General features: G+C 46.8%; 76 protein-coding genes and 1 riboswitch (1 of these 77 running past the window's edge). Of the genes, 32 read left to right on the top strand and 44 right to left on the bottom strand.

Annotation, left to right across the window (positions count from 1 at the left end; translation table 11 throughout):
• Positions 1-201: 201 nt before the first annotated feature.
• Positions 202-462: a helix-turn-helix domain-containing protein gene (locus D6M16_RS11040; RefSeq protein ID WP_120511971.1), complete on the bottom strand. Its 261-nt coding sequence runs from the start codon at positions 460-462 to the stop codon at positions 202-204.
• Between the two features lie 226 nt (positions 463-688).
• Here D6M16_RS11040 and D6M16_RS11045 point away from each other — a divergent pair, with 226 nt between their 5' ends.
• The 19 genes from D6M16_RS11045 (at position 689) to D6M16_RS11130 (ending at position 11,704) form a co-directional block, all read left to right on the top strand.
• On the top strand, positions 689-1,063 hold the full coding sequence (locus tag D6M16_RS11045; protein ID WP_120511972.1) for a hypothetical protein: 375 nt from the start codon (positions 689-691) through the stop codon (positions 1,061-1,063).
• Complete coding sequence (locus tag D6M16_RS11050; RefSeq protein ID WP_120511973.1) at positions 1,064-1,681, top strand: hypothetical protein; 618 nt, start codon at positions 1,064-1,066, stop codon at positions 1,679-1,681.
• A 583-nt stretch (positions 1,682-2,264) separates the two neighbouring features.
• Positions 2,265-2,477, top strand: a complete 213-nt coding sequence (locus tag D6M16_RS11055) for a hypothetical protein (RefSeq protein ID WP_120511974.1) — start codon at positions 2,265-2,267, stop codon at positions 2,475-2,477.
• Between the two features lie 102 nt (positions 2,478-2,579).
• The gene (locus tag D6M16_RS11060) at positions 2,580-2,807 is read left to right on the top strand and encodes a hypothetical protein (RefSeq protein ID WP_120511975.1); all 228 of its coding nucleotides are present in this window, start codon (positions 2,580-2,582) and stop codon (positions 2,805-2,807) included.
• Complete coding sequence (locus tag D6M16_RS11065) at positions 2,804-3,226, top strand: hypothetical protein (RefSeq protein ID WP_120511976.1); 423 nt, start codon at positions 2,804-2,806, stop codon at positions 3,224-3,226. The genes D6M16_RS11060 and D6M16_RS11065 overlap by 4 nt, the downstream gene beginning before the upstream one ends.
• Positions 3,223-3,696 (top strand): hypothetical protein, encoded by a 474-nt coding sequence (locus D6M16_RS11070; protein WP_120511977.1) that lies wholly within the window; start codon positions 3,223-3,225, stop codon positions 3,694-3,696. Before D6M16_RS11065 ends, D6M16_RS11070 begins: the two co-directional genes overlap by 4 nt.
• A gap of 80 nt (positions 3,697-3,776) precedes the next feature.
• Positions 3,777-4,436 carry an ATP-binding protein gene (locus D6M16_RS11075; protein ID WP_120511978.1) on the top strand — a complete coding sequence of 220 codons (660 nt, stop codon included), beginning with the start codon at positions 3,777-3,779 and terminating at the stop codon, positions 4,434-4,436.
• A 292-nt stretch (positions 4,437-4,728) separates the two neighbouring features.
• Entirely contained in the window at positions 4,729-5,586 is an 858-nt protein-coding gene (locus D6M16_RS11080) for a major capsid protein P2 (RefSeq protein ID WP_120511979.1), read from the top strand.
• A 13-nt stretch (positions 5,587-5,599) separates the two neighbouring features.
• The gene (locus D6M16_RS11085; protein ID WP_120511980.1) at positions 5,600-5,887 is read left to right on the top strand and encodes a hypothetical protein; all 288 of its coding nucleotides are present in this window, start codon (positions 5,600-5,602) and stop codon (positions 5,885-5,887) included.
• Between the two features lies 1 nt (position 5,888).
• Positions 5,889-6,044: a hypothetical protein gene (locus D6M16_RS22215; protein WP_162940989.1), complete on the top strand. Its 156-nt coding sequence runs from the start codon at positions 5,889-5,891 to the stop codon at positions 6,042-6,044.
• Between the two features lie 202 nt (positions 6,045-6,246).
• Entirely contained in the window at positions 6,247-6,660 is a 414-nt protein-coding gene (locus tag D6M16_RS11095; protein ID WP_120511982.1) for a DNAase, read from the top strand.
• Between the two features lie 2 nt (positions 6,661-6,662).
• A complete protein-coding gene (locus D6M16_RS11100) occupies positions 6,663-7,187 on the top strand; it encodes a chemotaxis protein (RefSeq protein WP_120511983.1) in 525 nt (174 codons plus the stop codon).
• Positions 7,188-7,189: 2 nt separating this feature from the next.
• Positions 7,190-7,990, top strand: a complete 801-nt coding sequence (locus D6M16_RS11105; RefSeq protein WP_120511984.1) for a hypothetical protein — start codon at positions 7,190-7,192, stop codon at positions 7,988-7,990.
• Positions 7,987-8,637, top strand: coding sequence for a hypothetical protein (locus tag D6M16_RS11110; protein WP_120511985.1), 651 nt, complete (start codon positions 7,987-7,989; stop codon positions 8,635-8,637). Before D6M16_RS11105 ends, D6M16_RS11110 begins: the two co-directional genes overlap by 4 nt.
• Positions 8,625-9,350 (top strand): hypothetical protein, encoded by a 726-nt coding sequence (locus D6M16_RS11115; protein WP_162940990.1) that lies wholly within the window; start codon positions 8,625-8,627, stop codon positions 9,348-9,350. The genes D6M16_RS11110 and D6M16_RS11115 overlap by 13 nt, the downstream gene beginning before the upstream one ends.
• Positions 9,351-9,433: 83 nt before the next feature.
• Positions 9,434-9,829: a virion protein gene (locus D6M16_RS11120; protein WP_120513127.1), complete on the top strand. Its 396-nt coding sequence runs from the start codon at positions 9,434-9,436 to the stop codon at positions 9,827-9,829.
• Between the two features lie 94 nt (positions 9,830-9,923).
• A complete protein-coding gene (locus D6M16_RS11125; protein ID WP_120511987.1) occupies positions 9,924-10,136 on the top strand; it encodes a hypothetical protein in 213 nt (70 codons plus the stop codon).
• Positions 10,137-10,268: 132 nt separating this feature from the next.
• A complete protein-coding gene (locus D6M16_RS22220) occupies positions 10,269-10,418 on the top strand; it encodes a hypothetical protein (RefSeq protein WP_162940991.1) in 150 nt (49 codons plus the stop codon).
• A 341-nt stretch (positions 10,419-10,759) separates the two neighbouring features.
• Positions 10,760-11,704, top strand: coding sequence for a hypothetical protein (locus D6M16_RS11130; RefSeq protein WP_120511988.1), 945 nt, complete (start codon positions 10,760-10,762; stop codon positions 11,702-11,704).
• 31 nt (positions 11,705-11,735) lie between these two features.
• Here the strand turns inward: D6M16_RS11130 and D6M16_RS11135 are convergent, their stop codons facing one another.
• Entirely contained in the window at positions 11,736-12,122 is a 387-nt protein-coding gene (locus D6M16_RS11135) for a DUF3653 domain-containing protein (protein WP_120511989.1), read from the bottom strand.
• Between the two features lie 482 nt (positions 12,123-12,604).
• Here D6M16_RS11135 and D6M16_RS11140 point away from each other — a divergent pair, with 482 nt between their 5' ends.
• Positions 12,605-13,057 carry a phage protein gene (locus D6M16_RS11140; protein ID WP_120511990.1) on the top strand — a complete coding sequence of 151 codons (453 nt, stop codon included), beginning with the start codon at positions 12,605-12,607 and terminating at the stop codon, positions 13,055-13,057.
• Between the two features lie 42 nt (positions 13,058-13,099).
• On the opposite strand, the gene D6M16_RS11145 is transcribed toward D6M16_RS11140, so the two are convergent.
• From D6M16_RS11145 to D6M16_RS11230, 20 genes are all read right to left on the bottom strand, one after another.
• Positions 13,100-13,354 (bottom strand): hypothetical protein, encoded by a 255-nt coding sequence (locus D6M16_RS11145; RefSeq protein ID WP_120511991.1) that lies wholly within the window; start codon positions 13,352-13,354, stop codon positions 13,100-13,102.
• Positions 13,355-13,364: 10 nt separating this feature from the next.
• Positions 13,365-13,547: a hypothetical protein gene (locus D6M16_RS11150; RefSeq protein WP_205576876.1), complete on the bottom strand. Its 183-nt coding sequence runs from the start codon at positions 13,545-13,547 to the stop codon at positions 13,365-13,367.
• A gap of 222 nt (positions 13,548-13,769) precedes the next feature.
• Complete coding sequence (locus tag D6M16_RS22225; protein WP_162940992.1) at positions 13,770-13,913, bottom strand: hypothetical protein; 144 nt, start codon at positions 13,911-13,913, stop codon at positions 13,770-13,772.
• Positions 13,914-14,044: 131 nt separating this feature from the next.
• Positions 14,045-14,242, bottom strand: coding sequence for a hypothetical protein (locus D6M16_RS11155; protein WP_338048219.1), 198 nt, complete (start codon positions 14,240-14,242; stop codon positions 14,045-14,047).
• Positions 14,239-14,604: a hypothetical protein gene (locus D6M16_RS11160; protein WP_120511992.1), complete on the bottom strand. Its 366-nt coding sequence runs from the start codon at positions 14,602-14,604 to the stop codon at positions 14,239-14,241. Before D6M16_RS11160 ends, D6M16_RS11155 begins: the two co-directional genes overlap by 4 nt.
• A complete protein-coding gene (locus D6M16_RS11165) occupies positions 14,582-14,980 on the bottom strand; it encodes a structural protein (RefSeq protein WP_205576877.1) in 399 nt (132 codons plus the stop codon). The genes D6M16_RS11160 and D6M16_RS11165 overlap by 23 nt, the downstream gene beginning before the upstream one ends.
• Positions 14,973-15,275, bottom strand: a complete 303-nt coding sequence (locus tag D6M16_RS11170; protein ID WP_120511994.1) for a hypothetical protein — start codon at positions 15,273-15,275, stop codon at positions 14,973-14,975. The genes D6M16_RS11165 and D6M16_RS11170 overlap by 8 nt, the downstream gene beginning before the upstream one ends.
• Before the next feature lie 2 nt (positions 15,276-15,277).
• On the bottom strand, positions 15,278-15,718 hold the full coding sequence (locus D6M16_RS11175; protein ID WP_120511995.1) for a hypothetical protein: 441 nt from the start codon (positions 15,716-15,718) through the stop codon (positions 15,278-15,280).
• On the bottom strand, positions 15,718-16,245 hold the full coding sequence (locus tag D6M16_RS11180) for a hypothetical protein (protein ID WP_120511996.1): 528 nt from the start codon (positions 16,243-16,245) through the stop codon (positions 15,718-15,720). The genes D6M16_RS11175 and D6M16_RS11180 overlap by 1 nt, the downstream gene beginning before the upstream one ends.
• Positions 16,246-16,731 (bottom strand): hypothetical protein, encoded by a 486-nt coding sequence (locus D6M16_RS11185; protein ID WP_120511997.1) that lies wholly within the window; start codon positions 16,729-16,731, stop codon positions 16,246-16,248.
• 9 nt (positions 16,732-16,740) lie between these two features.
• A complete protein-coding gene (locus tag D6M16_RS11190) occupies positions 16,741-16,992 on the bottom strand; it encodes a hypothetical protein (RefSeq protein ID WP_162940994.1) in 252 nt (83 codons plus the stop codon).
• A gap of 8 nt (positions 16,993-17,000) precedes the next feature.
• Positions 17,001-17,288 (bottom strand): hypothetical protein, encoded by a 288-nt coding sequence (locus D6M16_RS11195; RefSeq protein ID WP_120511999.1) that lies wholly within the window; start codon positions 17,286-17,288, stop codon positions 17,001-17,003.
• Between the two features lie 9 nt (positions 17,289-17,297).
• Positions 17,298-18,092: a major capsid protein P2 gene (locus D6M16_RS11200; protein WP_120512000.1), complete on the bottom strand. Its 795-nt coding sequence runs from the start codon at positions 18,090-18,092 to the stop codon at positions 17,298-17,300.
• A 235-nt stretch (positions 18,093-18,327) separates the two neighbouring features.
• Complete coding sequence (locus D6M16_RS11205; RefSeq protein ID WP_120512001.1) at positions 18,328-18,969, bottom strand: P-loop NTPase family protein; 642 nt, start codon at positions 18,967-18,969, stop codon at positions 18,328-18,330.
• Positions 18,970-18,972: 3 nt separating this feature from the next.
• The gene (locus tag D6M16_RS11210) at positions 18,973-19,440 is read right to left on the bottom strand and encodes a hypothetical protein (RefSeq protein ID WP_120512002.1); all 468 of its coding nucleotides are present in this window, start codon (positions 19,438-19,440) and stop codon (positions 18,973-18,975) included.
• 33 nt (positions 19,441-19,473) lie between these two features.
• Positions 19,474-19,710 (bottom strand): hypothetical protein, encoded by a 237-nt coding sequence (locus D6M16_RS11215; protein WP_120512003.1) that lies wholly within the window; start codon positions 19,708-19,710, stop codon positions 19,474-19,476.
• A complete protein-coding gene (locus tag D6M16_RS11220; protein WP_120512004.1) occupies positions 19,703-19,888 on the bottom strand; it encodes a hypothetical protein in 186 nt (61 codons plus the stop codon). Before D6M16_RS11220 ends, D6M16_RS11215 begins: the two co-directional genes overlap by 8 nt.
• Positions 19,878-21,692 (bottom strand): rolling circle replication-associated protein, encoded by a 1,815-nt coding sequence (locus tag D6M16_RS11225; RefSeq protein ID WP_240435596.1) that lies wholly within the window; start codon positions 21,690-21,692, stop codon positions 19,878-19,880. Before D6M16_RS11225 ends, D6M16_RS11220 begins: the two co-directional genes overlap by 11 nt.
• Positions 21,693-21,714: 22 nt before the next feature.
• A complete protein-coding gene (locus D6M16_RS22230; protein WP_162940995.1) occupies positions 21,715-21,870 on the bottom strand; it encodes a hypothetical protein in 156 nt (51 codons plus the stop codon).
• Positions 21,867-22,115: a hypothetical protein gene (locus tag D6M16_RS11230; protein WP_120512005.1), complete on the bottom strand. Its 249-nt coding sequence runs from the start codon at positions 22,113-22,115 to the stop codon at positions 21,867-21,869. Before D6M16_RS11230 ends, D6M16_RS22230 begins: the two co-directional genes overlap by 4 nt.
• A 144-nt stretch (positions 22,116-22,259) precedes the next feature.
• Here D6M16_RS11230 and D6M16_RS11235 point away from each other — a divergent pair, with 144 nt between their 5' ends.
• Positions 22,260-22,523, top strand: coding sequence for a helix-turn-helix domain-containing protein (locus D6M16_RS11235; protein WP_120512006.1), 264 nt, complete (start codon positions 22,260-22,262; stop codon positions 22,521-22,523).
• Between the two features lie 84 nt (positions 22,524-22,607).
• Here D6M16_RS11235 and D6M16_RS11240 read toward each other — a convergent pair whose 3' ends face one another.
• From D6M16_RS11240 to D6M16_RS11250, 3 genes are all read right to left on the bottom strand, one after another.
• Positions 22,608-22,862, bottom strand: a complete 255-nt coding sequence (locus D6M16_RS11240) for a CG2 omega domain protein (protein ID WP_120512007.1) — start codon at positions 22,860-22,862, stop codon at positions 22,608-22,610.
• Positions 22,863-22,933: 71 nt separating this feature from the next.
• Complete coding sequence (locus D6M16_RS11245; RefSeq protein WP_120512008.1) at positions 22,934-24,238, bottom strand: Y-family DNA polymerase; 1,305 nt, start codon at positions 24,236-24,238, stop codon at positions 22,934-22,936.
• Entirely contained in the window at positions 24,238-24,624 is a 387-nt protein-coding gene (locus D6M16_RS11250) for a LexA family protein (RefSeq protein ID WP_120512009.1), read from the bottom strand. Before D6M16_RS11250 ends, D6M16_RS11245 begins: the two co-directional genes overlap by 1 nt.
• Before the next feature lie 373 nt (positions 24,625-24,997).
• Here D6M16_RS11250 and D6M16_RS11255 point away from each other — a divergent pair, with 373 nt between their 5' ends.
• On the top strand, positions 24,998-25,405 hold the full coding sequence (locus tag D6M16_RS11255; protein ID WP_027251320.1) for an SPOR domain-containing protein: 408 nt from the start codon (positions 24,998-25,000) through the stop codon (positions 25,403-25,405).
• Positions 25,406-25,452: 47 nt separating this feature from the next.
• On the opposite strand, the gene D6M16_RS11260 is transcribed toward D6M16_RS11255, so the two are convergent.
• Positions 25,453-26,382 (bottom strand): electron transfer flavoprotein subunit alpha/FixB family protein, encoded by a 930-nt coding sequence (locus tag D6M16_RS11260; protein ID WP_120512010.1) that lies wholly within the window; start codon positions 26,380-26,382, stop codon positions 25,453-25,455.
• On the bottom strand, positions 26,379-27,131 hold the full coding sequence (locus D6M16_RS11265) for an electron transfer flavoprotein subunit beta/FixA family protein (RefSeq protein ID WP_120512011.1): 753 nt from the start codon (positions 27,129-27,131) through the stop codon (positions 26,379-26,381). Before D6M16_RS11265 ends, D6M16_RS11260 begins: the two co-directional genes overlap by 4 nt.
• Positions 27,132-27,300: 169 nt before the next feature.
• On the opposite strand from D6M16_RS11265, the gene D6M16_RS11270 reads away from it, so the two are divergent.
• Complete coding sequence (locus tag D6M16_RS11270; protein WP_120512012.1) at positions 27,301-28,944, top strand: electron transfer flavoprotein-ubiquinone oxidoreductase; 1,644 nt, start codon at positions 27,301-27,303, stop codon at positions 28,942-28,944.
• Between the two features lie 9 nt (positions 28,945-28,953).
• On the opposite strand, the gene cutA is transcribed toward D6M16_RS11270, so the two are convergent.
• Positions 28,954-29,277, bottom strand: coding sequence for a divalent-cation tolerance protein CutA (gene cutA / locus D6M16_RS11275; protein WP_120512013.1), 324 nt, complete (start codon positions 29,275-29,277; stop codon positions 28,954-28,956).
• A 26-nt stretch (positions 29,278-29,303) separates the two neighbouring features.
• On the bottom strand, positions 29,304-29,930 hold the full coding sequence (locus D6M16_RS11280) for a LysE family translocator (RefSeq protein ID WP_120512014.1): 627 nt from the start codon (positions 29,928-29,930) through the stop codon (positions 29,304-29,306).
• A gap of 395 nt (positions 29,931-30,325) precedes the next feature.
• Here D6M16_RS11280 and rpoS point away from each other — a divergent pair, with 395 nt between their 5' ends.
• Together rpoS and D6M16_RS11290 are read left to right on the top strand one after the other, a co-directional pair.
• On the top strand, positions 30,326-31,201 hold the full coding sequence (gene rpoS, locus D6M16_RS11285) for an RNA polymerase sigma factor RpoS (protein ID WP_051287881.1): 876 nt from the start codon (positions 30,326-30,328) through the stop codon (positions 31,199-31,201).
• A gap of 185 nt (positions 31,202-31,386) precedes the next feature.
• A complete protein-coding gene (locus D6M16_RS11290; protein ID WP_120512015.1) occupies positions 31,387-31,932 on the top strand; it encodes a YceB family lipoprotein in 546 nt (181 codons plus the stop codon).
• 131 nt (positions 31,933-32,063) lie between these two features.
• Here the strand turns inward: D6M16_RS11290 and chrA are convergent, their stop codons facing one another.
• On the bottom strand, positions 32,064-33,260 hold the full coding sequence (gene chrA, locus D6M16_RS11295; protein ID WP_120512016.1) for a chromate efflux transporter: 1,197 nt from the start codon (positions 33,258-33,260) through the stop codon (positions 32,064-32,066).
• A gap of 103 nt (positions 33,261-33,363) precedes the next feature.
• On the opposite strand from chrA, the gene D6M16_RS11300 reads away from it, so the two are divergent.
• The gene (locus tag D6M16_RS11300; RefSeq protein ID WP_120512017.1) at positions 33,364-34,287 is read left to right on the top strand and encodes a LysR family transcriptional regulator; all 924 of its coding nucleotides are present in this window, start codon (positions 33,364-33,366) and stop codon (positions 34,285-34,287) included.
• 78 nt (positions 34,288-34,365) lie between these two features.
• Positions 34,366-34,917 carry an OmpA family protein gene (locus tag D6M16_RS11305; RefSeq protein WP_120512018.1) on the top strand — a complete coding sequence of 184 codons (552 nt, stop codon included), beginning with the start codon at positions 34,366-34,368 and terminating at the stop codon, positions 34,915-34,917.
• 32 nt (positions 34,918-34,949) lie between these two features.
• On the opposite strand, the gene D6M16_RS11310 is transcribed toward D6M16_RS11305, so the two are convergent.
• Positions 34,950-36,059 carry a 1-acyl-sn-glycerol-3-phosphate acyltransferase gene (locus tag D6M16_RS11310; protein WP_120512019.1) on the bottom strand — a complete coding sequence of 370 codons (1,110 nt, stop codon included), beginning with the start codon at positions 36,057-36,059 and terminating at the stop codon, positions 34,950-34,952.
• Positions 36,060-36,253: 194 nt separating this feature from the next.
• On the opposite strand from D6M16_RS11310, the gene D6M16_RS11315 reads away from it, so the two are divergent.
• Entirely contained in the window at positions 36,254-36,931 is a 678-nt protein-coding gene (locus D6M16_RS11315) for an AraC family ligand binding domain-containing protein (protein WP_120512020.1), read from the top strand.
• 85 nt (positions 36,932-37,016) lie between these two features.
• Here D6M16_RS11315 and D6M16_RS11320 read toward each other — a convergent pair whose 3' ends face one another.
• Together D6M16_RS11320 and D6M16_RS11325 are read right to left on the bottom strand one after the other, a co-directional pair.
• Positions 37,017-37,565 carry a hypothetical protein gene (locus D6M16_RS11320; RefSeq protein WP_162940996.1) on the bottom strand — a complete coding sequence of 183 codons (549 nt, stop codon included), beginning with the start codon at positions 37,563-37,565 and terminating at the stop codon, positions 37,017-37,019.
• Positions 37,566-37,629: 64 nt separating this feature from the next.
• Positions 37,630-38,166, bottom strand: a complete 537-nt coding sequence (locus D6M16_RS11325; protein ID WP_120513131.1) for a nicotinate-nicotinamide nucleotide adenylyltransferase — start codon at positions 38,164-38,166, stop codon at positions 37,630-37,632.
• Positions 38,167-38,346: 180 nt separating this feature from the next.
• Between D6M16_RS11325 and nadE the strand changes: the two genes are divergently transcribed.
• Positions 38,347-39,183: an ammonia-dependent NAD(+) synthetase gene (gene nadE / locus D6M16_RS11330; RefSeq protein ID WP_120512022.1), complete on the top strand. Its 837-nt coding sequence runs from the start codon at positions 38,347-38,349 to the stop codon at positions 39,181-39,183.
• A gap of 72 nt (positions 39,184-39,255) precedes the next feature.
• Here the strand turns inward: nadE and D6M16_RS11335 are convergent, their stop codons facing one another.
• The 9 genes from D6M16_RS11335 to D6M16_RS11375 all read right to left on the bottom strand — a co-directional run bounded on the left by D6M16_RS11335 (position 39,256) and on the right by D6M16_RS11375 (position 48,017).
• Positions 39,256-39,414, bottom strand: a complete 159-nt coding sequence (locus tag D6M16_RS11335) for a YoaH family protein (protein ID WP_081669192.1) — start codon at positions 39,412-39,414, stop codon at positions 39,256-39,258.
• A 73-nt stretch (positions 39,415-39,487) separates the two neighbouring features.
• Positions 39,488-40,768, bottom strand: a complete 1,281-nt coding sequence (locus D6M16_RS11340) for an NnrS family protein (RefSeq protein ID WP_338048220.1) — start codon at positions 40,766-40,768, stop codon at positions 39,488-39,490.
• A 77-nt stretch (positions 40,769-40,845) separates the two neighbouring features.
• A complete protein-coding gene (locus D6M16_RS11345) occupies positions 40,846-41,709 on the bottom strand; it encodes a DUF2861 family protein (RefSeq protein WP_240435597.1) in 864 nt (287 codons plus the stop codon).
• Positions 41,706-42,374, bottom strand: coding sequence for a response regulator transcription factor (locus tag D6M16_RS11350; RefSeq protein WP_120512024.1), 669 nt, complete (start codon positions 42,372-42,374; stop codon positions 41,706-41,708). The genes D6M16_RS11345 and D6M16_RS11350 overlap by 4 nt, the downstream gene beginning before the upstream one ends.
• Entirely contained in the window at positions 42,349-43,788 is a 1,440-nt protein-coding gene (gene vxrA, locus D6M16_RS11355; protein ID WP_120513133.1) for a sensor histidine kinase VxrA, read from the bottom strand. The genes D6M16_RS11350 and vxrA overlap by 26 nt, the downstream gene beginning before the upstream one ends.
• 224 nt (positions 43,789-44,012) lie before the next feature.
• A complete protein-coding gene (gene pntB, locus D6M16_RS11360; protein ID WP_120512025.1) occupies positions 44,013-45,392 on the bottom strand; it encodes a Re/Si-specific NAD(P)(+) transhydrogenase subunit beta in 1,380 nt (459 codons plus the stop codon).
• Between the two features lie 14 nt (positions 45,393-45,406).
• Positions 45,407-46,945 (bottom strand): Re/Si-specific NAD(P)(+) transhydrogenase subunit alpha, encoded by a 1,539-nt coding sequence (pntA, locus tag D6M16_RS11365; protein WP_120512026.1) that lies wholly within the window; start codon positions 46,943-46,945, stop codon positions 45,407-45,409.
• A gap of 382 nt (positions 46,946-47,327) precedes the next feature.
• A complete protein-coding gene (locus D6M16_RS11370; RefSeq protein ID WP_120512027.1) occupies positions 47,328-47,609 on the bottom strand; it encodes an HlyU family transcriptional regulator in 282 nt (93 codons plus the stop codon).
• Between the two features lie 213 nt (positions 47,610-47,822).
• Complete coding sequence (locus D6M16_RS11375) at positions 47,823-48,017, bottom strand: hypothetical protein (protein ID WP_027251300.1); 195 nt, start codon at positions 48,015-48,017, stop codon at positions 47,823-47,825.
• A 496-nt stretch (positions 48,018-48,513) separates the two neighbouring features.
• Between D6M16_RS11375 and D6M16_RS11380 the strand changes: the two genes are divergently transcribed.
• Both D6M16_RS11380 and ribB read left to right on the top strand, forming a co-directional pair.
• Positions 48,514-49,230 carry a hypothetical protein gene (locus tag D6M16_RS11380; protein WP_240435598.1) on the top strand — a complete coding sequence of 239 codons (717 nt, stop codon included), beginning with the start codon at positions 48,514-48,516 and terminating at the stop codon, positions 49,228-49,230.
• A gap of 102 nt (positions 49,231-49,332) precedes the next feature.
• Positions 49,333-49,545: riboswitch (FMN riboswitch) on the top strand.
• Between the two features lie 148 nt (positions 49,546-49,693).
• Positions 49,694-50,383 carry a 3,4-dihydroxy-2-butanone-4-phosphate synthase gene (ribB, locus tag D6M16_RS11385; protein ID WP_120512029.1) on the top strand — a complete coding sequence of 230 codons (690 nt, stop codon included), beginning with the start codon at positions 49,694-49,696 and terminating at the stop codon, positions 50,381-50,383.
• 285 nt (positions 50,384-50,668) lie between these two features.
• Here the strand turns inward: ribB and D6M16_RS11390 are convergent, their stop codons facing one another.
• Complete coding sequence (locus tag D6M16_RS11390) at positions 50,669-52,465, bottom strand: bifunctional metallophosphatase/5'-nucleotidase (protein ID WP_120512030.1); 1,797 nt, start codon at positions 52,463-52,465, stop codon at positions 50,669-50,671.
• A 202-nt stretch (positions 52,466-52,667) separates the two neighbouring features.
• The gene (locus D6M16_RS11395) at positions 52,668-53,060 is read right to left on the bottom strand and encodes a VOC family protein (RefSeq protein ID WP_120512031.1); all 393 of its coding nucleotides are present in this window, start codon (positions 53,058-53,060) and stop codon (positions 52,668-52,670) included.
• A gap of 247 nt (positions 53,061-53,307) precedes the next feature.
• Here D6M16_RS11395 and D6M16_RS11400 point away from each other — a divergent pair, with 247 nt between their 5' ends.
• Positions 53,308-53,582, top strand: partial view of a DUF2813 domain-containing protein gene (locus tag D6M16_RS11400; RefSeq protein WP_120512032.1) — the 5' portion only. The gene runs 1,381 nt beyond the window's last position; 275 of the gene's 1,656 nt are visible here — the first part of the coding sequence; the start codon lies at positions 53,308-53,310; its stop codon lies off the right edge, out of view.

Consider the following 53,582-nt stretch of genomic DNA (forward strand, 5'->3'; position numbering starts at 1 on the left):
TTTATGGTAAATCAGCGTTATGGTTAAATGACGCGCTTTGCCAGCCAGGTAACCATAGAGAAGAGAGCAGAAGAGCTCTACATATAATCCTCGCTGCCCTTTATTTAACATAATCTATGGACTCCGAAGTTTCAGAAAATGACAAAAAGCCCCATATAACAGGGGCTTAGATAGTATTAGTGAATTCTCATATTGAGAGGGTCAGGCGGCGTCTGAGCTGCTTTTTTTGAATTCTTCGCGCTTGTGCTTACGACGTTCTGCCATGTTAGACAGCATGACAATATCCAGGTCTAGCTCTAAGTCAAAAGCAATCTTTTCTGCCAAATCTTCACCCATTGGCTTTCCATTTCTCCATCTAGAAACGGCCTGATGAGTAATACCCAGATATTTTGCAACAGCATAGTCGCTTTGAAGCAGCCTTACGCGCTTTAGCTCTTCTAAAAGTTGCAGTGTAGTAATCATTTTCCACCTCCTGAGCCAAGCATAAACCAGGTGACTGCAGGGTGCACCATAGCAATTCTCAATTGCGTAGTATGTGTGTCTGGTTTTATAGTCACTTCCGTTGTTCGCTCGCTTACAGAGATTGCAACGCGGTAGTTTTAGGACACGTCCAGTCGTTACCGTGCTCTGTAAGTGAGCGCCGTCCCAGAGACGGGCAACACGGGCTAACAACTACAGGACTAGCGCTATGCCAGAATCAATAAAAACACCTGCAAAAACAAAATTCCCGAAATGTGAGCCGTGTCAATCACGGCTTGCCTTCATTGAAGCTTACCGGGATATTCGTACCCTTTATAAACCTCTTGAATACCTCGGTGAAGACTCTCGACAGTCTGACGCAATTAAAACTTCAGTACATCGAATGATCAATTCTATGCCATACAAAAAGGCACGGTTTTATGATGCTGCAGCAGAGGCCAACCGCAACCAACGCTATTCAGTATTGTTTGAGGAAATGCATCTGAAATTAAGGGCAGCATTGCGTCTGTATAATGACATAGCCGTGAAAGGCATGATGCCAGAAACTGCACTCGCTCAGCGTGATGATGAGGCATTTCTCTAAATGAGCATGTACGACCTGACCCAAAAGCAGCGTAAAGACCGCCCGTTGGCGCGGTTGAACGCTGTTATTCTGGAAAAGGTCGCAAAGATGCCGTCCAGTTCGATCGCGTTTCTAACGTCAAACGGGCGGGGCATGCGCAAAAGCTTTGTCTCTGATATCTGCAAAGTCATGACCGTTCTGGTCAACGAAATGTGCATGCGCACACGCAAGGTCGGTGTTGCCACGAAAGACGGCTTTGCCTTGCGTTCCTGGGCACAGATTGCTGAAGATGCAGATCTTCCTGTGTGGCGTGTAAAGCAATGCGTGAATTACGCCAAGAAAAAGGGCTGGGTAACATCAGTCCAGCCCCGCGAGAAGTACACAGGTAAAGATAACCAGGAAAAATGGCGCGGCCTGGCATCCATCAAGCGCGTTACAGAGCAGTATTTCAAAGACATGAGCATTAATGAGCAGTACGAGGAGGCCAAGAAGGCCGCTAAAGACTGGCTGAAACGCTATGCTCGTCGCCTGGGCCGTCCGGTCAAGTACATTCAAACCCCAATTACGCTGTTACGCCGTCGCCGCAAGGAAGCGGCACAGGCGCAGCAGCACGCCCACACAGACCCCATACCCATTTAACCTGGCCTTTGCTTTATGCCCCTTAACTGGGGCTTTTTTTGTTGTGCCTGTTAAATGGTGTGTGAGATACGTCACAATTAAAACGGATGTATGAATAATCCAGATCCAAAACGGATCCGAATCGCGATCCATTTCCTGGCTAAGCTGCTCATTAATCACACAATCTGTGGATAAGCCTGTGTGTTGTGATTTTTTACTACTCCTAGTTCTTACTACTAGTTGTCCGGCCTAGTATCTGGACTTCATAGTCTTCGACTAGAACGATGATGTTAAGGACAATAAGAAACTTATAACCTTATCCCCGCAATAACGGGGATAAATGAGGCAACGGCGCTTCATGCTCGCAAGCGAGCTGGCGCCTCGGGGCACTTGATGCGTCTCTTTTGTCATTCGACAGCGTAGCCTGAGCTTTTGGCGGGCTCAGTGGAGAGGGTCGCTTCGCTCCGGCTTGACAGAAAGCGAAGGGCGATTCGAAATAGGGCTAATTTCTCAGCCTGTAAGCAACAGGGTTGATATTAATGAAAATCTGACTAGTATGTCCACTGGACGTGTCCAAAACGTTATGAGCCTTTCAGGAGCGTTTATGGACAACAAAGTTATATCAGAAAATTTAAAACTTCAGAGCGAGCACCTTTCTTTCCTGCAGGGAGAGTGCCAGCGTCATGCAAAGAAACTCGCCGCAAGACCCTTCATCAAAACATTCGAAAGCTTATTAGAGCTGGCAGAACTCCAGCATACCAACCAGTTGCAACTGCTGACGGTGTTATCCGGCCAGGCCGGGGGCACCAATGCTTGAATCTTGGCTAACAAATGACTTTCGGGATGTAGTTCTTATCGCTGCATTCTTCGGTTCGTTTTGCGGCAGCATTATTTCAGGTTTTATTTTTAAGGGGGCGGAATGAGCATTGAAATTGTGACCCCTGAAAATCGTCTGAAAGTTATTGCTGTGATGGCAAAGGATGTTTTCGAAGATATTTACTCGGGCAAATACAACACAATTGGTCGTCCTAATATCACCAGTATTCAACATGCTGCGTCACTGCCTGCTGAAGATTGGGAACATGCCATTGATGAATTTCGCGTTTTTTTAGAGCGATACGACCAGATTGTTGGAGAATGCCAATGAGTGATCCGAATGTTTTAGGTTACATCGTATGCCAGACCTGCAAAGAACCTAAGGCCATCAAACAAGGTACGGGCAAGCGTTCTCGGTTTGTGCATGGTCGATGCTCATGTGGGCCGGATATGCGTACAGGGACGGCAGCACAGGTCGAAATGAAAGCGCATTTGCCTCTGGAAGAGGTTCAGGCGCAATTATTGGCAATGAATACGGTATCTGAGCCAAAAGACGAACCCAATCTAACCCCATCCGAACCTGAATCGTTGATCGAACCGGAAACCAAACCAAAGCCCATCGAAGGGGAAGTAATTCCCAAAAATGAACCGGAACCAAAGTCAATGAGCGAGACGGCGTGCGTTGGCGTGGGAGCGGTTTTAGGGTTGCTTTTAGGCTATGCAATAAAAACGGCGAGGGCTGCACTGTGAGTGATGTATTAGAGCATGAAGGCGAACTATTAGGGGTTGAAACTCATAGCGAGGCCGACGAAAAGGCGCTGCTGGGTTCCTTGGGTGATGATCAGGATTTCGACCCGTCCGGTATCACTGCAGATGAATCGGTATCTGATGCAATGATGCTGGAGTTCGCCGCCGCTGAAGCTGTGATGTGGTTGGGTGTCGGTGAACTGTTCCTGCAGGAAATGGTTCACCCTGATTTCCATTTCAATGAAGAACTGGCCGAGAAGTTCGGCAAGAAAGCCGCACCGCTGATGATGAAATATGGTGGCGAGCTTCCGCCCTGGCTAAAAGAGTACAAGGAAGAAATTGGTTTTGCTGCAGCTGCTGGCGCGCTTGGGTTTATGTCCTGGCGCCAGATTAAGGCATTGAAAGCGGAAGATGTGGAAAAAGACAAATCGGATAAACCCGAAACAGATACGGAAAAAAGCGAAGCAGCTTAACTACCCATTTCATTTTATTAAGCCGTTCACAAGAGCGGCTTTTATTTTTCCCAATTCAAACCAAATAAAGGGAATGATAAATGCAACCTATTAACCCAAATAACGAACTAAAGAACCATCATACTTTTGCTGTCGGCATGCCCGGCAGCGGTAAAACCAGTGCAGCTAAAAAGCTCTTCGTGAAAGCGACTGACCAGGTCGCGATATTTGATCCCGTTGGGGATTACTCAGGCATGCTGGCAGGCCGAAAAGTCCGATCATACTCCAAGCTCAAGGACTTTGCCGCTGCATTGCTGGCTGGCCGCAAAACCCGTCAGGGTTTCAAAATTGCCTGGCAGCCCAGGCACGAAACGTCTGCAGATGATTTTGACCAGTTCTGCCGTGTTGTCTGGGCTGTAGGCGATGGCAAACACCCAAAACCGTTAAAAATTATCTGTGAAGAGGTGGCGGAACACTCGTTAGGGGCAGGTAAAGCCGTTGGTTACCATGGCAAAATTTTGCGGGTTGGTCGTAAGTTCAACTTGCACACCATTAATCTGTTTCAGCGAGGCCAGGAGGTCAGTAAAACCATTATTGATAACTGTCGTTTTGCATGTGTCATGATGCAAAAAACAAATGCCAGTGCGCAGTATTTAGAAAATATGACCGGAATATCGGCAAAGGAGATAAACAATCTGGAGCCATTGGATTATTTATTACAAGACGGAAGGACATATAAAAAAGGCAAAATACGCTGGTAAATTTGAACCAAGTCAAATTTATTGTAAACCCGATTCACAATAGCGTTAGGTATCTAACCAAATCTTTGTTCTGTAATAAGAGCCGACTTGATAACCGATATCAGTCGGTTTTTTTATTTCTAATGGAGATTGGTCATGAATGCAAAAAATAAAGGTTACCTGGTAACTGCGGTAATCGCGCTTATGGTTGCTGCGGGTGTGGTCTGGGCGTCGAACAATGTTGACGCGGTAGAAAACGCGATCGGTTAACCGTTCGGTTGACTGTCCTTTGGTAAATCAGAGAGAAGAAATTATGGAAACTAACCTGATGAATACCATCTTCGCACCGCGTCCAAAAGAATTGGATCCGGTTGAAGGTGTGAACTGGGGAAACCGTTGTTCCCTGCGTATCGTGTCCGGCCCTACCTATCACGATATCGAACTGGTGACCAATATCACCAACCCTGCAGATATTGAACGCGTTGAAGTGACCCTGAACGGTAGCCCGATCATTAGCTGTTCCGGTGAAGCGCTGGAAATGATGCAACTGCACCGTAAGAACTACGTTCAAGACGGCCGTTACGTGATCTCGTTTGGTGATGCGACCCTGCGCACCAAAGCGGGTGTACGTATGTCTGACCTGGTGACGCTGCCTGGTGAAATCTGGTTTGTCTATATCCAGCTGAAAGAAACCCCGTCAGCCTCAGCGCCAACCATTCCAACTATTCGTGCTCGTGCGCATGTTCTGCCGGCACAATCAGAGCGCTTTTACATGCCTCGTATCAAGCAGTTGACCTGGCATGCTGCTGCAGCTGGTCGTACGCCGTTTGATTACCCTGAACGCTCCCCGTTCATCAACATTCGCCGCATCCATATGAGCGATCCAACGGACAGCATTGACCGTGTTCGCGTCATTCGTGACAACGTGGAAGAGCTGAATGTCCGCCGCGCAGATAACGACTTTGACTTACTGGTTGCCAAAAAGGATCCCATTCCCGGCTGGTTATCACTCAACTTCATCCGTTACGGATTCGGCGCGGAAGGTGTGCTGAATACGGCCGCACGTTCACAACTGCAATTTGAGCTGGATAAGTCTGCCCCTGGCAGTATTCCTGTTCTGATTGAGTTCGTAGAGCAGGTGAAGCCGTTTCCGTCTCAGGTAGCAGCCTGATAAGGGGGTGACAATGTCACTTTGGGATAACTTCGGTGAATCGCTGGGTGGTGTGTGGGATTCGGTGAGCAGTGGAGCAGGTCAGATTTTCGATGCAGTGGTTGACTCAGAGGTTGATCGCGTTAAATCCGCTGACCCTGCCTCAAACCGACCTAAAACCGATGCAGCGCAGCAGCCAGGCGGCCAGCCCATACCAACACAGTCACAAGGCTTTGTTGTTGATAACAAGACTCTGATGATTGGCGGCGGTATCGCTGCTGTGTTGCTGATTGGGCTGGTTGCCGTCATGGGGAGGCGTTGATATGCCTATTTTGTTATATCCGGTAGTGGGGGCCATTGCCGGATTCATCGGCGGATTTTTTACAGGCAGCTCAGTAGGCGATGCCGTGATTTGGGCTGTTGCGCTGGTTGTGGCGTGGTTCGTCTGGACACGGTTCTTTGCGGGAGGTGGTAAATGATCCCGCAAATCCCTGGCATTTCAAACACAGGTCAAATGCCAATTGACCTCAGCGCAGGGCCGTCTAACGCCTCGGGCTACCAGAACGGCACATTCCGCACGGGTAACATCTCGTTTGGCAATGGTGGTGTGCCGTGGTGGGTTGTGCTGCTCCTGGCAGGCGGCACGTTGTACTGGCTAACCAGCAAATAGGGGGGAGACGTATGTTTAATGTCATTCATGCTGATAACCCGTCTGTTGCTGAGCATTTAGAGCGGCTGCGTGCCGCTTTTGCGGCCATCGATGACCGTGAGCAGCAATATAACGAAATGGTTCAAGGCATCCAGTCTGGTGATATCAGCCTGTATCACCTGAAAGCTGAGGGTGTTGATTTGTCTCTGGCTGGCGAGATTGACGGGCCTGAATATTTCATCTGGGCGGTTGCGGGTAAAGGGCTGAAAGCCGGTATTGAAGAGCTGGCACTGCGAGTGAAAGAAATCGGGCTGGATTCCATTACCTGTGCCACTGGCTCCCGTTCTGCGGCCCGCTTGTATCGTCAACGACTCGGAGCGGTAACGACCCGCCGTGAGTTTTTGGATAGTGGCGGGTTTGTTACCTGGCACAGACTGGAGGTGTAACCGTGGGTGGTTCTAAATCTAAATCCAATCAATCAACAACCAACGTCAGCGGCCAGAATGCGATTCAGGGTGACAACCTGGGGATCGCAATCTCGGGTGTCAATGGCTCAACCATTAACGCGACCATGACTGACCACGGTGCGGTAGAGGCGGCGAGTGAGCTGGCCATGTCAGCGCTGGCCAATAATACCAAAACCACAGACAGAGCATTTGATTTTGGTGATAAGGCGCTCGACCGGTCTTTGGACTTTGGCGAAACCGCATTAGAGGCGAATACGGATATCGCTAAAACGGCCATGAATACACTGGCTGAATCCAACGGTGAAAACATGCAGATGTTGGCTGGTCTGGCTGGTAATCAGGCACAGCAGAACACGCAGAACCTGAACACCATGATTGAGCTGGCAAAACTCAAAGCCGATGGGGGCCAAACAGAAGTTGCAGGCGACATGAAAACCGTTGCGGTTGTCGCGTCTGTGGCTGGTGTTGGCATGTTGTTCTTAGTGTTTTTGATGCGGGGTAAATGATCATGTTTCGTCAATTTATGCCCGCCCGGGCAGAACGCCAATATCAGACACTAGGTGACTTCGTGTTCATCGCAAGCGCCCCTGGCCCTGTGCGTATTTCAACAGAGAACGGCTATTACATCCTCAATGTTGGTGCCCAGGTTCAGAGTGACAAACTGATTGGAACGGTCACGGTTGAGAACTGGAGTGATCTCGATGGCCAGATATCCCTGGTCTCAGGTTTTGGCCGTTACACCCCGCCTGCAGACGGGCAGAAAGTTAAAGTCACGGAAGCGCCTCCAGTGGTCATTGCTGAGGGCCAGCAGGTTGCTGTGAGTTCATTGCCTGCTGTTGAGATTGCGGCAAATCAACAAGTCGCGGTGAGTCAGATGCCTGACGTACAGCTTGCAGCTAACCAGCAGGTTGCCGTGAGCCAGCTGCCAGCCGTTCAAGTTGCGCCTGACCAACAGATTGCAGTGAGTCAGCTGCCAGCCGTCCAGGTTGCGCCTGACCAGCAGATTGCTGTGAGTCAGTTGCCAGCCGTTCAAGTTGCAGCAGATCAACAAATCAATACGCGGGCTGTATTGGCCTCGTCGGTCGTCACATCAACTCTCACCATTACAACCGGTGCTGCTGAGTTGCCTGCGAATGCGTCACGAATGCGTGTAATTGTTCGTGCAGCTGATAGCAACACACAGCCTGTGTTGATTGGTGGTGTTTTCCCGCTGAAACCAGGGGAGCGCGAAGAATTCGCGATCACCGGCGCACTGTCTTTCACTGGTTCTGACAGCGAAACAATCAATGTTATGGAGGTGCTGGCGTGAGTGTATTGAAATCACTGCCTACGGGCAGCACCCGACAGAAAATTGAGTTCATTGCGGATGAAATGGATAAACGTTTACCCGCCACTCATATGTCATTGTTGCCAGGGCATCCCTTGGTCGGAACTGGTTGTGTTCTGAAGGATTCTGGCGGTGCGCCTGGTTTGGTTTCCAATGCTCAGACATACCGCCGTGATCTGTGTCCATATGAGGCAGTCGGACCGTTATCACCGTTTGATTCGCCATTCGCCAAGCTCCTGGAAGGTAGCGGAATGAGCGGGAAGTACGACTTTCTGATGTTACCTGATGGCGTATTTTCTGAAGTGACGCACATGGACGTGTCCCTTGAGGTCAACATTTCGTTTTACAGCACTGCGGGGTACAGCAATACAACGGCTGTTATTGCGGTGAACTATTACCGGCCCGACGGTTCGTTGTATGGCACAGACACATTGCCAGTTGGCCTCAATGGGAACGAATGCGGTATGAATGTCCGGTTCCGCCGTTGTCTGCCTCGTAGTTATACGATCGGTTTGGGCCTGGCAGGTAAATCAGGGAACTACTCAATGTCAGACACTGTGAAATATCACGTCACGATGAATGTTAATGCTGTTTATAAACATCCATCATATGCGGAATGGAGCTGGTAAACATGAGTGTATTGAAATCACTGCCTACGGGCAGTACACGGCAGAAAATTGAGCACATAGCCCGTTCAGTAGATGGATTGGCGTTTAATCCACTGCTGGAAAACATTCAATATGAGCAAATCAATTCACAAAACGGTTTGAAAATTTACCTGGTCAGTAACTTGAATACGGGACAAATCGTATTGTCGCTGCAGGAATCAGACTGGGCACATTTGGGTGTTGATAATCAGTTTGCCGATGCGGAAAACAATCAATTTATTCTGCCTGCTGCACCGCCAGAAATGGTGGATTACATCGCTAATAACTGGACGTATCCAGTATGGGCTAATCGAAAACCTGGGTTTGTTTACTATCTGATCTCATCTCAATTTGATGTGAATTTGAATATCAGTAAATCAGATATTCCAGTGGGTAATCAAGCGGGCTTTGTTGATCATTTCAGTGCAACGCTTCTCGGTAAAAACGACGCCGTAAACTACAGCGGAAATACTGAAAAATTGGTGACGTCACAAACCATTACCGAAGAAATGGTTAACGCCATGCAGACCCCTGTGAGCATGGTCGGCGATATCCAATATCACATGGTACCAGCAGGGACGGCGCTGAGTTTAAAGCTGAACCGAAAAAGTAAAACTGGCGGCACACTGAACGCTATCAACATCAGTGGTGACGTTAAATTACAGGTGCACGGAAAAGTAACGGTGATCGCATGACGGGGCGGTCTCTACTGATTGCAGGCGCGGCTTTGCTGGTTGTAGGGGCCGTCGGTGTTTGGAAAAAAAAGGAGATAACAGACATGTTTGTACCTCGTGGTATCCGAAACAACAACCCGCTGAATATCGAATACAACAAAGCCAACGACTGGAAAGGCCAGACAGGCTCAGACGGCCGCTTTGCGATCTTCAGTAATCCGGCTTACGGGTTCCGTGCCGGTGCTCGCGTTCTGCGCAGCTATCAACGGCGCGGAATTGTCAGGCTGAATGACATTATCAGCACGTTTGCGCCAGCAAATGAGAACAACACCGCGCTTTACATTGAGCACGTTAGCCAGTGGACAGGCTTTGCGCCTGACAGTCTGATTGATGTGTACGACGTGAACCAGGTAACACGACTGCTGCGCGCCATGGCCCGTAAGGAAGTAGGGCACCAATACACAGACGCAGAAGTCCGTGAAGGGGTGATGCTGGCATGACCCGCGATGATGTTAAGCGTGTCGCGCTGACTGTTGCAGGCACAATTCTGGCGGCGTATGCCGTTAAATATCTGAAAAAACTGGAGCTACTCTAATGGAAAAATGGATTAAAGAACGTCTGGCAGAGCCATCAACGAAAAAAGGGATCGCGCTGCTTGGTGCTGGTGCAGCACTGGCGTTAGGGCATCCCGAATTGATTACGGCCAGCGTAACCGCTGAGGGTGTTCAGTACGGTGGTATTATTGGCGCGGTTGTACCGGTTGTGCTTGGTCTATGGGAAACAGTGCGCCGTGAGTTTCAGGATTAACGGCTATGGAGTTGGTTAACCTATTCGTCAAAATGAATGAGATGGGCCTCAGTCCGACATTAGGCGTGCTGGTTTATCTCATCTGGAAGATTGAGCGACGGGTAACGGTTCTCGAGATCAAGAGCAAATCCTATGGCTAAATCAATGACCGTTAAACAGGCCGGACGCAAAGGCGGCAACGCGACTAAACGCAAATGGAAGAATGACAAACGCTTTGCGTCTTCCATGCGTAAGAAACTCAGCGCCGCAGGCAAAAAAGGCGCTCGTAAGCGCCACGGGTAATTCACTTGAATTTGAATCTCAAGGCAAACTGATAATTTGCAGCAGACGGTTAAAATACAAGTGCTAATTACCTATTTTATGGTAAATCAGCGTTATGGTTAAATTGAAGCCCCGGATTTAGGGGCTTTTTTGTGTCACAAAACTTTTAAATATATTTTATTAAAACTGATTGCCACGCTAAAGTTGTAGTACATTAGTTACAGTAAAATACTCGTGTATAGTAAGTAACAGCTCAAACTGTTTACTAAGACAGAGAGTAGGGTTGTAAGATTACTTTTAAAGCATCGTGATTTACATATGTAATTGACTTTTATGGTTTTTATTTAAGCAGGGATAGGTTGATGAAAATGGGTAACTTTTCGTTCTATGCGCCTATATTGGCATTGTTTATAATCGTGGCACTTATTGGAATTAATGTTGTTTGGAAAAATGTATTATTAAAAGATGTGGTTATTGCTTATTTTGCGTTAATAGCCGCATCTGTTGCATTTTCAGTGGCTCTATTCTTTTCTTTAAAAAGTGATAAGAGTGTGAACGAAAGTAAAGTAACTAGCTATATCATACATAAAGGTGATGGAATATCTGTTCATGATCTCAAGGTTCGTGCCCCTCGATTTAATCACAGGTTTGATGTCTATAACAGAGAGGACTTAACTCAATATTACGGAATACAAGATTCATCCTTGGTCAAAAATCTTGATTATGAAGGAAGAAATGTTTTATTTGATAAAGTTTGTGATGTGGCTAAAACTATATTAATAGGTGATTTGATACATAACTTTCCGGATTGGGACGCTCAAGATAACCCATTAAGACAAGGTGGCGGTAAAAGTTTTAGAATAGACCCTCAACATGCAGGTAAAGATACATATATATCTTCATCTCAATTGCTTGAAGTGTGTGGGCTTAACTATCCGGAAAGTAAACTAGTATCTTTGTCTCTTAGTAATGGTATATTCTTACCTCCTCAAACGAAAGTTAATAATTCTAAGGATGGTCTCATAATTGAAAATGAATTTGTCAAATTAGAGTTTCACTTCGACATCAATATAAATTATGAATCAAACCTTAAATTTTACGATAATGGATACCCTTTCACCATTATGGATGGGAGTCCTCATGAGTATAATGCTTATATAATGTATTCCTCCTTGATAACCACTTATAAAAGTTACAAAGGCCATATTAAAATGGATAGATATAAGAAATGGGCCAAAGATATAAATGAAGTTTTTTATGCCACTTTTTCAACATACCCGAGGGGGCATGATTTATATACTGGATAAATTTAAAGCCGGGTGAACCCCGGCCTTTTTTTTAAGAACGTTTCAACCTTTTCTGATTCTTCATAATTAATCGCCAATTATCATTACTTTCGACTATCTTCGGTATAGTTAGATCCCTTGCTGTAAACTCTCGACCTGTTGGAGTTATCAACCGTTCTCCACGGATTTGAAAACCTTGCCAAGGTTTTGATGAAGGCACAAAACCTCTGTGCTTCAAAAGTAACAGGCGTGCTTGAGCAACAGGCCATGAATGGTTGGCCATATAGCGATAAATAGACGAAACTGAACAGCCTAAGTAGCTAGCCGCCTCTTGTGGTGAATCAAACTCGTATAAAAAGATGTCGTTCAGTTGCCGTTGGATGTAACCGCATGAATACAATTCGTCCTGAAATTGAATGTCCCGTAGGCGTTTCGACATGTGATGTACCTCAAAAAAATCACCAAAAAATGAAAAATGATGATTTCGAGGGCTAGAGCGCTTAGTTACGCCCAAAGCCCCCAAAAATCTGAGGTAAGCTGTCACATGTGATTGCCTGATAGGCTTTTCTCTGTTGATATTTCTCTCTTTTGTGATATTTATCAATTACATAGTCATTTAACATAATCTATGTTATGCGCACTGAGCGGTGTTTTATTAACATTCAATTTGACCATTTTTGCCCATGCCCAATTCTAAAGTTTTACTATCTTGCTGTGACTTTTTTGTCTTTTTACATCAAAAACTTACAAACTTTCATTCTGGATTTTACTCTAGAAATGGACTTTCTTTTGTCATTTAATTGCGCCGCCAAGAAATTTAGACATTTCTGCTTTTTTGAGATCAATCGGACTAATCTTTTGTTTTGATGGAATTGATAGGAAATTTCATTCGAATCGCTTCAGAAAATGTGAGACTGACCCATGCTGCACAAAGCCTTTGTGACTCTTTTCTGGCAGGTTTTTGATGATATCAAGCCTGCAGCCGAATACTTTCACGTTCGGCCGATCACAGTTAAACGATGGTTATCTGGATCCGTTGACGTGAATCCTATGGCTGAAAAGCTTCTAATAATCCGTGCACGCGGATATTTGCCTGATGATATTCGGTGGCGTGGTTTTCGTGTCGATGAGGAAAATGCGGTGATTATCACCCCTGAAGGCAGACGATTTAGCCCGAAAGAATTAGATTCATGGGCTGTGATATATGATCGCTATCACGCCCTGAAGCGGATGTATGAGCTTGACTATGTGCCCGTTAGAACACATGTTGTCACTCCGATGCCATTCCGTGGTGGTCGTCGAATCCAAAACAAACAATGCGATACATTAACAAAAGACAAAAAAAAATCGCTAAGAAAGAAAATAAAAACATGAAATGGAAGAGCTTGGAAGTGAAAACTCCCAAGCTGTAAGGACCTATGCAATTATGAAGTGTAATTTATTATTCATTCCTCCACCAAAACTGCATTCAACAACCCACCCATTTTGAGTAAGAGTATCTTTAATACGTTCGCTAACTTCTAGAATCACACCGGTTGGAGTATTAGGATAGCTTAAAGGTTCATTGACATATCCGTGACTTTCAAGCTTTTCAACAAGAATGTTTAATGTCGATTCATACTCTTTGTTGATAATTTCAATATTGTTTCTGATAAAATCACTCTTACGCATGTCAAAGTCCTTATTTCCGCTTCTTGTGTTTAGTAGGATCTACAAGTTCGTATTTCTGTCCCTTCTCTGGAGTTGGTGGTAGAGGCTCTCCCTTAACTATTGTTCGTTCTTGACCAGTTTTCCCACCTCTTGGACCAACAATTTCATATTGACCTGATTTATCAGCTATTTCACCGGGTTTCTTACTGCTCATAGTAATCACCTTTACGTTGATGGACACAATAAATATGAGGTCAAAAAATACTCAATCAAGCAAGCGCAAAGAAAAAAGAAGTTACCACCAAATAATGTTAATAATTTGACATTTTATGTTGATAAATCTTTCCTTATTTGGTTTTTATTACCTTCCCTCCCTTTTTATATCTATACCCTTTTTTTAATTTTCCTGTGCGTGAATTAATACCCTTTGCCATGTTTACCCCTTAATTTTCTTAATCACCAGAGCAGCGACCACAACCACAAATCCGGTCATGATCATTGCGCGCTCTGATACATCTATTTTGATGGTGACGGGCTCCGGTGTATCCACCGTCACCCCGAAGTTGGTCGGAATGCTCATAGTGATTGCGTCCGTATTTCCAACACAGTGATACGCCGTTCAATCTTCCACAACAGGGCCAGTAATACGCCCGCTGTGGGACTGAGGCCCATCGCTGTGAGTGTTTTGAATAGCTCTATCACTTCCATGGTTTACGCCTTCAGTTCATCCCGGATAGCGTCATAGGCACCGACCACAAACGGCACCGCCATGCCAATCACTCCGCCCAGTTGTACGCCAGCGTCAGAGACTTCCGCGCTGAACAGATGGCCGTAGCCAAAGACAGCCGCAATAGTTGAACCGACAAGCGCCAGACCGCGCCACGTTGATGATTGATTGAATTTAATCACTGTAATTGCTCCTTGGTAATGGGCACATTAATCAGAGCCCGGTACTGTGTTTTTAACTGGCCGCCCCGGCTGCCGAACAGCTCATAGAGGGCGGTCTGATAGTCACCTACGCCCCATAACACGCGCTCTGCTTCCGGGGTTAGCCTGAAATCGTCAGTCAGGTAGAAATCCCGGATTTGCAACGGGGTCAGTTCGACAGGCTGCCAGCCGTTGAGCTTGGCAAACAGGTCGCTCAGGGCTTCCCCTGCGGGCTTGGTGGCTTGCGCGGCTACACCGTTCAGTAGCCGCTGGGTGACATACCAGACCGCTACCCCGGCGGCCACGGTCAATAACCATTGGTTAAGCTGCGCTGATACCCGCATTCAACACCTCGACGCTGTAGGGTTGCTGGCCGTTTTCGTGGCGGATAATCACCGGGACTATAGCCATGGCCTGAGATTCAGACAGGGCCGTGTCCGGCGTGACGCCCAGCGAGTTCGACACGTGATTGACATAGGACGCGGTGTCATTTTCGACAGGCGGTGCCCAGCGATTGATGATGCCGCGAACCGTCATCAGGCCGTATTTGTTCCGGTAGGTTTTCAGGGTCCGTGCCAGCGCCCGGATCCCATTTTCAGGAGTATCGAAAATCACAAAACGGCCATCGTCACCGACACGGCCACGCCACTGTGTACCGTTGTCTTCGATGTTCCCCGGATTGTTATTTCGAATACCGCGCGGAGTTTGAGCCTTATACATCGTCACCCCCGCCAGTATCACCACTCCCACCATTAGCAACGTTTTGTTGTTCCACATGGTCGAGATACCTTTGATGTTCTGTAATCAGCCAAGCGTAAGACGCCTGAAAGCCTTCCGGTGAAAGCGTTGCGTTTGATCGGGCGTCGGTATACTCAATTTCACCAATCCCGATCGCATCATTGAAATGAACAGCCCATTCGCCGTTCGTCATTTCAAAGCCGCCAATTTCCGCCATGAAGGCAGGAACACCATCAACAACAATGACTTGGTCATAGGTCACAGCTGCAATTTTCATGTTTAAAGTTTCCTTATCCAGATCACGGCAATGGAGAGCTGCCTTGTATCCACCTCACCTACCTCACCCACACTCACCCCGTGAGCATGAGAACCGTTCGAGCCTGCGCTGGATGTCGCGGCGTTTTCCTGACGCCATTCGTAGTCTTTAAACGAAATTTTTGCATCAGCAGTACCGCGCCAGACGAGCGCCTGCCCGTTATGGTTGTGCGCTGGCATTTGAGATTGTGTCAGCGTGTGGTTTTGGACAGTTACGGCAGGCTTTGTCGGGCGAAATGAGTCACCCCCGAAATTTTGTCCTTTGGCGTATTGCCCGCCCGCACCGACAACGGCCCGGTCAATCATGTCTTCGGCCAGTTCCCAGCCGAGCGGGATATCATCCAAGGTGCCAGGGTGGATCCGTAAATCTCCCGGCTTCCATTGCCGTGTATAAACGCGGGGCATCAGTTCACCTCCGACATACACCGCACAGTGCTGTCAGTCGCACACAGCGCAAACACAGCGGCCTGAGTGCTGATCTCAATCTCGCCCGGCCCATCTACAAGAATCCCGTTTGTGGTGTCCAGATTGGCCCCACCGATATAAGTCGGTTGATCAACCTGAATCAGCAGACTGCGACGGCCCAGACGTAACGGGGCCACTTCAGCGACGACATTCGCTGTCAGGTTGGCTTGATGATTCAACAAAGCACTGCAACCAACCAAACTCGTCTGGCTGCGGTCATCGGTCATCTTGCCAAGACCTGCCCAGATCACGATATCTTGAGCAGTATCAGACTCGACCCACACCCGGCGGTATTTCGTCGGGTATTCGACCCCTAAGCCCTGATAAAGCGTGATGGTTGAATCGTCGCCCTCTTCAAACTCAAAACGAACCTGAATGCTTTCAGATGCGCTAAGTACCTTGAAAAAACGCCCGGTCACCGCAACGGGTTTCGTGGCGCTATTGACATTGATTTTGGTCACTGACATTTAGCGCCCCTTCTTTGCGTAAATGGCAATTGCAACGGCGACACCCACGGCGGCCAGTGCGTAATACTTGGTCATGTTTTCCATGCTCATAGAACTGGTTGCCCCGGTCATGGCACGGGCCACATCCAGCGCCCCGGACGTTGAACGTTCAGACGCAGACAAAGCTTTTGTGACAAGGTCACCGCTGTTCTCAATTGCCATTTTTGACACATTTTCATTGGCCTGAATGGCCTCTGACCCAAACCATGACATTTCACTGAGTGCCGTTTCCCCAAGCCCGGCCATACGCTCTAATGCGCTGTTTGTGGTGCTTTGCATCCCAGATAAAGCCGCGCTAACCGCACCGTTATCCGTGATCGTGACATTGGAGTTTTTCAGGCCGCTGATGATGTTCCCTTGGTTGTCATCAGCGTTAGTATTGGCATTGTTAATGTCATTGGTTGTGACGGTCTGATTGGTACTACGTGAGCCACCGAATAAACCCATGGTGCCCCCTTAGCGCTTTGTCGCAACGTAGCCAAAGACCACAATGGCCGCGATTCCTAGCCACATCCAAGGGGGCATGTCACCGCCTCCTCTTGGTGGGTTGTAGGAAAAATCCAGACTGTTTGTGTACTCGCCGCCTTGTGCGTTTGACGGGCCAGCATTACCGCCCGTAAGTCCGTCGAGAGATGGCATACCGGGCATTGCCCCGCCGCCACCTCCGCCGAGGACAGATGACATTGCTGCCATTGTGATTGGATCCATGTGGCCCCCTACTTTTTAACCAGCAGGATAAGGCCAACGAAAGCCAAACCGCCCATAACGTAATACACCTGAGGCCCGGCAAGCAGGCCGCCACTTGGGGCGGACTGCTGTGGGTTCAGCTCTGTAACTTGGTTTTCTTTTTCCGGTTGGTTGATCACCGCAGACTGACTTTGGCCGCTGGCATCAACACCGTGTTGAATACGTTCATATTCAAGGTAGGTGCCTGCCAGTTTGCCAAAGATATCCATGGTGTTATCCATGAAGCCGGATGACCAAGATTGAGTTGCTTCAGCCATTGGCCCCCCTTAGATACCTGCGAACTGATCCAGATATTCAACAACCACATCAATTGAACCGGGATTGTCCAACACGGGACGCAGACGGAAGTCCTGCACCCCGGCCAGCACTAGCGCCTGAGACATGTCACCCTCAAGCATGAAATCCAGCGTCAGTTTTTCGGTGCTCAGTGGTGTGCGGCCATAGTCTGTCTGAATCTTAGAAATCAGCGTCTTGTCCGCTTCAAACACGTTTTGGCCGTTCATTTCCAGCTCACAGCGGGAAACATCCGCGCTGAACAGGTGGATTGCGGCAATACGTGCCGTAGGCGGTAGCGGCAAGTTATCAATTTCCTGCTCGCCAGAGGTGGCAAAGGAAACCGGGAACGTCTTGATTTTGGTGATGATGCCCAGCGGTGCCTGATTGCCTTTGATCGCGTGTGCGGTCAGCTTTGGCGCTGCCGCTGCATCGTCGATATCAATCAGCAAAGACAGGGTTTGCACATCCGAGGTGCCAAAGGCAAAGACGCGCTGCTCTGCCAGTGAATCCATTTCAGGACGGGTTAGCCAGATCGGCAGTGTGGTTGCAGTGGCCGCGCCACGGCCATAATGCTGATTCAGCTTATTCAGGCGCTCACCGTTTGCCCATTTCTGAACAACTTTACCGTTGATTTCAAAGCGGATGTTTTTCATCTGCGCCAGCGTGACGCCGGAAAAATCAATCAGGACTTGGTGATAAGACAGGCCCAAAGGCATGTTCAGGGTTGCGGTTGCTCCCGCACTGACGTTAGAGAATGACGGCAGTTTTTTTGTCATACGTGCCATGTGTTACCGCCCCCTTAACCGACAATTTTCTTAACTTGCGGGATGCGGTTCACCATGGCCATGGTGGCCAGTGTCACGAAGACGAGTGGAAGATATTTTTTTACCATTTGATTACCTATGTGTTAGCGCCTCACGGCGTGAACAAAAAACAGGGGCGTCTCCCGACGTGCCCTTATAGCAAGGTCATATTGCTATGTATCTAGCTTGATTTACAAGCACTTTTTCTAACTTTCCGTTACGTAACGGGCGCTTTTACCTGTTCAATGCGCTTGTGTGTCAGATTTCCCTTCACCACGGAGAGATCACGCCGCTTGAACTCGACGTAATCCAAGGGCTTCAGGTCGGAAATCACATCAACGGAAATATTCATTTCACGGGCGATTGCCATCCTGTCTGGATCACGGCCTTGCAGCCCGGCCCGGATAATGGCCGCCTGCGTCAAAATGGTCTTGTCTGCCTCTGCCGGGCGCTGAGTGACAGCCATCACCTTGATGCCCCGTTTACGACCACGGCGTGACAGGGTGCCCCATGCGGGCGGCGCTTTGGCTGGCGTCGTGACATCTGCTATTTCTTCCGCGACGGCGACACAATAGCCCCATGCAAACGCTGCCTTGCACCAAAACTCAAAGGCTTTTTGCCCTCCGGCCACAAAAGCAATTTTCAGATTTCCCGCCGGGTGACGGTGTAACCAGTCCAGCAACTCAACGGCAGAACTGCAGCGAACCCAACCCGCCCCGGTATACTCATCATCGGGATCCCAAACGATGACCCGCTTCGCTTTATCAATCACTCGCTTCACATGGCTTGATTTACCCGCACCCGTGGCACCGCAAATGTATTCGTGCTGGGCTTCCAGCGTCGTATCAATCCGCGCCATAGGTTACCCCTCCACCAAGGTGGGTTTGTCTACAGGCTCGTCCAGTGTTTCCGGCCCCTGCTCTGGCTTGCTGTCCTGTTCTTTGGGCTGGCGCATCGGGATACCCATCACCAGACGCGGCCCGGCCACCCCAGCCATGACAAGGGCTAACGCTGCCAGCGGGTGATCAAGGTTTGTGTCCGGGAAATAGTGATCAATGGCAGCGGCCCCGGCATCACTGACAGCGTCAATTTCTTCCGGCGTCAGATGCCAATTCGGGCACACCAGTGCAGCGGCCATCGTCACACCGACACCCAAAGCGCCTTTGATGGCGTTCAGGTCTTTTTCTTCCGGGGGGGCGGACGGTAGCGGCAGGGATTCACCGTCTGATTCTTGGGTTACTGGCGGCAGTGTGCCGCCGTCGAGTTCAACCGCTTCCGCAGTCAACAAGGCAATATCAGCCTGAACTTGTTTCTTATCTTCGTCTTGCATGGTCTCTGTCTCCCGACAGTGAATTGTTGATGTTTAACCGATAAGCGACTTTGCCAGCCGCTGAATGGTGGATTCTTCCGGATCAGGCTCATCCTGTAGCGCTTCCAGTGGCTGCATGGCTTTCTGTAGCCATAACTGCCCGGCGGGCAAGTTGGGCTTAATCATGCCCGCCTCACCCAAGTAATAAAGTTTTCCGCGCTTGTCTTGGCGTACTTCGGCCCGGTCGCCCACGATGGGACATGTCACGTGCCCAATCGTATCGTTAGGCATGGCGGTTATCCTCGTCTTGGCTGTTCATGAAGTCACGCATGGTTTGCATTTCCCTGTTCACGGCTTTCATCCACGTCACCATCAGGCGAAGGGGGGCCAGAAAACGCCCGTAAATCGGGTGCTGGGTAGCTTTTTTGACTTCGGTTTCAATTTCATTTGTGAGTTGTTCAAGCTGCATGGTTTATCCTTTCGTATTGGTCCAGTGTTTCCCGCCAGAAAGCCAGCTCGTTTTCATCCGGCTCAGACGGTGGTGTTTCAGATAAAAGCGCTTTCCAGTAACAGCGCCTTTCCGTAAAGGCGGTGTATGTCCCGGCGTAATACTGGTCAGCAAATTGTTTAATTTCTTTGATCTCGCTGTCTGTCCCGGATGCTGGCCGCATGCCCCAGCCTCGCGCCCCGGCAGCCCAGACTAAAAAGTCATGGGCTTTGCTCTCAGCCTCATCTCCATCAAACGACAGACAAAAGATGTTTTTCGTTGTGGCATGGACACCCCGGCTTTTCATTTCCTCCCGCGTGGATTTCATGGCGTTTTCAAGCCGGGCCAGTTTGGCGGCCAGCTTTTTCTTGACCTCTTCCGGTTTGTTGGCGTTCTTGGCGACGGCCTTCGCCCGGATAGCCTCTTTGTGCTGTCTTTGTAGGCGGGCTAATTTACGCTCAAGGGGCTTACGCCATTGCTCCAGCTTGTATCCCATTTCCTTGATGATGGCGGCCATATTGTCCGCCTCAAAGGACAGCAGGCAGTCCCAGCCCGGCGCACGGCTGCAACGGGCGATGTTGTAGCGGTTACCTTTGATGAGCCCTTGATCCGCATTTGCTCCCTTGGCTGCATAGCCTACGGCCTTGATGATGTAGCTCCCTGCCGCCTTTGGATGCTTGATACGCTCCAGTTTGGCAAAGCCATTGCCCCAAATTTTTTCAATACGTTCCGCCCAGGCATTGAAAACATCTGGCTCAACCTGCCATTTAAGCAACACATGCACATGGGGATTCGGCTCGCCGTCCTCATTGGCCGGGCACTCTGCCACCCAGATGTAATGAAAATCATCGCTGTTCGGGGCGATTTCTTTCGTTACATTAGGTAACGGGCAAAATGCCTTTTTTGTCTCCGGGTCTTTTTTCGTTACGTAACGGGCTTTGAATCCGCGTTTGTAGAGTTTCTTGGCCCCATCCAGAAAGCGCGATACTTCACGGCCTATGGTGGTCCTCCCTTCAAAAATCTCGTTACGTTGCTCTTTGGTGAAAGTCAGGGTCAGGAAAGTGGTGAAACCTTCGTAACAGGTCGCCACATAGGCACCTGATTCAAATATCTTACTGACCGCTCGCTGTGTCAGTTTTTCCGTGTAACGGTCTCCGTCCTGTGGATCCGGTGCGTCTCCCGGTTGGGTCTGGGTGGTGTATAAAACCCGGTATTGTCCAGACCAATCCCGATGCATCAGACGCACTTTTGAGCGGCGGTCGTCGATTGCCGGCGCGTCTTCAATTGGCTGCAAGATGTCATGGTTGAAAAAGCTTTCCGTACTATCCAACGTGACACGCCGGGCCAGATAATCCCGTTGTGCTTCGATGCGCGCTAACTGATCGCGCTGTGGATGATGGGGATAACTTTGGGCTTCTGCACTTGTCGGACTTTTGCGCCCTTGGACAAGCCTATGACTTTCGGCTTGCGCCGCCGCTTCGCGGATGAGTTTTTCACGACTGGCAAACGGCAGATTCCTTTTCCACTCATCTGACTTGCGCGCAAAAAAATCATTGTCCCGGTTAACCCGGTTCAGCTCCCATAATTTCTGTGGTGAAAGTGTTTCGGGGCGTGGGCCACAAAAATCGAACCCTAAAAAACCAGCATCAAAGCTGGCCGTTCGTTGTTCAATTTTATCGCCCGGGATCACGGCCCCGGCGATGTAATTCAAATCGCTTTGCGAAATCATTCTGATATCGACATCCCAATCATAATGCCCACGCCGATTAAACTGATAATCATGCATATCACTTCAATCAAAAGTTCCATTAAGCCCACCCCATACGTTGATTTAATTCAGCGCGTGCCTGATTGGCATCATTCAGAAATTGAAATGCAGATTCACGATCCCCGGCTAGCCGATACTGGCGAGACAGAATTAAGCTGGCTTTGATTTCGTTTTTGATGAGTTGAATTGTATTCATAATGCACCGCCATTAATTAGAGCAGCGCGGCGCAGTATGGCGGTTCGACGGGCTTCGGCCTGAAATCTGCGTGAATATCGCATATCCTGACCTCCCTTGAATGTTCGGCCAGTATTCAATCCCAGTGATTCACGTAAAGCACGGACACCCGCTAACCGCTTTTGGGTTAGCGCTGCATCAAAATCAGTCAATCCGGCCATGTCCGGGCAAGGTGAGTGAATAGGATTTTTTTGCGCAGTGTCCATGATTAATATCCTGTCTGATCAGCACTTTTTTGTGTGACAGGTATTAAATAGCAAGAGAAAATTACGTGCAAGATACCCTTACTATAGGATTGATCATTTTGATCGCCTATGATTTAACAATCTTGCCTCGCGACGGACAAATAAATGACGCACACAATTGAATTGTTGAACCAAGTAAAAGCCAAGTACAGCCTGACTACAGACTACCAACTCTCTAAAATTCTAGGGGTTTCTCGTGCGCGCGTTAGTAATTGGATGCTTGGTAAGAATTCAATGGAGTGGGATGTTGCGTTTAAAGTAGCTGACCTTCTGCAAATTGATGATCAAAATGTCGTCAGCTGTATCCTTCATGATAAGTACGAAAACCCTCGTTTATTCAAGGCATTAAACCTCGAACAACACGCATAACTTAGACTTACCACACTCTATGTTATGCGCACTTATGGGTGCGTTCTAGTTAGAAGCATCAGGCTTGAGCCAGATTGATTTAAATTACTTCCCTTTATCTTTTTTCTTATCTTTATCATGGCCTTGGCCTGGATTGTGATCGCCTTGGACACTGCGATTATCGTTGTTTTTATTTACTTTGTTTTGTTCATCACAGTCATCAGAACGAATCTTGACGTTGTTACTGTCTATGCGAATGCAGTCTTTGTTGATTTCAATGTTCTCACCTGACACAGTGATTTCTGCAACAGCAACTGAGAATGGTACCAATGCCGAAATGATATAAAGGGAAAGCTTCATCGTTGTTACTCCGAATCAATTCACAATAGCAATCATATTAATGTAGACGAAGTTGTACAAAACAACGGTCTTTAACACTTTGCCACTGGTATTTCGTCTAACTTAGTGGTCCATCGGTTTGAGCGGAACGCTTGGCGCATGTGCCAATTGCTGGTTGCGATAACGGATGCTGGTTTAAGGCCATTTTTATAACGCGTATTGAGCTTGTCTGTGATGAGCATGAGATCGCGGCGTTTACTCTCTTGCAGCGCATCTTCGCTAAACATGTCTAACTGAAGTTTGTTCTCACTCACAGGGCTGAGCTCATTCAGCATTACGCCAATTTTTTGATATGAATAACCAGGACGATACATTTTAGCCAGCTGCGCTTGTGCTGAAATTATCAGCTTTTGCGTATCCTGAGTCGGGCAAACCAAGGATTCCATACTGCTTTTATTGTGTTGAGGTAGCTGTTTATAGCGATTTGTTCGTATATAAACCCCAACTGAGGATGCTTGACTCCCCTGTTTCCGCAGTTTTTCACCGGCACGATGACAATGAAAAGCAAGTGCAGATTGTAATTCTTGTTGATCCGTAATACCTATACCAAAGCTCCGGCTCGAGAGAATTTGTTTTTTAGGTACGTCAATATCTCCTGGATCAATACAACTGATACCCTGGAGCTCTAATACTGTACGAGTCAGGCCAACATTCCAGAGTTGACGCATAAACGCAATATCCTGATTGGCTAATTGCCACGCTGTAGTTATACCGCTGGTTTTCAGTCGGGTAGCCAATCGCGCTCCAATCCCCCATACATCCTGAACATCCATTCTTTCCAGCAGCCACTCTCTTTGCCGCTCCGTTTGAATATGAAGCACGCCATGTACTCTGTTTTCATAATGTTTGGCTGCATTGTTGGCAAGTTTCGCCAGTGTTGGTGATGTACCAATGCCAACACGTACAGCTAAGCCAAGCCTCTTCTTAATCGCCTCAACAATACCTTTACCATAACTTGTCAGTGTTTCTGTGGCCAAACCGTCTAATCGTATAAAGGCTTCATCAATTGAATACTGTTCAACATGAGGAGAAAATTGCCTCAACTCGTCGATAAAACGCTGGCTCATATCGGCGTACAGAGCGTAATTTGAACTGCGTACCTCGACACCTGCACGTTTAGCTTCTCGTTCAATTTTGTACCAGACTGCCCCACGTTTTATACCTGCCGCTTTTGCTTGTGCATTAATAGCAACGCAACAGCCATCGTTGTTTGAAAGCACTACAACAGGCTTGTTTGCTAATTTGGGGTCAAATAATTGCTCGCAGGCAGTGTAAAAACTCTGAACATCAACCAGCGCCCAGATCTGATGCTTGTTTCCAGATACTGTTTGAGTCATCAGCGATCCAGTAAGTTATGAATATTACGTGTAACCACGCCAAAAATTTCAGAGTCCTCCGGCATGGGAAATGGCTTCATCGCCGGGTTTTCAGCTTTTAGCCACCAGGCATTTTTATGCCGGATGAGGCGCTTGCACGTGAACTCATCGAAGATGCGGGCAATAACAATCCTGCCCGGCAGAACAGCTTCAGCACGGTCCACAACCAATAAGTCGCCATCGTAAATACCGGCACCTGTCATAGACTCGCCAGACGCTTTTAGGACAAAAGTGGCATTGGGATGACGAATAAGATAATCCATCAGTTCCAGTGACTCTTCATGCCCATCAGCTGGCGATGGGAACCCACACCGAACAGATTCAATAAACAAAGGTAATACAGCCATTGTTTGTTACCCTCTCAATAAGAACTGTATATAAAAACAGTATAAAAGGTAATTGGTGTACTGAACAGAGAAAATACGCGGCATAGCTCTGAAAAGTTCAGAGAGTGGCTAATACACTGAAATAACTAGATAAAATGTATAGCTCTTTATCTCACATTTAGGTGATGCCAATGGGGACCTGTTTTTATATACAGTGTCGTGGTATTCTGGCGCCCATAGCAATCATGCTGCTACATATTTGCAAAAAAACGGGCAAGTTTGCTTTAAAAAACAACAAACTCAACGCTAATTTAGGGATTTATCCGATCGCCAGTTTATCTTATGGCTAAACTGGCCGCCTGTTGGTGACAGGGATTGGAATTGGAGAATGAAAATGCGAAAAATCATCATGATTTTAGCACTGGCCGTGCTCAGTGGCTGTGCTTTACAGCCTGACCCGCAGTATCACACTGGGCAGTGCGTCGGGAAAATGACAACAGAAGAAGCGTATGGGCATTTGGACCCTAATCGTTACACTATTCAGGTACTTGCTTTGAGTGAAGAACGAGATATTCGCGGCTATCTGCGGGAAATCCCAGGGCAGGATCCAATTTGGGTTAACTGGAAACACAGTTTAGGTAAGAGCTGGTACGCTGTTATTTATGGCGATTTTGCCACTAAACAAGAAGCGAAGCAGCGTATTCAAACTTTATCGCCTCGTATATTGGCACAAGGTCCGTTCGTCCGCAGTTTTGCGGAAGTGCAAAGTGATAAGCAAACTGACGTTTTTCGTATGCGTTAAAAAAAGTGCGCTCAGATTATCTGGGCGCACTCCTGATCCCTTTCACATTAAAGCTTTTCGATGAGCTCGGGTAAAATCTCAAACAGGTCACCGACTAACCCATAGTCAGCTATATCAAAGATTGGCGCATCAGGATCTTTGTTGATTGCGACAATCACTTTCGCATCTTTCATCCCAGCCAAATGCTGTATTGCGCCTGAAATACCCACAGCAATATAGAGCTCTGGCGCAACAATTTTACCGGTCTGGCCCACTTGCAGATCGTTTGATACAAAACCCGCATCGACAGCAGCTCGAGAAGCCCCCACTGCAGCACCAAGTTTATCCGCAAGCCTTTCTATCATTGCGAAATGCGCTTTATCTCCAAGCCCCCGGCCACCGGAAACCACCACACGCGCAGCGGGCAACTCTGGGCGGCTACTTTGTGTAATTTCACTGGACACATATTCAGAGTTAGGCGATTCGATCACTTTTTCTATTTCGACGATCGGGGCCGATTCCCCGCTTGTGGCTGAAGAGTCAAATGCTGAAGCACGCACAGTAATCAGCTTTTTACTATCCAGCGACTTTACTTTGGCCAGTGCATTACCTGCATATATCGGCCGGATTACGGTATCGGCAGACTCGATGCTGACTACATCTGCCAGTAATCCAACATCCAGAAGGCCGGCTACACGCGGTAATACGTTTTTTCCGGTGGTCGTTGCTGCCATAAGTAAGTGAGAATAATCGGCTGATACCTCAGCGATAAGCGCTGACATATTTTCAGCCAGCCAATGTGTGTAAACAGGATGATCGGCCAGAAGTACTTTACTCACACCCTCAATGCCAGCAGCCTGCTCTGCCACATCCCGGCATTGGTAACCCGCGACCAAGACATGACAATCACTTTCAAGTGACTGACTCGCAGTTATCACCTTGGATGTCTCGGGTGATAGCGTATGATTATCGTGCTCTGCAATGATAAGTACACTCATGAGATCACCTTGGCTTCATTTTTTAATTTATCAACCAACTCGGAAACTGAACCTACTTTTGTCCCTTCCTGGCGAGTAGGAGGTGATGAGACTGCCAGAATTTCCTGATTTTGTGACAGCGTCACTCCAAGGTTATCCAAGCTGATAACCTCCATCGGTTTTTGCTTCGCTTTCATGATATTGGGCAATGAGGCATATCTGGGCTCATTTAACCGGAGATCGGTACTGACTACCGCAGGAAGCCGTAACTTGACCGTTTCCAAACCGCCATCAATTTCTCGGGTAACCTTGATAAAACCGTTATCGACATCAATCTTTGAAGCGAAAGTCCCCTGAGGAAAACCAGACATGGCAGATAACATTTGAGCGACTTGATTATTATCTGAATCAATTGATTGCTTACCCATAATCACCAGATCAGGCGATTCACTTTTTACAAGGGCATAAAGAATGCGTGCAATATTCAGAGGTTCAGCTTGTGTAGCCCCCTCGATGTGAATGGCTCTGTCTGCGCCAAGTGCTAAAGCAGTACGGAGTTGTTCCTGGCAATTCTTGTCACCTATGCTGACTACCACCACCTCACTGGCCGAGCCGGCTTCTTTCATACGAACTGCTTCTTCTATGGCAATTTCGCAAAAAGGATTAATGGCCATTTTCACATTATGTTGCTCAACGCCTGAGCCGTCGGATTTAACACGGATCTTCACATACGGGTCTATCACCCTTTTGATTGCGACTAACACTTTCACTGGTAGCTCCTTTGCAAATCAATATGTTAATGAAGAAATACAGAGAAATGACTGCTCAATCGGGCAGTCATAAGCCCGGAGATGTCTTTTGCATTGAGTGTGGTTCGGGTTTACGTTTACGTCAACTGGACTACAGTTAGTCATAGATTGAATAAAAGGGACATGGGGCATGGAAAGAGAAAGCATGGCGTTTGATGTAGTCATTGTCGGAGCCGGTCCAGCGGGGTTATCAGCAGCATGCAGGCTTATGCAACTGGCGAAAGATAGTGAGAAAGAGTTATCGGTTTGTGTGATCGAAAAAGGGGCGGAAGTAGGCTCGCACATCATTTCTGGTGCCCTCTTTGAGCCCAGAGCATTAAACGAACTTTTCCCTGATTGGCAAAGTCGTGAGGCACCACTTCATACCCAGGCCCAGAACGATAAGATGTATTGGCTCTCCAATCAGTACAATCAGTTTTGTATCCCTTCAGCGCTTGTTCCTTCCCCGCTTCAAAATGATGGGAATTTTATTATCAGTCTTGGTGAATTATGCCGCTGGCTGGCTCAACAGGCCGAAGCGCTGGGAGTATCCATTTTTCCGGGATTTGCTGCGGCTGAGTTAATTTTCAACAACTCAGGTGCAGTGGCTGGGATCATGACGACTGATATGGGGCGCGATAATCTCGGTAATGAAAAACCAGGTTTTCAGCCGGGTATCATACTTGAAGCAAAATATACGATTATTGCTGAAGGCTCGCGCGGGCACTTAGGCAAAGCCATCATAGAACGTTTTGAACTGGATAAAGGCAAAACACCCCAGCATTACGCAATTGGTTTTAAAGAGTTGTGGGAAGTTCCGACAGAACAGCACCAGGCTGGACTTGTCGTACATACTGCCGGTTGGCCACTTAGTCATACTCACACCTCAGGTGGCGGCTTTATGTACCACCTTGATGGTAATCTAGTGTCAGTCGGTTTAGTGGTCGATCTGAATTATCAACACCCATATCTCAGCCCTTTTGATGAATTTCAGCAAATGAAACACCATCCGGTTTTCGCCTCTGTGTTAAACGGCGGAGAACGACTTTCTTACGGGGCACGTGCTATTACAAAGGGCGGGCTGCACTCACTGCCGGAACAAAGCTTTCCTGGCGGATTACTGATTGGGTGTGATGCTGGAACGCTAAACGGTGCAAAAATTAAAGGCTCTCATACTGCAATGAAATCTGGCATGCTCGCGGCTGAGGCTGTTTTTTCGGAGTTAGCCGTTAACCATTCGCACACTTCATCCGATTATCATTCGTTGTTCGAGAATTCATGGCTGAAAGAGGAACTATACGAAGCCAGAAACTTCACTTCGCAAGTCCATCGCTTGGGAACATTACTTGGTGGAGCCATCGCAGCGTTAGAATTCAATGTGCTAAAAAAGAGCCTGTTTTCATTTCGGGATGAAAAACAAGACTATCAAACCCTGAAAACAATTAACCAAGCTAAACCACTCTTATACCCAAAACCAGACGGAAAACTCAGTTTTGACCGGGCTTCCTCTGTCTTTTTATCAACCGTTAAACATGATGAAAACCAGCCATGCCACTTGATACTGAAAGATAAAGCGCTACCAATAAAAATGCACTTGGACAAGTATGCCGAGCCTAGCCAGCGATACTGTCCGGCTGGTGTGTATGAAATTGTAGAAAGTAACGCACAGAAACGATTCCAAATAAATGCCGGAAACTGCATCCATTGCAAAACATGCGATATAAAGGATCCGTCCCAGAATATTGTATGGACCCCACCTGAAGGCGGTAGCGGTCCCAATTATCGCTCTATGTGAGTGATCAACTCACGGGTGCGTCTCAGTTCGCACCCAATCAAGATAGGCGTGATAACCGGCTTCAATAGGCAGACAAATGATTTCCGGCGTTTCATAATTATGATTCGCCAGGATATCGGCTTCGACTTCTGAGTACTTGTCTTGCGTTGTTTTAATGACAACCAGCTTTTCTTTGTCAGACTGGATTTTGCCTTTCCAGTGATAATAACTGTCAATACTCTGCACCTGAACACAGGCAGCCAGATGCTTGTTCAACAAAGAATGGATGATTACCTCACCCACCTTGTCATCTGAAAACGTCGTCAGCACGACACAATACCCTTTTTCTAACATCTGCCCCACCTTACTGTTTAAACGGCTTAACGCTGCGTCAGTGCCACTTTTGCACTTAGCGCAACCAGTAAACCACCAGAAACACCCTCAATCGCTTTTGCATAACCTGACATCTTAGGGTTACCAAAAACAAAGCTACCCAACATAGCGTAAAGTAAGTTGATGCATGTGGCTAAAACGCTGAACAGTAAACCCAGGATCAACAGTTGTGTTGTGACCTGGCCAGCGCTGACATCAATGAACTGAGGTAAAAAGGACAGGAAAAATAACGCAACTTTAGGATTCAGAACACTGACAATCACACCTTGCATAAACACATTCGATGTTGATTTTACTGGTGCGGAAGCTGTCAGCTGGCTCTTTCCGCGAATGCTGTTTCTGATTGACGAAACCCCCAAATAAAGTAAATACGCTGCTCCTAAATATTTTATTACGCTAAATAAAAAAGCAGAGCTGAGTATAATCGTTGAAAGACCAAGCACAGCTGCCAGTGTATGTACCAAGTACCCTATCCCCAGCCCCAGAGCTGCTTGAATACCTAATTGCATTTTTCCGCGCATAGCGTTCGACACAATATAGATAACATCTGGACCCGGTACTAAGTTGAGACTGATTGAGGCCAGAGCAAAAAGTAAAAGTGTCTGAAATTCCATTTTATCTTCACCTTAATGTTGCGTGCATTTGATTTTCACGCAAAGACCATAAAATAACAAAGGTTAATCAAATGATATTTTTATCTGATTACCTACTGAAATCACACCGATCATAAAGGAATATAAAGCATCAAATTTCATAAAAAATCAAGAATCTCATATCTCATGCTGTAATTTGCTACGGACCTGAATATTGACACTCATGTTAACTATTCCTTTTAAGAACAAAAAGAATGAAATTCAAACCGCTTAATAACAAATAAGTATACCTATATGGCAACTTTGTGTTTCCTGTGAATAGATTGTGTAACATCTGTGTGTTAGTGTTTTCTGGTACTGCAATAAAAACACGAAAAAATAGTTAGCTTGCTCAAGCCTTGTAGAGGGGACCAGATATGGATGTCAATACACAGGAAGTAAGTAGCTTTGATACTGATGTTATTCATTTGTATTTGCAGGAAATCTCGCATAAATCACTACTCAGTAAAGAAGAAGAAGTTCAATACAGTCGTAAAAGTCTTGCTGGTGACCCACACGCAAAATCTGTCATGATTGAGAGTAATTTGCGTTTGGTGGTCAGTATCGCTAAGAAATATCGGGGCAGCACGATGCAACTTAGCGACTTAATCGATGAAGGTAATATTGGTTTAATTACTGCTGTTGAAAAATTTGATCCTGAACGTGGGTTCCGTTTTTCGACGTACGCAACATGGTGGATTAAACAAACCATTGAACGTGCGATACACAACCAGGGAAGAACCATCCGGCTGCCTGTTCACGTATCAAAGGAAATCAACACTATACTTCGTACGCACAAACAGCTGATGAAAAACAGTAATCAGGAACCTACTCACGAGCAGGTTGCTGAAAAAATGCAGAAATCTGTAGATGAAATCTCAGAAGTCCTGTCCTACGACACACCGGTGGTTTCTATCGATCAGTCGTTGTCGGACGACAGCAACTCAAATTCCATTGCAGCTTTCATCGCTGATACCAATATGACCGCTCCGGATGCGTCGATGGATCAGTCAGACATTCATGCACTCGCTCTGACTATGCTGAAAAGCCTGAATGAACGAGACAGAGAAATACTGTGTCGCCGTTTTGGGTTACTTGGCTACGAAGCGCAGACTCTTCAGGAAGTGGCTGAGGAAGTGGGCCTGACCCGTGAACGTATACGTCAACTGCAGGTAAGCTCGCTGAATAAGTTGAAAAATGCCCTTCAGCGTGAGAACTACAGTCTGGAAATGTTGTTTTCTGAAACAGCGTAATTGACTGTTTTTACACCGATATAGCCTGGTAATCTGCCAGGCTTTTCTCTTTTGACAGTATTTGACAAAGCTCTGACACCTTCCTGTAACCATAAAGCAAAAATCCTTACCGCCAAATTGCTTGGCAGACATTTGTATTTTACTCATAATTTGGGTTAACCCATTCAGTTAGCAGTGTAGAGATCATGATATTCAGAAAACTGTGTTTCCTCGCTTCTGTCGTTTTACTGACTTCTTGTGCCAGTTATAGTATTACGGAAAAAGAAGTACAAAATTACCTTGATAAACAGGCGCGTGTTGAGCAAAAGGTTGGGTTTGGCGGATTTGTTCAGGCTCATGTTCTGTTTAACGACATCAAAGTCGGCATTGGTCGTTCGGCATCGGATCGCATTAATCTCGAAGCAAAATCCAAAGCAGATATCAGTATCAAGGGTCAACCTCAGCAAAAAGTAGCTATCAATGTCAATTTCAGTGCGATCCCCTATTACGATAAAAGTGAGGGGGCTGTTTACCTGAATAATTTGAAAGTAGAATCTTTGGATATTACCCCAAATACGCTAGGTCCTTTTGCCAGTACCCAGGTACTTTCTCCTTTAATCGAGATCGTAGGACAGTATCTATTGAAGATACCCGTCTACAAACTACAAGAAGACGACTTTAAGCAATCGCTTCTGAAAACAGCCAGACCAGAACTCAAAATCAAGAATCATTCCCTGGTGATTCAAATCTGACAAGACGGTGTTTATGTAATGAAAGCACTGAGACAGTAAACACTGCTCAGTGTTTTTATTTTGTTGCAACATTAAAAGTTATAGTGCACTAAGTTATATACTACCATTTTCCGCTACTTGAGCGAAAAGTGTTAGATAACAAAGCTGTAGCCAATAAACATCATCGCCAGACACCACACTGGTAGCTGTTTTTTCAGTAAACCGAAGCCGATAACAATGACCAATATGTCCCAAGCGTTCGATATTGAAGATGTGATAACCGGGTCAACCCAAGCTGCAGCCAACAAACCAACAACAGAAGCAGTAATTGTTTTCACTGAAAGGCGTAAACGGGGATGTTGCAATAATGATTGCCAGGCAGGCAAAAAAGCAAAAAGAAGCAAACTCCCCGGTAAAAAAATAGCCAGCGTTGCCAGCACACTTCCCCAAACAGCCGTTTCAGGTAGCGACGCTGCGCCCAGATAACTCGCCATGGTAAACATTGGGCCAGGAACAAGCTGGGCAGAAGCATAAGCGCTCAAAAATGTATTTGCATCAATCCATTGCTGGACCAGAGGTTCCAGTAAGGGAAGAACAACGTGTCCTCCTCCGAAGACAAAACTGCCTGCCTGGTAGAAATTATTAAACACTGCCCATTCTTTCGAGGTAACAGCCAGATATGGCAGCCCCAGCAAAAGCAGCAGGAAGACAGTAAGAATGACGAAATTGGGCTTTCCCGGAGAGGACGGAAGCACCGTTTTGTCAGTCGGTTCATTTTGCATGAAAGACAGGATGCAGCCCACGCCTGCAGCCAGCAGTATCGGTAACAACTGACCGCTTAATCCATGAGTAAAAAAAACACTGATGGCTGTCATTGCAGCAATGCAAACGGTCAGTTTATCTGTCAGGTTTTTCTTAACCATACTGAACAAAGCATCAGCCACAACCACAACCGCAAGCAATTTTGCCGCCTGAATAATCTGCCCCACCCATTCTGACTGGTAGTCTTTGTTCTCCAGAATGGCGAGCACAGTTAACAAGGCTGCAGAAGGTAAAGTAAAGCCGAGAAATGCCGCCAGTGCGCCAAAATAGCCAGCCTTCCGATACCCAATAAACATGCCTAACTGACTGCTTGCCGGACCGGGTAAGAACTGGCACAGCGCCGTAGCCTGAGAAAATTCAGTATCTGAGAGCCACTGTTTCTTCTGCACAAATGAACGCTGGAAATAACCTATATGGGCAACTGGCCCACCAAAGCTGCCTAACCCTAAAACAAGAAATGAACAGAACACCTGCAATACGGGTTCAAGTGAAGAAACCAGCCTTCTTTTAAATGAATATTGGATCATAACTACCGAATCAAATTGTGATTGTTTACACTAGCAAACAGTGAAACTAAGTATGACAATTTTATCTCTTATTTATGTATGAAGTATTACAGGTAAACCCTTGATGTTAGAAAATTTGCAACAAATGGTGATCCTAGCCACTGTCAGTCACGAACAGAACTTCACACGTGCCGCTGAACGCCTTGGCATTTCTAAATCACAGGTCAGCAAGCAAATTCGATTCCTTGAAGAACGCCTGGGTTGTCAATTAGTTCAGCGCAGCACACGCACTGTTGCCCTCACTGATATTGGCCTGCAATATGCCGAATTCGGGCAGCAACTACTGGATACCGTAAAAGAAGCAGAAGCTTTGGTTGCCGGGTATAGAAATGAAATAAAAGGCGTACTCAGAATAGGGGTTGCCCAGTCATTTGGAAACACCAATATCACACCGGCGATGGTCGCGTTTCAGCGGGCTCACCCTGATCTTGAGCTGGAAATCAGTCTTTTTGACCATCGCCCTAACCTGCTGGAAGAAGGTTTTGATTGCTGGCTTGCTATTCACGAACACCCGCCTGAAGGCATGGTTGCGAAAAAACTCGTCGATTGCGAATTCATCGTTGTCGCATCTCCGGACTATATCGCTCTACACGGCAAACCCAAAACACCTGCAGATTTACGCAAGCACAATTGCATTACCTATGAGAGCCGGGATCGAAAATATGTTCAGTGGGACTTTTCAAAAGAAGGTGTGAAAGAATCAGTCCGGGTCACAGGCAGCTACCGAATCAATAATGCGCCGGCCGTTTTAGAGGCGACAAAAGCAGGCGCAGGTATCGCCTATCTGGCTACCTACCTGATCCACGATGAATTGGAAACTCAGCAATTAACCCAAGTGCTGGCAGACTGGAAACCAGAATTAGCACTTCCCATGTACGCTGTCTATCCGCGCCATAAGTACCTGGCCCCCAAAGTAAGGGCCTTTATCGACTTTATGGCGGAATGGATGACCAGCCACCCCTTCCCGCCTCGTCAGTCGTCCTTGTGAAGCCACGTCTTAGAACTGCAGTTGAGGAACCTGACTTACTGTTCTACACCTATAGGTAGTTCTTACAGGTGAGCAGCCATGTTAACTCTTTCAGCTTACATCCGGGAAAACTGTCTTCACATCATACTTTTATCAGGGGTACTGCTCATGGCTGGCTGTGCCACTCAGGAAGAAGCTGAACCGTCTCCGGCAGTCACAAGTACGCCGGCAACGGTTGAAGAGGCAATTGAGCCACCACCGCCACCCAAAGCAATCCTAACCGAAATTCCTGAAGTCAGTGACACCGTCTTTTTTGACAACGGCAGCTTTGAAATTTCACCACGTGAGCAGCTGAAAATTGATCCCATTGCAGTCAGACTGAGACAGCACCCTGACAGTAACGTCATCATCATTGGGCACAGTTCTGAAAGCGATAACGAAGAAGATAATATGGCGTTATCGTATGAAAGGGCGTTCAGCGTAGCGATTTATATTGCATCTGTATTTGGGATTGAAGAAGAACGTATTCAGGTCGTTGCCCAGGGTAACGGTGATCCTGCCACATCCGGATCGAACAGCCGGGTTGAAGTCATTTCGCCAGAAACTGTGGTCAGAACATTAAATGCCTCAGATGAGGACGGAAAATTCTGAACCACAGCTCTTTGCAGGACAATGTGTCCAATTTATCCCTGTTTTTTCAACGCCGGGAATGCGTACATTTTCTTGATGATGTCTGCCACACCTTCCGGTTGAGAAGCCAGCTTGCTGTTAAACTTTGCTTCTTCACTTTCAGTGACTGAATCGTCTTTAATGCCAGCGGCAATGTAATTTGCAGGGAATAAATGGTAAATACCCGTTATCTGACGGTCGATTTCTTCAGCCAGTTGCTCTGGAGTGTCGAAAGGTTGATCAATCACATCGCCAAAACTTACGTGAACACGTCGTTTTTCTCCGACTATGCCCTGTACAATGCTTTCGATATCTTCAAACTCGCCTTTTTCATAGCTACCCGTTGTCTGCTTGGCATTCAGTTCGTTTGCCTTTGCCAAATCACAGGGATCATTCTCATAAGAAATGGCCACAGGCACAATATTGAGCTGAGTCATGAATTCGGCAAATGACTGTTTTCGTTTGCGGCCTTCCATGTAGAACATTTTCAGCAAAGCAGGATCAGTCCTGTCGTTCCCGTCTTTCGCACGTCCCTCTTTCTGAGCAATCCAGATCGAGTGACCTGTTTCAATAGAGTTGGCAATATAGTCAGACAGCAGACCCAGTGCTTTCATCATTTCACGTGGCGCTTTGACTGAACGTTTTACAATAAAACTTTTGTTTAAACGCATCAGCTCTGTTGCGCAGGGCTTCTTCAGGAGATTGTCACCAATCGCGATACGGACTGTGTTCAGGTTATTGTGGTAAAGGCACCAGTTCACCATGGCCGGATCCATTGCGATATCCCTGTGATTGGAGATGAACAGATACGCTTTATTGGGGTCCAGTTTATCTAAACCAGAATGTGTGACACCGTCACAGGAATGTTCGATGGTCGCTGCCATATATTTGGCAACTTGTAACTGAACGTCTTCTACTGTCTTAACACTTGACCATTTACGGACAAGAAAGCGTTTTATCAATGGACGCAGCAGCCAGCCAAACACACCCGATAACTGCGGAAACCGGTAGTTAAGGATAGCGTTGATGAATTCGTCATCATTGATTAAGCGTTGAATCGCACCACTGACTTCATCGTCATTGTAGGGGCGTATATCTTTATAAATATCGTTATTTGTTTGCACTATGTTGCTTCATCTAATTTTAAAATCGCGCCATTCTACGCAGATTTGATTGATTACCCAATGATCGACCCCAAACAGTTTGATGGTTGGAGGTCTGACCAGAAAACTTTCTTCCTACTGGCCCAGGCACTGCCCGTCTTGACCCTGAAGGTAAAACCGAACACTATGTGCGGGCTTTGACTCAGAGGAACAACATGAACCAGGCAATTGAATATACAAAGGTTGAACAGTCCCTGCTGGCCGTGGGCCCTCGCAGAAAAAATGTTACCGCATACCTGATTACTGTCAATGCAGGTGTCGCCCTGCTACGGCTGGGCAAACAGGAGTTCACATTAACCGCAGGTAGCGGATTTTGGGTACCCTTTGAGTGCCTGCATGCTTTAACCGTATTTCCGGGCTGTCGTTATGACATCATTCATTTCTCTGCCCGCCTCCAGCAACCACTGTGTCAGCAAGCAGGCTTTGTGACTGTAACACCACTTCTGAACGCTTTGCTGCAGGAGCTGAGCCAAACGCAAGAACAGTCTCAAACCAATCATAGCCCCATAGGACGGATACTCGCAGTCATAGTTGATCAAACGGCGAAGTTTTCACCTGCAACGCAACAACTTTGTCCTGCTCTGACTGGCAAACAGCAATCTGTGCTGAGAAACCTGCTTCAAAGACAATCACCCGGATCTGATGAAGACCTATCATCAATCGAAGCCATTCTGGGGATGAGCGTACGTGAACTTGAAGCGTGTCTTATCGTCCGTGAAGCTATCAGACTATCTCGTTCCGGAAGAAATGCAGAGCAGGTAGCCAGTGAACTTGAGTGCCAATTAGACCATTTGCAAGCACTTGGCCAAACTCTTGCTAACTACCAATTTTAAAGCTTCGGCTTAATCTCACAAAAACACCCAGCTACCTTTTTACAGGTAGCTGGTTACAGATAGCCGGGTGAGTATTAAACGATGGTTATTTAAGCGGAATATCTACCTGCAGCATGACACCATCCCGCTCATCTTCATGCCACATGTAATCGATTCGGTATTTGGTCGATTGACCGTCTTCTGAGCCAAGTCCAAAACTCATCATGACACCGTGTTTCATGACCCACTCTTTGGCATCTTGCAGCGTCATAATATCCAGACTTTCGTATTTTTTAGGAAGCCACAAGCCCAGACCATAGAAAGCAGACGATGAGTTATCTTTGAGCATTGGCCCACTGGATCCAGATTGCCAGTCATCCCAAAATGATGCGTCTTTATCATAGTGCTTTTCGGCTTCATCCCAGCGCATACTGTCTTCGGCTGGCGGCAAAGCCTGGGTGGAATACGCGCCCCCTTTGCCCAACGTCAGGGGCTGAAAACAGCTCAGTAAGTAAGCCCCTCTGTCGTCTTCGGACAAACTTTTAAGCTGTTTCTGACTATAAAAGTGGCAAGGTAAAGCGGATGCAGAATACGAAAAAGACAACAGCCCGATCTGCAAAAGAGCAACATGCAATTTTCGAATAACCCGATTCACGAAACACCCTTAATAATAAATTTTACGTACTTTATGCTTATAGGCGACAGAAACACCAATTGGTTTATTTTTGACCATCATTAGAGACATAAAAATGCTGTGACATAATTATTCTAACCACACTCGGGGTGGTTAAATGTGAAATCGGCCTGTTTTTGACAATATTATCACGAACATCAGTACTACGAATGGGAACCGTTTCAGGACAGCTGAGAACCTGCCAATTACTTAAAATGTCTTTCGCACGATAAAACTTTGAAAAATTTAAAAAATTATCAGGTCCAACAACAAAAGTCAGCTCCGCACTCGGATGTTCATTTTGCAGGGAATGCATAACATCATAGGTAGTCACTGGTTTGTCATTTTGTGAGATTGCTTCCTCTATTCGACAAAGAGATAAATTGGGAACATTTAAATCTTCAATAAAAGCAGCAACCATAGTGCAACGAGAGTCATAATTAAGCATGACTTTTCCCCAGGCATGAGAATAACTGGGAACCAGTAAAACTTGATCAAAATGGGATAGCCGTTCCAGCACAGATTTATGCCCTAAACTGGGAGGATTAAATGCGCTGCCAAATACTGCGATCTTTTTTGTCATACTCCTGTTGCCTCTTTCCCCTCTGTACGAAATAAAAATACCAATTTCTTTCTCAATCAGCATTGATCCTACTTAAGAGTTATCGCATGATTTCGTCAAAGGTTTAATACATTTTACCGCTTTCACCAGTATTCGGTTTTGAATGCCCAGAAATTGGTCAAAGCGCAGAGGATTGATGTCATGGAACAGCTTATCCGTGCAGAAATGCAGGTACTCCCAGTGATAGACGCTGAGTTTGAAGTTCAGCGCCGCGTAGCTTTTATTCAACACAAACTAAAACAAGCGCATTGCAAATCTTTAGTGCTGGGTATCAGTGGTGGGGTCGACTCCACTACCTGTGGTCGGTTAGCTCAACTCGCGGTAGATGGCCTTAATGCTGAGTCAGCCTCAGAAGACTATCAGTTCATCGCTGTTCGTTTGCCCTATGGCCAGCAACACGATGAAGATGAAGCCCAGCTGGCATTACAATTCATCCGCCCTACGCATTCAGTATCGGTTAATATCAAGCCCGGTGTGGATGGAACGCATGCAGCTACACTGGATGCTCTGACCGGCACCAACCTTATTCCGCAAGATGATAGTAAAATCGATTTTGTTAAAGGGAATGTTAAAGCACGTACCCGTATGGTGGCACAGTATGAGATTGCCGGTCTGGTCGGTGGACTTGTCCTGGGTACTGACCACTCAGCTGAGAATATTACCGGCTTTTATACCAAATGGGGCGACGGCGCTTGCGACTTGGCACCACTGTTCGGCCTGAGCAAACGCCAGGTACGACAAATTGCAGATTATCTTGGCGCACCGCAAGAACTTGTTCACAAAGTGCCAACTGCCGATCTTGAATGCCTGACACCTCAAAAGACGGATGAAGAGGCACTGCAACTGACTTACGACGAAATTGATGATTTTCTTGAAGGTAAAGCTGTCAGCGATTCAGTGAAAGAGAAACTGATCGGCATTTATAAAGCCACCCAGCATAAACGACAGCCAATCCCGACCATTTACGATCAGGATTAAGCGAACCGACGCTGAAAAGCAAAAGGGCTTTGCGTTAATGCAAAGCCCTTTTTGTAAGTCTGACTGTGATGATTACTGACTCTTATCCGCACTTTTACTCTGGCGAATTTGTTCAGCAACAATTTGAATCGCCTCTCCACTACTGATGCCTTGCGCCATCAGCTCATGAATTCGCTCTGCCGCTTCTTGCTGTTCTTCGTGAGTTAAAGAAATTGACGAATCACCAAACATAACGAATCCTGTACACTTATTGAAAGGGAGGCCATTCTAACGACTCTTTGGCAGCCTGTCATTGATAATTCCCCTACCCCGGATGCCCGTCAGCACGAGCCTGAGTGAGTATCGGCCAGAACACAATGCTAAATACCCCAAAGGCCACCGCCCACAATAATGCAGATAGTATGTAAGCGTGTTGCACGAGCTGCGGGAAAATAGCTATCAGTAACGTTCTGACTAACACAGCCAGAAGCAAAATAACAAAAGCTGCCAGAATCAGCTTCCCTGTCTGCAATGCCCTTCCTGTATGCCCTAGTGAGACCCTGACAATCATCGCCAGTATCATGCCTCCTATGCCCCCGACTGTTATGACATGCAGTGAAATACTGTAGGGTAATTGCTGAGGATAAACCTGACTGACACCTAACAGGAATACGCCCAAAACAGTAAAGTAATAGGCGAAATGAAGCATCCACAACAATGGGATACCAAAAGTTCTGCCTGTTCGCCAACGTACCAGACGCGGAGTTTGCGCTAATGCCGCAAACATACACAAGCCACCAAACCACATTGAAGGCAACTCTGGGGAAATCAGCAATAATGACAGGAATACAGCCCACATAGGCCACAGAGCTAAATGTTCACGCCAAAGTACACGTGTGATAGGGTCGGTTTGTGTGCCTCGCGCCGTAAAAAATGGGATAACACGGCCTCCCATGACAGTCATCAGCACAGCAATTAACAAGGTAGTTTGCAATGCCACAGTGGTCAGCGGAACATCAGTCCAACCCAATACCGCTCCATGCATACGAGCGTTTAGAAGCAACAACAAACACAGCACTGGCAGAAAAAGTACATTCCGCCACTGGCGAAGCCGAACTATTGGTATCGCGAGGAAAAGAAGTGCCATAGCCAGCCAGAGCAGGTCAAGTATCATCCAGACAACATTGGGAACCATAACAAGCAACGACACTCTCGCAATCAACCATATTGCAAACACCAGCCCCAGCTTCCAGCCGCTGATACCAGGAAGACCTGTCCAGTTTTGTACTGCTGTCAGCAGAAATCCAACTATCACCGCACCGGTAAATCCAAAAAGCATTTCATGGCTGTGCCACCACACTGGATTGCCGTACATAGGGAACAGTATAAAACCAGACCAAAAACCCGCCCAGATTACCATTGTGATAACGGAGAACAGACTGGCAGTCAGGAAAAAGGGCCGAAACGCCAAACGTAAAAAAGGGGGGATCTTCAGTGCGGAAGCTTTATCTACAATTTGCATGTGCTTTTCACTACTTACAGTAAAAAAGACATCATAGACAAATATGACAGAGGCAGGTTGATATAAAACAATAAACCAAGACACTGTGGCCTTGGTTTCAGGTGGTCAAACCTGCGCTATCGTTTCAGGTTACGCAACAGACTATTACTCGGTATAGACTGTTAAAAATCAGGATAATCAACCGGCCGTGTTATTCTTTGAATATCCAAAATAGAGATGTCCCCCTGCCAGCGGCTTTCAACCAGTCCGACACTCAACCAGTAACGGCCATCAGGCACATCAATCGCCGGCAAACTTGTCGGTAATTTTCCATCGACATCCTGAGTCCAGATAGGGCTCCAGCTTGTGTCGTTCAAATCAAACAAATTCATCGACAATACAGGCGACGGGCACGTTGAATTGGGTATCACTTCGCGCTCAATACGCCAGTTTTTACTGTCTTTCCAGCCAATTTTCTGTTTCGGATCCGGCTTGGTCAGTATTATCCAGGAATTCCAGCTGCGCTCGCTACCTGCCGTTATTTTCAACTGATAAAGACCTGCAGCTAAGGGCTCATCTAAACGACGGGATTCAGAGACAAACTGACCATTCTCAGAAATAGAAGCCGCAGGCATACTGAATTGCGTGTCTGGCCAGCGGGAAAACGTTATATCAAGCTGTTTAGCCTGAGTAATTCCCGTAACAGACAACCTCAGTAATACCTGGTTCAGGTTCTGGATCACCTCACGTCGAACAGCTACTTTAGACAGCCACTCAGGAAGACTTCGTTGTTTCAGACTGAAACCGCAATCTTCTGTGATGGCAAGCTCCAATAAATCGTTCAGATTAGCCTGCTGCTCCTCAGAAGGAAGCTGCTGCCAGGCCTGAACCATAGTCTCGAAACTGGCAGCCGTGTTCCCTTCCAGTAACCGCTGGTGCGCGACAGTATAGAGATCCTTACCCACAAACCATTTAGCCGATGCCTGAGGGATCATGAACAGACATGTCACGATCCCAAAGACAGGTGTTACCCACAGCGATTTCATTCTTGCGGTGCTTTCATCCGATAGCCAACACCGCGCAGCGTTTCTATCTCAATACCAGGCAGTTTCTGACGTAACTGCAGGATATGAGTATCGACAGTACGTGTTGTTGGATAATGGTTATACCCCCACACCTGATCGAGCAACTCGTCGCGGGTAAACACCCTGCCTGAATGTTTAGCAAGGAAAACAAGCAGTTCAAATTCGGTGCGAGTGAGGGTGACAGAGTCCCCTTTTTGCTTCACTTCACGGCTTTCCAGGTTGATCAGTGTTTCACCAATCGAAATAAGGTTAGCATTTTGCGATTCAGACTCACCATTTCTCAAGTGTACACGGATACGGGCCAGCAGTTCTTCTTCGGCAAAAGGTTTCGTCAGGTAATCTTTGGCGCCTGAGTCCAGCCCGATGACTTTATCATTCACGGACACCATTGCTGTAAGCAGAATAACTGGAACCGATTTCAGCTTTAACCAACCGTCAAGGTAAGTCAGCGAGTCTCCTTCGGGTAGTTGGCGGTCAAGAACAACCAGATCGGCTTGCGCCCACAAAGGTTCAACATTGGTTGCACAGTCAGCATACAGGCACTCATAGCCTGCTTCTTTCAAACATTCGAGCAAACCATCAGCAAGGTTGCGGTCATCTTCAACCAGTAGCAGAGTTTGATTCACACGGTATCTCCAAAATAAAAGTGGTTGGCGGACCTATTAATTTCATCCGCCCACCCATTCGACGGATCATCGATTCAACGATTGTCAGTCCCAACCCTAAACCTTTTTCACTCACAAAGGGTTTTCTCAGTCGGGCCCAATCCTTACTACCTAAACTTCCCTGGTCTTTAACTATGACAATCAATTTTCCATCTTTGAACGATGATGTTAATTCAATCGGGGCTTGGCCATATTTGTGAGCATTGGACAGCAAGTTATCAATACAGGTTCCAAGCCAGTACATATTGACCTTGACGCCACGGTCCTCAGGAAGTGACAATGTCACATCATATGGTTCTGCAATAAATTCAATCCATTCATTAAAAGACTCCAGATTCTGAACACTCAATTCTTGATGATTCGCCTGCAGGTAATCCTTACTGGCCTCGGCCAACTGCCTTAATCGGCGTGAATCTTCGGTCAATCGTCTGAACTCATCATATAGGGTTTCAGGCAAAGCATCAAAGTGACGACGAAAACCTTCCACCGTCATGCTCAAACTTGCGATAGGTGTGCGAAGCTCGTGAGTCAGGATTTGCAGGACCAGCATTCTTTCCTGCATAGCACGTCGGCGAATACGCCAGCGATACATCACCCAGCCCATAAGCAAGCCGATATTGACAACCAGCAACCCTGCAAGCAAATATGTCGTCAGGTACGACTTATCTTCTTCCTGCCAGCAAATGTTGCCACTTTTGACTAAGCAGAAGTCAGTGGCAACCAAACGCGTAAAGTGCAGATCATGCTTTGCCAGTGCCTGGGACCATGTAGGCTGATCATAGACATGGTATTCATTCCCATTGCGGATCCAAAGCTCACCATTGGAGATGAAAGCTTCCGCACCGGCAATAAACACACGGATTTCTTCACTGCTCATCCGCTGTAATCGTCCCAGCACAGTGCCTGTCGCTGCTAGATCACGTTCCTGAATGTGTAAGTAGCTTTCCAGTTCTTTTTTACGGTTTGGAAACTTTTCCAGGTAACGCGCAGCATAACTCCCACCGCCTGGATGAACATAGCCAGAACGTACAAACCAGCCTCTTGGTAACACAACGCTGTTACACATCGCGCGAGTAAAAACGACAGGATGTGTTACCAAAGGGCTGACGGGCCAAGGGCCCTTACAGGTTTCCGAATTTTGATAAAGGTGTCGCAACGCCGATAGCGGGTACTTTGCTGATTGCGGCAACAAACTAGATGGCAACAGCAAGGGTGTCGGGTAACGACTTTGTAACTGACGAAAATCGTATGTAGCCAGAGGTTTACTGGAAAGCAATTCAGCACGAGCCGCTGACATACGATCAGGCAAACTTTCCGTCTCCGCTTTGAGGGAGCCTGTAAACAGAATAGAAATTATTAGCACATACTTTTTCATAGCGCGGAAGTTTAACATTCACCGGTTCAGTATTGTCAGAAAATTGTCATTAGATCAGATAACTATAAAGGGATTCCGCATTCTCGCCATCCTCACGGAGCAATCAGCCCCCAGATTACAGGCTATTCATTCGCTTTTCTGTTGAAGCTTTCGCATCAGACACCAAAAAAGAAAAACGCCGCTCAATACTTTAAGCGGCGTTAGTGAGTCGTTTACTGAGTTACTTACAGAAAGCGGGCAATGTTCTCAACACTCTCTTTGGCGTCACCAAACAGCATCTGAGTGTTTTCTTTGAAGAACAATGGGTTTTGAACACCTGCATAACCGGTATTCATTGAACGCTTGAATACGATAACGTGTTTCGCGTTCCACACTTCCAGAACTGGCATACCGGCGATCGGGCTACCAGGGTCTTCCATTGCTGCCGGGTTAACCGTATCGTTAGCACCGATCACCAGCACAACGTCTGTCTCTGAGAAGTCTTCATTGATTTCGTCCATTTCCAGGACAATATCGTAAGGGACTCTCGCTTCAGCCAGCAGCACATTCATGTGGCCAGGCAAACGACCTGCAACCGGATGAATACCAAATCTGACTTCCACTCCTTTTGCCCGTAGTTTCTCTGTAATTTCATGGACCGGATATTGCGCTTGCGCAACTGCCATACCGTATCCTGGTGTGATGATCACTGAACGAGCATCTTTCAGCATTTCTGCAACTTCTTCCGCAGAGGATTCGTGGTACTCGCCCACTTCTTCATCACCGGTAGAAACAGAGCCATCTGTACCAAAACCACCTGCAATAACACTGACAAATGAACGATTCATTGCCTTACACATGATATAAGACAGTATCGCACCTGAAGAGCCGACCAAAGCACCCGTCACAATGAGCAGATCATTTGCCAGCATAAAGCCAGCCGCCGCTGCTGCCCATCCTGAATAGGAGTTCAGCATTGACACGACAACCGGCATATCTGCACCACCTATCGATGCGACCAAATGATAACCGAATGCTAAAGCGATAATTGTCACAACAATGAGTGGGAATATCGATGGATCCGGGTCAACAAACACTGTCAGTAAAACAAGAGAAACCACAACAGCCAGCAAGTTCAGTTTATGACGATGAGGCAACATCAAAGGCTTGGATGACATTGTGCCGCGAAGTTTGCCAAAAGCCACCACTGAACCTGTAAAGGTCACTGCACCGATGAACACACCGATGAAAATTTCAACCAAATGAATGGTTAACATCGCACCAGTCAGTGGTTCACCATGGTCAAGGAATGTATTGAAACCAACCAGTACAGCAGCCATACCCACAAAACTGTGAAGAATAGCAACCAGCTCTGGCATCTGTGTCATTTCAACTTTCTTGGCATAGTGGATACCAATGGCACCACCCACAATCATGGCCAGAATAATCCAGCCAGTACCTGCTGATTCGGGGCCAAAAATAGTGGCAATCAATGCTATGGCCATCCCTGCCATGCCAAAGTAATTACCTGACTTTGCGGATTCCTGTTTAGAGAGTCCTGCCAGCGACATTATAAAAAGGACAGCAGCAATAATGTAGGCCGCTTGAACAATTCCTGCAGACATTGATAACAACTCCCTTACTTATCTTTACGGAACATTTCAAGCATCCGCTTAGTGACAGTAAAGCCACCAAAAATATTGATACTTGCGATCAAAACAGCAATAAAGGCAAAGAAGGACACGACGCCAACTCCCTGACCAATCTGCAATAAGGCACCGACAATAATGATACCGGAGATAGCATTGGTCACTGACATCAGTGGTGTGTGCAATGCATGCGTCACGTTCCATACGACGTAGTAACCCACCACGCAGGCCAGAACAAAAACCGTAAAGTGAGAAAGGAATTCAGCAGGTGCATAGTTAGCGACCCAGCCAAACAATAACGCCCCCGCAGCCATCAAACCATACTTTCTGGCTGGCGCCATTGGCGCTTTTTCTGCTTTGGTGACAGGCGCCGCGACCGCTTTTTCTTGCTGAGGAGCTGCAGATACTTTAATGGGTGGTGCCGGCCAGGTGAGTTCACCTTCTTTCACCACGGTTAAACCGCGCAGCACTTCATCATCAAAGTTGATATTGATATTGCCGTCTTTTTCTTTGCATAACAGCTTCATCAAATTAACCAGGTTAGTCGCGTAGAGCTGGGATGACTGGTTGGGCAGACGGCTGACCATATCGGTATAACCGATAATTTTTACGCCGTTAGGCGTAGTGATAACTTTATCGGCTTCCGTATAAGCACAGTTACCTCCATTGGCAGCTGCAAGGTCAACGATAACGCTACCGGGTTTCATGGAATCAACCATTTCCTGCGTAATCAGACGAGGTGCCGGGCGACCGGGAATCAACGCGGTAGTGATAATAATGTCAACGTCTTTCGCCTGCTCAGCGTACAATCGCTCGGCGGCCTTGTTAAATTCATCTGACATTTCTTTCGCGTAGCCATCACCTGTGCTGGTATCTTCTTTGAAATCGACTTCAAGGAATTCAGCACCCATAGACTGCACTTGCTCTTTGACTTCAGGGCGTACATCGAAGGCGCGCACAATGGCACCCAGGCTGCCCGCAGCACCGATAGCGGCTAGTCCGGCAACCCCTGCACCGGCAACCAGCACTTTTGCTGGCGGTACTTTACCTGCTGCAGTGATCTGCCCGGTAAAGAAACGTCCAAACTCGTGGGCAGCTTCAACGACGGCACGATAACCGGCAATGTTTGCCATTGAGCTCAATGCGTCCAGGGCCTGTGCACGTGAAATACGCGGCACTGAATCCATCGCCATTACATTGATATTTTTACTGGAAAGTTTCTTCAGCAATTCTGGATTTTGCGCCGGCCAGATAAAGCTGACCAGGCTGGCCCCTTCTTTCAGAAGAGCAATCTCATCATCACTGGGGGCATTTACTTTAAATATCAGATCTGACTGCCACACTTCTTCCGTAGACACGACACTAGCGCCTGCAGCTTCAAAAGCAGCATCATCAAAACTTGCGTGAATACCAGCGTCATGTTCAACAGCAACACTGAACCCCATTTTTAATAGCTGTTCGACCGTTTTCGGCGTCGCAGCCACTCGCGTTTCATTCGCGAGTATTTCTTTAGGCACACCTATCTGCATCGTTATTCCCTGAACAGTAGCAAAAATGTACACATTTAGTATCCAATTCCCAGTATCGCAACGGCTGAGTATGGAACCAATACAACACTCTTTACTTGAGATTAAACAACGGATGTTATTGACTTATCAGAAGTTAATGACACCAACAATTTAAGGGTAAATCCAGGCTCTGTAGTCAATTTCATTCATCAGCCCAACACTGCAAGAGAATGAACTACGCACCCAAGATTACCGTTTTCTCCCAACAACATTCAGGGTTTCCCACCAGCCATGCAAAAAACAGAATGAGCAATAACCGGGGTCCGGCTCCCTGATAAAAAGTACCGGTCTCTAAACATTCATTTCAGCGCAGCGTCTTTACTCCTTCAGACAATGCACTCATTTACCGGAACATGGCATCGCCAGTCTGATCGATAAACATCTTGGCTTTATTCACCATAAATGTTGTCGCATCCGCTTTACTTGCCAGTAGATCTGACCGTATGAAAGTGTGTGTTTTAAGCTCACCTTCACATTCTTTGCAAATCCTGCCAGCAATCCGAAACTGCCCGCCTTCGGAAATAGGCTCAGGGTAAATGAGATACCCTTTATATTCCTCAGGTGTTACTTCAAGCGTTTTCGAATCTGCCGTTTCTCTTCGAAAGAGCTTTGACCAGAAACCCACGAAACCACTCCTTTCCGATATATTTAATGACACTATCATGCCATATGCCTATGTAAAATAAACCCAAACAGATTAAAAACTGATAATTATGATGAAAATGTTCTAACTCAGTGTTACTCACCACGAACTTACACCACTTTCACATAAGAAAAATTAACACAAAAAAAACGCCGGCTTTCGGCCGGCGTTTATGTTGTCTTGCAAGTAACATGCTTATCGAATCAGACCAATGTCTTTCTGCAGATGAACTGGCAGATGAGAAACCTGATAAGTCTTAACGGATACCTGCTGACGTGGTAACAAAATATCCAGTGCGTGTGCAATCAATCCTTTGATGTTTAGCGAATAGGCTTTCTTCTCCATGACGTCCTGATTTGTAATGGTGTCGAAATGCATTGCCTGTGCCATGATTGCCTCAATATTGATAGGTAAGATGTTGTTCTACAGGGCAAATAGTAACCGGTTGATTTTTGAACTAAAAATGACATTTTTTCCATTAAATCATAAAAAAATCTAATCTGTTAAACAAAAGTTTCAATTTGAATGACTGTAAAAAATATATACGCTGAAGAGATGAATAATCTGTCATGAAATGGTATCAATAAATGCCTAAATAGCGTGTTACCAGATCAAGCCCGACCATAAATCACAACTAATTAACAATCACACAGGATGTAAGATGTTATCCCTGCTTGCGAGACACTCATCAGTACTTTTATTACTTGCCGCTTTAATTGGATTTTCCTTTCCAGCGATTTCTACTGCAATCTTCCCTTATTTGCCTTACATTCTTTTCTTTTTGATGTTATTTACTTTGATTGGGATAAAACAAAACGCTTTAATCAGCCTTTTATTTCAGCCGAAAATCTGGGTTTACGCTTTTTATCATGCTGCACTTCTGTCAATGCTCTCAACCTTCATTGCCTCTGTTTTGGGTGCTTCATCATCATTGATCCTGGCCATTTCAGCAGTTGCGGCAACCGGTTCATTGTTTGCCACTCCGGCCATAGCACGCTCAGTCGGACTGGATGTCATGACAGCCATGGCGATGACAATTGCCACCACGCTGCTGATGCCCGTTGTTCTCTGTATCAATCTGATTGTTTTCCGGCATGACAGCTTCAGTCTTGATCTGATCACGTATTCCCAGCGACTGGTCATTTTCATTTTTGGCCCTATGCTGCTCTCAGCACTGTGTCATCGCTACGTTCCTTCCCACATTATTCAGCGAACACACAGTAAAATTGCGCAAGTGACCATTTTGCTGGTACCGGCGTTTCCCATGGGCTTGGTGGCGGATTTTCGTGAATTTGTCGATCAGTCATGGCAGCAAGGATTACTCTACTTTGGTTACGGTATTGCAATATGTCTGCTGTTCTTTACCACTGGTTTTCTTCTGTTTATGCGGAAAAATGTCCAGAATGGTCTCCTTGCGGGCATCACTTCTGCAAACCGGAACGTCTTGCTGACTTATACCGTTGCCGGATCTGCATTAGGCCCTGACTATCTCATTCTTGTTGGTGCACTTCAGCTTCCAATCTATGCCATGCCGTTAGTGGTAAAGTGGATGAGCCACTTACTCAATAGCAAGACCCCAACACAAACGCCCTCTGTGAGCTGATTCCATGAGCAGAAAACAAGCAATTGTGCGGATTGAACTGATAAATATTGTTTAACGTGATTCCAGTCTTGCTCTTTGCTCATTGATTTCATTATTATCGGCAGGAATTCTCAGGGCGGGGTGAAATTCCCCACCGGCGGTAACTGATCGAGGCAGGCAAGTAAAGCCAAGCTTGTTTCGACAGAAGCCCGCGAGCGCTTCATCGCAATCACACTCAGTGTGGATGAAGGTCAGCAGATCTGGTGAAACTTCGTGTTCAACTGCATGCAGCGAGTCCAGAGCCGACGGTTATAGTCCGGATGGAAGAGAATCAGCGGATTTGTTTCTTGCTTTTACATTATGTTCAGCGAGCCTTTGGCTTGCCTGTTAACACCTACCTGTAAAGCTATTTCAGCCTGGCTGAAACGCTGTTTTTTTGCGCCCTGATTCTGGTAACGTTAATGTTAATAATGGAGTAAATACCATGAATCAGTCTCTGCTTTCCCCTTTTGGTACCGCTTTCGAGCGCGTTGAAACTGGCATCCGCGCTATTCGTGAAGGTCGGGGTGTATTGGTTGTTGATGACGAAGATCGTGAAAACGAAGGGGATATCATTTTTGCTGCCGATACGCTCACGACTGAGCAAATGGCGCTGATGATTCGCGAGTGCTCAGGCATTGTCTGCTTGTGCTTAACCCAGGAGCGAGTAGACCAACTCGAGTTACCCATGATGGTAGACAATAATACCAGCGTAAATCAAACTGGTTTTACGGTAACCATTGAGGCTGCAAAGGGCGTCACAACAGGCGTTTCTGCCGCTGATCGTGTCACCACAATCAAAGCAGCCATTGCCGATGATGCACAGCCCGGCGATTTGCACAGACCAGGCCATGTTTTTCCGCTGAAAGCGAATTCTGAAGGTGTGCTGGGTCGTCGGGGTCACACAGAGGCAACCATAGATCTGATGCGCCTAGCAGGCCGAAAGCCGTATGGCGTGCTCTGCGAGCTGACCAACCCCGATGGCACTATGGCCCGTCTGCCTGAAGTGATTGCATTTGGTGAACGTCATGATATGCCCGTTTTGACCATTGAAGATCTTGCAGCCTACCGATTAGCGCATCTGTCGGCGCAGACAGATGAAGACCATGCGGCTGCCGAAGCCGTATTCGCATAAGCATTTCTGAGGCGCTGAAGAGGTATTTCGTTGAATACCTCTTTTATTCCCGCTCTCAGATACCCGTCACTGGTACCCAGTATGTCAGGGCACTCCAGGCCACAATCCAAACACTGATTAAAATTGCATCCAGCCAATCCCGATTCATACCCAACTCTTGCCTGATTACCTTATCAGTTATCAGTCGACCGGGGACTTGCCATCATTAAATAGAAAATAGGCAGATAAAAAAGCCTGACGTATGGTCAGGCCAGACTACAAATTACCCAAAACGGATGTTGAGCTTTACGCAGTACCCTGTTCATGCTCACACTCACATGGAATGTAAGTGATGAGATCGTCTTTCGGTGCAGAAAGCTTTTGCTGATAGCGCGCATAATTTTCAAACGCTTCAGCCATAGTGCAATCGAGTGATAAAGGTGCCATTTCGCAATCCAGCAGTGCCTGATAACCTTCTTTCCCTGTCGCCGTATAGCCGGATGATACTGAGGTATATACAGCGTCATCTTCCAGAGGCAACCACTCCCCTTCTTTGAAATATGCGAGTTTTTCGATCCGCTTACCTTTCGGCAAACAACAGCGATAAGTAAAACGCAAATGAGCCGTATAGGGGAAACTGCCGGTTCCCGTGCCTTCAACGCCGTTATCAACAGCGTTATCAATCGCTCCTTCAAGCGCTTCACGCACTTTGACGCCTTTGACTTTGTAAACCATCAGTCCAATGGCGAAAGGCAGTAAACGCCCGGCAATATCAGCAGAACTGATAGGCCCGGGATTAAGCGAGGTTCTGACACCACCAGCATTGTGAATACCAAAATCAACCTCAAAACCCATCTGTCTGCCATGATGAACAAAACTTTCAACCACCAGAGGGGCAATGGCGCTGGCACCATGGCTATCAGGAACTCTGACATGACGGAGTGATTCAGTCACTTCTGCCACTTTATTGGTCTGGCGTTCACGAACCGCCGGACGATAATCCAGATTCAGAATATGCTCTACAACCGGATCCTTAGCACACATCGTAATATTTGGCTGTTGCTGAAGGTAGCGTTTTACCATTTCGTGGCAATCCGGGTCTAAATGCTCATTGCGTGTGGCATCCAGCGTAAATTGGCGGCCAAGCAGCAACTGGTTACCGCCAGACACCTGTTCAATACTGCCGTCAGCCGCAAAATCGATCGAAATCTGCCCTAAAGCCAGAGCATTACAACCGGCCTGCACCACACAGGTATCCTTGATCTTGACGGCATACTGGTCTTTTTTGCCGTATCCGACATTGATGAAGTCCCCTTGCATGGTATGGGTATGACCGCCGATGATAACGCCTATCCCATTCACTTTTTCAGCCAGTTCAAGGTCACGCTCATAGCCAAGATGACTGAGCAACACGATTTTGTTCACGCCGTGACAGTGTAACTCTGCAATGGTCTTTTCAGCAACGGACACAACCGATCGGAAAGAGGTATCCGGATCCGGATTGGCAATTTTATCCATATTTTCAATGGTCAGGCCAAAGATTGCGACTGGCTCACCCTGCACATCTTTCAGCATGTAGCGCGCACAACCCGTATCATTGTTATAGGCCAGCAGGTTTGATTTGGGTCTCAGCGGGTTACGCTTACTTTGATCTTCCAGACTCAAATCCCAGTTACCAGCCAGCATTGGAAAATCGACCTGATCCAGAAAATCAGCAACCAGCGTGTTGCCCATATCCAGTTCATGATTACCCAGCGCCATAGCTTCTACACCAATCGCATTCAGCAGTCTGGCATTGGCCTGGCCTTTAAACAGCGAAAAATACAATGTGCCCTGAAAGCAATCGCCCGCATGCACGAACATAAACTCACGGCCATTTAAATACGCTTGCTTTCTTGCCTCTTTCACCGCCGTCGATACCCGTGCAAACCCGCCACAACTGGCATACACAGTCGTCTCATGCTTATTCCCTGCAACAGACGGACTTGGCGTTTGCATTAACACCTGTTCGGGCAAAGTCAGTTTGATTGCTGAGGGTTCAAAGTGAGAGTGCGTATCGTTGATATGGGCGATGGTAATTCGGGCTTGAGTGTGTCGGGTCATAAAGGCTTACAGTTCTCCGTGAAATATTTCAATCAGATATGATTCTTATCACATTGTGCATATCATCATACAGGAAAGGGCAGTATCCAGGGATGAATATCTCATCTGTCACAAAAATATCACCATAATCAGGCAACCAAAAGTCAGAAAGGCAGCATTAATGCTGCCTTTTCATGCATTTATAAGTTCACATATAAAGATATTACTGATAGTGCCCGTGCCGTTGCAGGACTTCAATTTTGTACCCATCCGGGTCTAAGACAAAAAAGAAACGAGCCAGTAACTGGCCTTCGCGGGAAAATTCCTTGATATCCAGTGGTGCATACCCGAGAGCGCGCAGCTTTTCATGTTCCGCGTCCAGATCATCCACCGCCACAGCAATATGCCCGTAACCGCTGCCGTGAGTATAAGGCTCAGCACCTTTGTTCCAGGTCAGCTCAAGCTCCATATCATTCTCATCGTTACGCAGATAGACCAGGCTGAAGTCATCAAAATCCAAGCGGTGTGCAACGTCTAAATCCAGTGCCTGTTTATAAAAAACGAGGGACTTCTCCAGATCATGTACTCGCACCATGGTATGAATTATTTTTGCCATCAGCCAACTCCTGATAAGTTAGGATTTGTTATCCCAATAGGTGTTTGATAATTCTGAGCCAATACTCAGATTTCTGTTTGGTCTGGACTATAACAATCCCGTTGATTCATCACAAGCAGCCGCCCGGACTGAATTTCAATCACGATGGAAATCAACAGCTTCTGCAAATTTTGTGAGCATATACATGAACACACTGTCTCGTAATGCTATAGGCTTACAGTAAGTAAACACAGTGGGCAGGTGAAGAATGCATTTAAGCAGAATCGAAATTGCAGGTTTCAGAGGGATCAAACGCTTGTCTCTGACACTGAATGAGCTGACGGTACTTATAGGTGAAAACACCTGGGGTAAATCCTCCCTGCTGGATGCTCTGAGTATCGCACTTTCACCAGACGCCAAATTCCATAACTTTCATTTTTCTGACTTTCATGTTGATTATTCGCTGGGCCATACCCAGGTGTCTCAGATTCACATCGTCCTGAACTGGGTTGAAGATTATCCAGGCGAGCACAAAGCCCGGCG

This window comes from Photobacterium salinisoli (genome assembly GCF_003614885.1).
Lineage (GTDB): Bacteria > Pseudomonadota > Gammaproteobacteria > Enterobacterales > Vibrionaceae > Photobacterium > Photobacterium salinisoli.

Bases quoted from the DNA above. Each gene is read 5' to 3' on its own strand.
- D6M16_RS11175 (WP_120511995.1), bottom strand. From the start codon at position 15,718: ATGCCCCGCGTTTATACACGGCAATGGAAGCCGGGAGATTTACGGATC.
- D6M16_RS11335 (WP_081669192.1), bottom strand. From the start codon at position 39,414: ATGTTTGGTGATTCGTCAATTTCTTTAACTCACGAAGAACAGCAAGAA.
- D6M16_RS22215 (WP_162940989.1), top strand. From the start codon at position 5,889: ATGCCTATTTTGTTATATCCGGTAGTGGGGGCCATTGCCGGATTCATC.
- D6M16_RS11060 (WP_120511975.1), top strand. From the start codon at position 2,580: ATGAGCATTGAAATTGTGACCCCTGAAAATCGTCTGAAAGTTATTGCT.
- vxrA (WP_120513133.1), bottom strand. From the start codon at position 43,788: ATGAAAAAGTATGTGCTAATAATTTCTATTCTGTTTACAGGCTCCCTC.
- D6M16_RS11325 (WP_120513131.1), bottom strand. From the start codon at position 38,166: ATGACAAAAAAGATCGCAGTATTTGGCAGCGCATTTAATCCTCCCAGT.
- D6M16_RS11220 (WP_120512004.1), bottom strand. From the start codon at position 19,888: ATGCAGCTTGAACAACTCACAAATGAAATTGAAACCGAAGTCAAAAAA.
- D6M16_RS11300 (WP_120512017.1), top strand. From the start codon at position 33,364: ATGTTAGAAAATTTGCAACAAATGGTGATCCTAGCCACTGTCAGTCAC.
- ribB (WP_120512029.1), top strand. From the start codon at position 49,694: ATGAATCAGTCTCTGCTTTCCCCTTTTGGTACCGCTTTCGAGCGCGTT.
- D6M16_RS11205 (WP_120512001.1), bottom strand. From the start codon at position 18,969: ATGGCGCGGATTGATACGACGCTGGAAGCCCAGCACGAATACATTTGC.
- D6M16_RS11230 (WP_120512005.1), bottom strand. From the start codon at position 22,115: ATGGACACTGCGCAAAAAAATCCTATTCACTCACCTTGCCCGGACATG.
- D6M16_RS11195 (WP_120511999.1), bottom strand. From the start codon at position 17,288: ATGGCTGAAGCAACTCAATCTTGGTCATCCGGCTTCATGGATAACACC.
- D6M16_RS11115 (WP_162940990.1), top strand. From the start codon at position 8,625: ATGGAGCTGGTAAACATGAGTGTATTGAAATCACTGCCTACGGGCAGT.
- D6M16_RS11185 (WP_120511997.1), bottom strand. From the start codon at position 16,731: ATGGGTTTATTCGGTGGCTCACGTAGTACCAATCAGACCGTCACAACC.
- D6M16_RS11055 (WP_120511974.1), top strand. From the start codon at position 2,265: ATGGACAACAAAGTTATATCAGAAAATTTAAAACTTCAGAGCGAGCAC.
- D6M16_RS11260 (WP_120512010.1), bottom strand. From the start codon at position 26,382: ATGAGTGTACTTATCATTGCAGAGCACGATAATCATACGCTATCACCC.
- D6M16_RS11210 (WP_120512002.1), bottom strand. From the start codon at position 19,440: ATGCAAGACGAAGATAAGAAACAAGTTCAGGCTGATATTGCCTTGTTG.
- D6M16_RS11270 (WP_120512012.1), top strand. From the start codon at position 27,301: ATGGAAAGAGAAAGCATGGCGTTTGATGTAGTCATTGTCGGAGCCGGT.
- chrA (WP_120512016.1), bottom strand. From the start codon at position 33,260: ATGATCCAATATTCATTTAAAAGAAGGCTGGTTTCTTCACTTGAACCC.
- D6M16_RS11190 (WP_162940994.1), bottom strand. From the start codon at position 16,992: ATGGATCCAATCACAATGGCAGCAATGTCATCTGTCCTCGGCGGAGGT.
- D6M16_RS11255 (WP_027251320.1), top strand. From the start codon at position 24,998: ATGCGAAAAATCATCATGATTTTAGCACTGGCCGTGCTCAGTGGCTGT.
- D6M16_RS11245 (WP_120512008.1), bottom strand. From the start codon at position 24,238: ATGACTCAAACAGTATCTGGAAACAAGCATCAGATCTGGGCGCTGGTT.
- D6M16_RS11240 (WP_120512007.1), bottom strand. From the start codon at position 22,862: ATGAAGCTTTCCCTTTATATCATTTCGGCATTGGTACCATTCTCAGTT.
- pntB (WP_120512025.1), bottom strand. From the start codon at position 45,392: ATGTCTGCAGGAATTGTTCAAGCGGCCTACATTATTGCTGCTGTCCTT.
- D6M16_RS11290 (WP_120512015.1), top strand. From the start codon at position 31,387: ATGATATTCAGAAAACTGTGTTTCCTCGCTTCTGTCGTTTTACTGACT.
- nadE (WP_120512022.1), top strand. From the start codon at position 38,347: ATGGAACAGCTTATCCGTGCAGAAATGCAGGTACTCCCAGTGATAGAC.
- D6M16_RS11040 (WP_120511971.1), bottom strand. From the start codon at position 462: ATGATTACTACACTGCAACTTTTAGAAGAGCTAAAGCGCGTAAGGCTG.
- D6M16_RS11225 (WP_240435596.1), bottom strand. From the start codon at position 21,692: ATGCATGATTATCAGTTTAATCGGCGTGGGCATTATGATTGGGATGTC.
- D6M16_RS11160 (WP_120511992.1), bottom strand. From the start codon at position 14,604: ATGCGGGTATCAGCGCAGCTTAACCAATGGTTATTGACCGTGGCCGCC.
- D6M16_RS11305 (WP_120512018.1), top strand. From the start codon at position 34,366: ATGTTAACTCTTTCAGCTTACATCCGGGAAAACTGTCTTCACATCATA.
- D6M16_RS11395 (WP_120512031.1), bottom strand. From the start codon at position 53,060: ATGGCAAAAATAATTCATACCATGGTGCGAGTACATGATCTGGAGAAG.
- D6M16_RS11390 (WP_120512030.1), bottom strand. From the start codon at position 52,465: ATGACCCGACACACTCAAGCCCGAATTACCATCGCCCATATCAACGAT.
- D6M16_RS11380 (WP_240435598.1), top strand. From the start codon at position 48,514: ATGCTCTCAACCTTCATTGCCTCTGTTTTGGGTGCTTCATCATCATTG.
- cutA (WP_120512013.1), bottom strand. From the start codon at position 29,277: ATGTTAGAAAAAGGGTATTGTGTCGTGCTGACGACGTTTTCAGATGAC.
- D6M16_RS22230 (WP_162940995.1), bottom strand. From the start codon at position 21,870: ATGAATACAATTCAACTCATCAAAAACGAAATCAAAGCCAGCTTAATT.
- D6M16_RS11075 (WP_120511978.1), top strand. From the start codon at position 3,777: ATGCAACCTATTAACCCAAATAACGAACTAAAGAACCATCATACTTTT.
- D6M16_RS11095 (WP_120511982.1), top strand. From the start codon at position 6,247: ATGTTTAATGTCATTCATGCTGATAACCCGTCTGTTGCTGAGCATTTA.
- pntA (WP_120512026.1), bottom strand. From the start codon at position 46,945: ATGCAGATAGGTGTGCCTAAAGAAATACTCGCGAATGAAACGCGAGTG.
- D6M16_RS11250 (WP_120512009.1), bottom strand. From the start codon at position 24,624: ATGGCTGTATTACCTTTGTTTATTGAATCTGTTCGGTGTGGGTTCCCA.
- D6M16_RS11150 (WP_205576876.1), bottom strand. From the start codon at position 13,547: ATGAGCAGTAAGAAACCCGGTGAAATAGCTGATAAATCAGGTCAATAT.
- D6M16_RS11135 (WP_120511989.1), bottom strand. From the start codon at position 12,122: ATGTCGAAACGCCTACGGGACATTCAATTTCAGGACGAATTGTATTCA.
- D6M16_RS11105 (WP_120511984.1), top strand. From the start codon at position 7,190: ATGTTTCGTCAATTTATGCCCGCCCGGGCAGAACGCCAATATCAGACA.
- D6M16_RS11045 (WP_120511972.1), top strand. From the start codon at position 689: ATGCCAGAATCAATAAAAACACCTGCAAAAACAAAATTCCCGAAATGT.
- D6M16_RS11125 (WP_120511987.1), top strand. From the start codon at position 9,924: ATGGAAAAATGGATTAAAGAACGTCTGGCAGAGCCATCAACGAAAAAA.
- D6M16_RS11120 (WP_120513127.1), top strand. From the start codon at position 9,434: ATGTTTGTACCTCGTGGTATCCGAAACAACAACCCGCTGAATATCGAA.
- D6M16_RS11215 (WP_120512003.1), bottom strand. From the start codon at position 19,710: ATGCCTAACGATACGATTGGGCACGTGACATGTCCCATCGTGGGCGAC.
- D6M16_RS11170 (WP_120511994.1), bottom strand. From the start codon at position 15,275: ATGAAAATTGCAGCTGTGACCTATGACCAAGTCATTGTTGTTGATGGT.
- D6M16_RS11130 (WP_120511988.1), top strand. From the start codon at position 10,760: ATGAAAATGGGTAACTTTTCGTTCTATGCGCCTATATTGGCATTGTTT.
- D6M16_RS11345 (WP_240435597.1), bottom strand. From the start codon at position 41,709: ATGAAATCGCTGTGGGTAACACCTGTCTTTGGGATCGTGACATGTCTG.
- D6M16_RS22225 (WP_162940992.1), bottom strand. From the start codon at position 13,913: ATGAGCATTCCGACCAACTTCGGGGTGACGGTGGATACACCGGAGCCC.
- D6M16_RS11140 (WP_120511990.1), top strand. From the start codon at position 12,605: ATGCTGCACAAAGCCTTTGTGACTCTTTTCTGGCAGGTTTTTGATGAT.
- D6M16_RS11145 (WP_120511991.1), bottom strand. From the start codon at position 13,354: ATGCGTAAGAGTGATTTTATCAGAAACAATATTGAAATTATCAACAAA.
- D6M16_RS22220 (WP_162940991.1), top strand. From the start codon at position 10,269: ATGGCTAAATCAATGACCGTTAAACAGGCCGGACGCAAAGGCGGCAAC.
- D6M16_RS11065 (WP_120511976.1), top strand. From the start codon at position 2,804: ATGAGTGATCCGAATGTTTTAGGTTACATCGTATGCCAGACCTGCAAA.
- D6M16_RS11165 (WP_205576877.1), bottom strand. From the start codon at position 14,980: ATGTATAAGGCTCAAACTCCGCGCGGTATTCGAAATAACAATCCGGGG.
- D6M16_RS11050 (WP_120511973.1), top strand. From the start codon at position 1,064: ATGAGCATGTACGACCTGACCCAAAAGCAGCGTAAAGACCGCCCGTTG.
- D6M16_RS11180 (WP_120511996.1), bottom strand. From the start codon at position 16,245: ATGTCAGTGACCAAAATCAATGTCAATAGCGCCACGAAACCCGTTGCG.
- D6M16_RS11375 (WP_027251300.1), bottom strand. From the start codon at position 48,017: ATGGCACAGGCAATGCATTTCGACACCATTACAAATCAGGACGTCATG.
- D6M16_RS11085 (WP_120511980.1), top strand. From the start codon at position 5,600: ATGTCACTTTGGGATAACTTCGGTGAATCGCTGGGTGGTGTGTGGGAT.
- D6M16_RS11080 (WP_120511979.1), top strand. From the start codon at position 4,729: ATGGAAACTAACCTGATGAATACCATCTTCGCACCGCGTCCAAAAGAA.
- rpoS (WP_051287881.1), top strand. From the start codon at position 30,326: ATGGATGTCAATACACAGGAAGTAAGTAGCTTTGATACTGATGTTATT.
- D6M16_RS11315 (WP_120512020.1), top strand. From the start codon at position 36,254: ATGAACCAGGCAATTGAATATACAAAGGTTGAACAGTCCCTGCTGGCC.
- D6M16_RS11280 (WP_120512014.1), bottom strand. From the start codon at position 29,930: ATGGAATTTCAGACACTTTTACTTTTTGCTCTGGCCTCAATCAGTCTC.
- D6M16_RS11200 (WP_120512000.1), bottom strand. From the start codon at position 18,092: ATGGCACGTATGACAAAAAAACTGCCGTCATTCTCTAACGTCAGTGCG.
- D6M16_RS11235 (WP_120512006.1), top strand. From the start codon at position 22,260: ATGACGCACACAATTGAATTGTTGAACCAAGTAAAAGCCAAGTACAGC.